Genomic DNA, 57,671 nt, shown 5'->3' with positions numbered 1-57,671 from the left:
ACTCACCACCGGCAAGCCCAAAGCCAATACCTGGAATGGAAATTTCCCTTATCGCAATACTAAAACAGACGGCTTTTACGGCACCGCTCCTGTAAAATCGTATAGCCCTAATGGTTATCAGCTCTATGATATGTCCGGTAACGTATGGGAATGGTGCAGCGATTGGTATGATGCCAATTATTATACGCAGTGTGAAAAGGGGGTAAACAATCCCGGCGGCCCTGCCAAAGGCTTTGACCCTGCCGATCCCGGTCAGGAGAAGCATGTGATACGTGGCGGTTCTTTTATGTGCAGTGATGAGTATTGCCGTGGCTACCGGGTATCCGCCAGGATGAAGACCACGCCGGAGTCGGGCCTTGCTAACCTGGGTTTCCGCTGTGCGAAATCCCTGGATGCTAAAAAATAGCCGTATATACGTTTACGTTATTGATATAAAGGCCCCGCGTTGCGGGGCCTTTATTGTTACGAGTGTTGCATCTTCTTCATGGCGGAAGGGTCTGCGTCGTAATTTTATTGTTCCTTCGTTTCTGTCGCTTTCTTGCCGTTTTTGGTGGTGATCAGTATCACACCATTTTTGCCGGCATCGCCGTAAAGTGCGGCGGCAGATTTATCTTTCAGTACGCTCATGGATTCAATATCCGCTACGTTGAGGTGGCTCAGGATACCGCGCCCAGCAGGTTTGCCATCGACAACGAACAAAGGATCTTTTCCGGTGGCGTTTCTGAGTTTGATGCTGGCATTGCCATTATTGTTGGGCTGATGGTCGTCGATAATGGTCACCTGGTCTCCCTCTTGCCTGGTGACGTAGGTATACGTAGAAACGCTGCCCTGGCCCCTTTCCGCCCGTGAAAATGTGTTTTGCGTATTGCCGGTAATAGTACCTGAGCCATTGGCGACAATTACATTGGAAACGCTGTCGCCGCGTCCGCCCGCACTGTAATAACTGTAAGTGTGGGTAGCAACACCGCTTTCTTTCTGATCTTTTGTTGTCACCATTATCAACCCATTCTCAACGTCCTTACCATATTTGCGGATCAGCTCCTCGCTCACAGGCGCCAACTTGCCTTTACCGGCTTTGTACACGCTCATGCTTTCGATGGAAACGGGCGCCAGTGCCTCGATGGCGGCACGGTCTACTCTTTTGCCATCGAGCACGCACACGATGTTATTAGGAAGGGAATCTGCTTTCAAGCTCAACACTGCCGGTGATGGTGATGACGGCGGCGGTGGCGGCGTAGGGACAGGTGGCGTGTTGATGTGTCCTGCTTTCACTTTGGGCGGGCGAGCGGGAGCCGGCGGTGGCGGCGGAGGCACAGGTGGTGCTGCCACTTCCGGTATACTGTCGCGATGGAAAATACCATTCACCAAAGTAGCGGAAGCTGCCTTGCTGTAGTTAAGCGAAAGTACCGCTGCGCCTACAACAGCGCCGAGTACCAGGTAACGCATTATCTGATAGCCTGATGAATGCTTCTTGTTCATCATGATGATCCTGTTTTTAAGATGTGAGAAATTGAAATTGTTTGCGATGGCCGTCGCATATGGGATCCCACTTACTTTTAAAAGGTTGTACTGATAAGCTGTTTTATCCACTCCCTGTTTCAAGAGGTAGCGGTCAGTAATAAACTCAAGGTTCTCACGGATGGCTGTTTTCATCAGCCAGGCGCCCGGATTGAACCAGTAGAAAATATTGTTCAGCTCTCCCAGCACCACATCCAGGCTATGCCACTGGCGCACATGCACGCTTTCATGGCGCAGGATGGCCGGTAGTTCTTCCGGCGCATGCAGGGAAGGATTGATGTATATCGAACGAAAAAAAGAAAAAGGATTCACCGGCTGATCCAGCAGCTTCACACGCACCTCGCCGATCTCGCCGGGAACAGCGGACCGGTGTATCTTCCATAAGGATAGCAGCTGCACTAAAAACCGTATAGCCATTACCGTTACACCAGCCCAGAAAGTATATACCAGCAGGTCCCACCAGTTAAAGGCCGGCTGCGCCGTTCTTTTCCAGGCCTCGAAATCCGGTATGTACACGAGCACCTCTCCCGCTATCTGTTCGTGCCTGTTGATAAAATCATTGATATCGATCAACGGAAAAACAGCAGCGCAAATAATCCCGGCCAACAGAAACACCCTGTTGAGCGTATAGAATGTAAGACGGCGCAACCCAAACCTGTATGCCAGAAAACAAAGCGTGAGCGCGATATTTGCTTTCAACAGGTATATTAACACAGCTGGTACCATAGTAGATTTATGGATTTTTTGATTTACGGATTTACGGATTTTTTGATTTGGTTATTTATCTATTTTTTTATTTTCTTATTTTATTTTCCTTTCTCTATCATGTGAATGATCTCTTTCAGGTCATCCGGGCTGATCTTTTTCTCCTTGGCAAAAAAAGACACCAATTCTTTATAAGAGTTTTCAAAATAGTCTTTCACGAAGCTATTCATGAACTTCTTCTTATAAGCCGCCTCTTCCATCAGCGGCGTGTATTCGTATACGTTACCCACCTTGCGGCTCTCCACAAAACCTTTCTTTTCCAGGTTCTTGATGGTAGACGCTAATGTAGTATAGGGCGGCGCAGGAGCAATGTGCACTTCCAGAAAGTCTTTTACCAGGCCTTTTCCCACTTTCCAGATAGCCAGCATAGCTGCCTCTTCCTGTTGGGTAAGCTTTTCCATATGATGAAGTTTAAACTACGATTGTTTCGTAAATCTACGAAGTTTTCGTAGAACACCAAATTTTTTTTCATAAAAAAGGGCGGAGGTCATCACCTCCGCCCTCATGGCTTTGACTTATAACTTACTGCTTATTGCAGTACTTCTTCCAGTTTTTTCTCCAGGGCATCGCCACGCAGGTTTTTGGCTACGATCTTGCCTTTCGGATCGATCAGCACGTTTTGCGGGATAGCGCGGATGCCATACAACTCGGCAGCGGCGTTTTTCCAGCCTTTCAGGTCGGAAACATGCGTCCAGGTGAGGCTGTCGGCGGTTACGGCAGCCTGCCATTTCTCTCTCTTATCATCCAGCGATACGCTCAGGATATCGAAACCTTTATCTTTGAACTTGCTGTAAGCCTTTACTACATTGGGGTTTTCAGCCCGGCAGGGGCCGCACCAGCTGGCCCAGAAATCCACCAGCACATATTTGCCGCGGAACGAAGCCAGCGACACATTTTTACCACTGGCATCTTCCTGTGAAAATTCCAGCGCCGGCTGACCTACAGCCGTTTTCTTCGCGGATTCCAGCCTTTTGGCGAACTCCTTGCCAGAGGGAGAGCTCTTCGCTTCCTTGCTCAGCTTCTTATATAAATGTGTTACTTCTTTAGGATCGATTTCGTAACCCGCTACCTGGTTCAGCACATACATCGCGATGGGCGATGTGTGATTGGCTAAGAGGAAATCGCGCTCAATCTTTTTCTCTTCTGCATCCAGCTCATCGAAGCGAGGCTCAAGTTTCTTGATGCCCTCTTCATCTTTCCTGGCGGCCAATTCACGGTATTCTTTCTGCAAAGCGGCAGCCTTGGTATTTACATCTTTCAGCTGGTCGTTCAGTTTTTTGAAATCATCGCTGGCTTTGGAACCTGATACAGTAGCCTTGCTGATAGAATCGGTAGTGGTGATGGTGGTGATGCCTTTGTCGAGGAATACCGCCAACATATCGCGGCCCATGGAAACGGATTTGTTACCTCCTTGTTGCACCAGCATCAAACTGGCCATGGTAGGCTCTTCCAGGTTACCGTGCAAAACGAATTTGCCATCTTTTACTTCTGCGCTGTCCGTAACGCCTTCACCGGCTTTACGCATGCGGATGAATATTTTAGCCGGTTTCTGTTGTTGGGAAATAGTTCCCTGTATGGTGAACGGCTTGCTGGCATTGGTGGCTTTTTTATCCTGGGCAATGAGCATTGCCGGCAGCAATAAAGCGGCTCCTGCAATCAATTTTTTCATTGAACTCTCTTTTTATACAGATATCAGTCAGCAAATTTGAATATTCAGGCGATCAATATCAACCTGATTTTGATAAACGGCTATTTCAGCACTTCTTCCAGCTTGGCTACCAGCTCTTCGCCGCGCAGATTCCGGGCAATGATCTTGCCTTGCGGATCTACCAGGAAGTTAGACGGAATGGATTGAATACCATACTGTACGGCCACCTCGTTGCCCCAACCTCTCAGGTCGGATACCTGTGTCCATGTCAGTCCGTCCTGGCTGATAGCCCGCAGCCAGCGCGCACGGTCATTATCCAGGGAGATACCGAGGATAGTGAAATTTTTATCTTTATACTTGTTGTAAGCCTGTACCACATTAGGATTTTCCTGACGGCAAGGACCGCACCAGCTGGCCCAGAAGTCCACCAGCACATACTTACCGCGGAACGACGACAGTTTCACCAGCTGCCCTTTGGCATCTTCCTGTGAGAAGTCATCGGCAGCGATGCCCACTGCATTCATCTTCATGCTTTTTATATAGGCGGTTACTGTCTGGCCATATTTGCTGTCTTGTACAGATTTATCCAGCCCGGCAAACAGCTGTTTGAACTGCTCCGGCTCTACCCTGCCTCTCAGCTCATTGAGCATCAGCCACAGGCTGGCAAGGCTTTTCGGGTGCTGCTTTACAAAGTCGACACCGGTTTTGGTCACTTCATTATTGAAATCCTCTGCTTTCTTTCTGAAAGCGGTTTTGGCGGCCTCGTCTTCACCGCTGATGCCTTTTGCTTCAGTATTCAGCGCCTGCGCCTTTTTTATCAATGGCTCAAATGCTTTCTGGTATACCTGCATCGCTTTGGTGTTGTCATTGCCTTTCAGCTCGGAAGCAATGGGAAAAGTAGCGGCACTGGTCACAATATGAATTGGTTCCTTACCGGATACGAACAGCATCGGGTAGTTCACATCTTTGAGGATCAATGCATATACAGACGGCACTTTGCCGGCCTTCACAGAAAAGCTGAACTCATCATTCCTGATCACAGTAGAGTCGTCAGGGTTATTGTCCTCATCATCAAACAGGTACAGGGTTTTACCGCTCCCCCCTTTTACCACGCCCGACACCACTTGCTGGGCATGCACACTTACCGACAATACCAAACTGGCGGCTACCAGGAAAATCTGCTTCATTTTGAAAAATTTTTAAGACGTAATATAAGGAATTATGGGCATAGGAGGTTGTCTTGCTCAGGATTATACTGATTGAAAGGATTATCAGGATTTTTTTTAATCAGATTAAATAAGGATTCGCGAAGATCATATCGAATTGATCTTTGCGAATCCTTTTTAATTTTAATTAATCCTGGTAAGAAAATCCTGATAATCCTTTCAATCAGTATAATCCTGAGCAAGACAACCTCCTATTTATGCCGCTTCTCCAATACCTCAATTACATTGGCCAGGATGAAGCCTTTGGCTTGTAACAGGATCAGGTAGTGGAAAAGGAGGTCGGCGGATTCGTTGAGGAAGAGTTCATCGTTGTTGTCTTTGGCCTCTATGACGAGTTCTACAGCCTCTTCGCCTACTTTCTGCGCTACCTTGTTGATGCCGCGTGCAAACAGTTTGGAGGTGTAGGAACTTTCACTTGGATTGTTCAAACGATCGGTGATGATGCCTTCGAGCTTGAAGAGGAAATCGTTGCTCACATTTTTTTCATCCCAGCAGGTGTCGGCGCCGGTATGGCATACAGGGCCGGCAGGACTGGCTTTGATGAGCAGGGTATCGCAATCGCAATCCACTTTTACATCTTGTACATAGAGGAAGTTACCGCTTTCCTCGCCTTTGGTCCAGAGGCGTTGTTTCGAGCGGCTGAAGAAAGTCACTTTTTTTTCAAGGAGGGTTTTATCCAGCGCCTCACGGTTCATATAACCCAGCATCAGCACTTTTTGAGTAGCTGCGTCCTGGATCACCGCGGGCACAAGGCCATCAACGGATTTTTGAAAATCAATCTGCATATATGCTGGTTTCAGGTGTCATTAAAAGCGCACGTTCACTCCTTTCTGGTACAGGTAGTTTTTGAGCGCAGGTATTTCTATTTCTTTATAGTGAAAGATGCTGGCAGCAAGGGCTGCGTCGGCCTGGGCCTGTTCAAATACTTCGGTGAAATGCGCCATGGTGCCTGCCCCGCCGGACGCGATCACCGGAACGTTCAGGTGCTGCGACAACTTGCCGGTGATGTCCAGTGCAAAGCCCTGTTTGGTGCCGTCATTGTTCATGGAGGTGAGCAATATCTCGCCGGCGCCGCGGTTCACCGCATCTTTTGCCCAGTCGTAGGCCTTCGTGTCTGTTTTCACGCGGCCGCCATTGAGGTATACGTACCAGTCGTCGCCTTCGAAACGCGTGTCGATGGCCAGCACGATGCACTGGCTGCCAAACTCCTTTGCCAGACTGTCGATCAGCGCGGGATTGTTGAAGGCAGCGGTATTTACAGATATCTTGTCAGCGCCGGATTGCAGCAATACGCTCACATCTTCTACAGAAGAGATGCCGCCACCTACGGTAAACGGGATATTGACATGCCTGGCAATGCGTGTAACCAGTTCCGACAATGTTTTTCTTCGTTCATTCGTTGCCGTTATATCGAGGAACACCAGTTCATCGGCGCCCTGTTCGGCGTATAAAGCGCCCAGCTCAATAGGATCGCCGGCATCACGGATATTTTCGAAATTGATGCCTTTCACCGTGCGACCGTCTTTGATATCCAGGCAGGGTATGATACGTTTGGTGAGCATACGTCGTGTTTTATAAGAATGATTTTAATTCGGCCATGCTGATCCGCCCTTCGTAGATAGCTTTGCCGATGATTACGCCATTACAGCCGATCTCCTGCAAGGCCGCTACATCACCAATATTGCTGACGCCGCCGCTGGCCACAAAGTTAATGCCTGCAAATCTTTCGATGATCTTTTTATACAGATCAACAGATGGCCCTTGCAGCAGGCCGTCTTTCGCGATATCGGTGCAGAAGATATTATGCACGCCTTTGGCAATATTGCCTTCCAGGAAGTCGAATACCGACAGCTCCGTGGTTTCCAGCCAGCCGCCTACCGCGATCTTTTCTTCCTTTACATCAGCGCCGAGGAATATCTTTTCTGCGCCATATGTTTTGAGCCAGCTGAAAAACAGTTCGGGCGATTTCACCGCTACGCTGCCGATGGTGGCCAGCGCCGCGCCACTTTCAAAAACGATTTCAAGGTCTTTGTCCGTTTTGATACCGCCGCCAAAGTCCGTTACCAGTGTGGTTTTTCCGGCAATCTGCTCCAGCACTTTCCAGTTCGCTACTGCGCCTTTTTTGGCGCCGTCCAGGTCTACCAGGTGCAGGCGGCGAACGCCCAGCGCTTCAAACTCTTTGGCCACTTCCAGCGGATGCTCGTTGTATACTTTCTGCTGGCTGTAATCGCCCTGTGTGAGGCGAACACATTTACCATCGATGATGTCGATGGCAGGTATGATATCGAAAGATTGCTTCATATTATTATTTGTCAGCGGCAGCTCCATGCGGATGAAGGAGATCCCGCATTTTTGAAAATAGTCGCCCTTGCGGATATAGCCCAGGCGCTCGTAAAAAGAAACGGCCGTATCGCGGGCATTACACCAGAGCAATTTGATATGCTCTTTTTGACAGATGCCTGCGATATGCGCCAGGACGGCCTTTCCATAACCCTTGCCCTGGCAGGCGGGCAGCGTAGCCAGCTTACGGAACTGCGCTTCTTCTCTCCCGATAAAAAGCGATACCACCGTCACCAACTGCCCCGCTTCAAACACGCCGAAATGTAAGCCATCCTCATCATGGTCTACCTTCACCACTTCCAGCGTTTCGTTCGGGTATAATACATCTCTTCTCAGCTGTAGCGTATCATCTGCACTGATCCTGCGTATATTCATCTCACAAGTTCAAAAAATTCTCAATAATCTTCGATCCTGCTTCAGCGGATTTCTCCGGGTGGAACTGCACGGCGTAGAAATTATCTTTCTGCAAAGCGGAACTGTAGTTGATCACATAATTGGAGATGGCCACCGTATCCGCGCCCAGCGCGGCGTAATAGCTGTGCACAAAATACATGTAGGCATTTTCCGGTACATGCTCAAATATCACGCTATGCAGGCCGGTGATGTTATTCCAGCCGATCTGTGGTATCTTCAACAGGTTCTCTACCGGTGAAAGGAATTTCTTCACGTCTGTATCAAAGATGCCCATGCAGGCAGTATCATTTTCTTCAGAGTAGCGGCACATGAGCTGCATGCCCAGGCAGATGCCCAGCACCGGCTGTTGCAGGTTTTTGATCACCTGGTCCAGCTTTCTTTCTTCGAGGTAACGCATGGCCGTACTGGCCTCACCCACGCCGGGGAAGATCACCTTGTCGGCAGACAGTATCTCCTCCTTATCGTCGGTTACGATACCGGTAACGCCTAAACGCTCCAATGCAAATTGCACGGAGCGGATATTGCCGGCGTTGTATTTAATAATCACCGTTTTCATGCTATTGATTTTATCTTACGGACGATACAAACTTTTTCACAGTATCTTCAATGCCCTGGCCGTTTTCCAGCGCTTTCACAAAAGCGGTTCCGATGATGGCGCCGTTTGCATAGGCAGCGGCGGCATCAAAGGTAGCTTTATCCTTGATACCGAAGCCGATCAGCACCGGATTTTTCAGCTGCAAGCCACGCAGGCGCTCAAAGTAAGCCCGCTGGTCTTTCATATCCTTGTCTTTACCAGTGGTAGAGGAAGATGATACCGCATAGAGAAAGCCTTTGCTGAGGCTATCCAGCTGGCGGATGCGGGCATCGCCGGTTTCCGGCGTAACGAGGAAGATGAAGTGCAGGTTATACTTTTCAAAGATACTTTTATATTCCGTTTCAAATTCGGCCATGGGCAGATCTGGCAGGATGATGCCGTCGATACCGGTTTCCGCGCATTTTTTACAGAAGGCCTCCACCCCGTAGCACAGCACCGGGTTAAGATACCCCATGAGTATAACGGGAACGGATATACGATATCTGAACCCCTGTAATTGTTCAAACAGCTTGTGTATGCTCATACCGTTCTTCAGCGCGCGGGTGCTGCTGTCCTGTATCACGGGGCCGTCGGCCAGGGGATCGGAGAAAGGCATGCCCAGCTCGATGATATCCACCCCGCTGTTTTGCAGGGCGGTCATTACCGGCAAAGTATCGTTGAGTTCAGGAAAACCTGCGGTGCAATAGATATTCAAAACGCCATGTTGTTTCCTGGCAAACAGTTCATCTATACGGTTCTGCATAATCCATTTTATTTTTTCATGTGACGGATATAAGTATCCAGGTCTTTATCTCCGCGGCCGGAAAGGCATACCACCACTACATCATCTGCGTTGAGGGTAAGGTCTTTCAGCTTGGCCAGCGCATGTGCTGATTCCATGGCGGGGATGATGCCTTCGAGCAGGCTCAGTTCATAAGCGGCGGCGAGGGCTTCATCATCGGTGGCATCGAGGAAGGTGGCACGTCCTGTTTCATAGAGATGGGCATGCATGGGACCTATACCGGGATAATCGAGGCCCGCTGAAATAGAGTGCGGCTCTACGATCTGGCCATCGTCTGTTTGCATGAGCAAGGTTTTGCTGGCATGGATGATACCGATCTTGCCCAGCTGCGTAGTAGCGGCGGAGAAGCCGCTGTGTACGCCTTTACCACCAGCTTCTACGGCGATGAGCTTTACATCTTCGGCGTCGAGATAATGAAAGAAGGCGCCCGCAGCATTGCTGCCGCCGCCGATACAGGCTACAATATAGTCTGGGTGGGCATTGCCGGTTTTCTCCAGCAACTGCTTTTTCATTTCTTCGCTGATCACCGACTGGAAACGCGCTACCATATCAGGATAGGGATGCGGCCCTGCGGCGGTGCCGAGGATGTAGTGGGTATTTACCGGATTGTTGATCCAGTCGCGGATCGCTTCGTTGGTGGCGTCTTTCAGGGTGCGGCTGCCGCTGGTGGCGGCTACCACGGTGGCGCCGAGCATCTTCATGCGGGCCACATTGGGCGCTTGTCTTTCAATATCGATACTGCCCATGTACACCATGCACTCCATGCCCATAAGGGCGCAAACGGTGGCGGTGGCCACCCCGTGCTGCCCCGCGCCGGTTTCAGCAATGATACGTTTCTTGCCGAGGCGCTTTGCCAGCAGTATCTGGCCGATCGTGTTGTTGACTTTATGCGCGCCGGTATGGTTCAGGTCTTCCCGCTTTAAATAGATCTGCGCGCCATATTTTTCAGACAAACGTTTCGCAAAATAAAGCGGCGACGGACGCCCCACATAATCGCGCAGCAAGGCTTCAAACTCTTGCTGGAAACCGGGCTCGCTGAGTATTTCGAGGTACCTGCGCTGTAATTCTTCTACATTGGGATACAGCATCTCAGGGGTATAAGCACCGCCAAACCTGCCGTAGTAGCCATTTTCATCTACATGATACCTGGATTTGCTGTTGTCGATCGCAATGTCCATGATCTTTATTTTAATATTGATGAATGAATCTTTTTTACAAATTGTTGCACGGCCTGGATGTTCTTCACACCCGGACTGTCCTCAAACCGGCTGTTGATATCCACGCCAAAAAGCGCGGGTAACTGCAAGCGGCTGATCTCTTCTTCCTGGCCCGGGGCGATGCCGCCGCTCAGCAGGAAGGGATGCTCGTAAGGATATTGCGCCAGCAGCTCCCAGTTGAAACGGTCGCCGGTGCCGCCGTAACCCTTTATGGAGGCGGTATCGAACAGGAAGTAATCGGTAACGGGTATATAAGGCGCCACCTCTTTTTCCCAATTAACGGTATCGCCTATACGAAACGCTTTGATCACCGGTATCGTCTCGCGGATGCTGGCGCAGAATGCGGGCGTTTCATCGCCATGCAGCTGCACCAGGTCGAGCGCATAATCGCTGACGGTGCGCAGCACCAGTTCTGCCGGCGCATTCACGAACACGCCCGCTTTTTTGATGCCGCTGGTTTCGCGTACGGTGCGGGCATCGATGCGGTTACCGGCAAAGCGCGGCGATCGCTCATAGAAGATAAAACCGGCGAAGTCCACGCCATTGTCTGCCAGCGCTTGCAGGTCGCTTGCTTTTGTTATGCCGCATACTTTGATGTGCATCATCGTTGGGATAAGGTATTTAATTCCTGTACAAAATTTTCAAATGCGCGGGCGGGATCTTCCTGCCGCATAAAGTGTTCGCCTATCAGGAAACCCTGGAAGCCGGCGGCTTTCAGCGTTACGATGGCAGCGGGATCATTGATACCGCTTTCGGCCACTTTCAGTTTACCGGCAGGTATCTTGGGCGCCAGTTCGCAGGAGCGGTTGAAATCCACCTGGAAGGTCATCAGGTCGCGGTTGTTGACGCCAACGAGATGCACATGATCGCTTACTTTTTCGAGTTGTGGCTCGCTATGTACTTCGAGCAGCACTTCCAGGCCGAGGTTGTGGGCGAAGGTAGCGAGATGCTTTACCGTAGCGGCATCCAGGCATTCGGCGATGAGCAGTATCACATCGGCGCCGATGGCTTTGGCTTCCAGTATCTGGTATTCATCTACTACAAAATCTTTCCGCAGGATCGGTATCTGGTTGAAGCTGCGCGCCTGTTGCAGGTCGTCGGAAGAGCCGCCAAAATATTTCTCATCGGTGAGCACGGAGAGACCGGAGGCGCCATAGCGTGTATACGCCGTCGTTACCTGCTGTACGGTCGCTTCCCCGTTGATCAATCCTTTGGAAGGCGAGCGGCGCTTGAATTCCGCGATGATACCGGTTTTGTCCGGCTGCTGCAAAAAGTGGCGCAGCGATAGCGTTTCGCGGCCGAAGAGCGGCGCCTGCCGCAAGTCGGCGGCGCTGCGCTGTTCCTTGCGGGCAGCCACTTCCAGGTGTTTATGTGCTACTATTTCTGCCAGGATATTCTTCATGATTGTAATTCGATCAGTTTCTTGAATGATTGATATGCCTTACCGGATTCGAGCGATTCCACTGCGGCGGCAAAACATTCGTCGTAGCTCTTATGCTTGCCCAGGCTGTAAAGGCCCATGGCGGCATTGGCAAATACGACGGAGTTCTGTGCCCAGGTGCCCTCGCCTTTCAATATCTTCATAAATATCTTCGCTGCTTCTTCCGGCGTATTACCGCCGTAGATATCTTCCGGATGCACTTTGCGTTTACCCAGCTGTTCCGGCGTCCAGTCCTGTTCTCCGGCATTGGTGATCACTTTGGTATCAGCGGTGAGGGAGATCTCGTCATAACCATCCAGACTGTGAACGATCACAAATTTTTTGTCTGTTTGTTGGAAGAGATAATTATACACCCTGGCCATTTCCAGGCTGTACACCCCGATGAGCTGATGCTGTGCAAAAGCGGGATTCACCAAAGGACCGAGCATGTTAAAGAACGTGCGGATGCCCAGCTGGCGGCGGATACCGGCTACATTCTTCAATGCCGGATGAAAGAGCGGCGCATGCAGGAAACAGATGCCGGCTTCGTCCAGTTCTGTTCTCAGCTTGGCATCATCGTTCTTGAATTTATAGCCTACCAGCTCCATCAGGTTGGAGGCGCCGCTCACAGATGATACGCCGTAGTTGCCGTGTTTGGCCACTTTAGCGCCAGCGCCGGCCACCAGAAAGCACGACAAGGTAGAAATATTAAAGGTATTTTTTGCATCGCCGCCGGTGCCTACGATATCGAGTACGTCGTACCCATTGAGGCGTACGGGCACACACAGCTCCAGCAGGGCATCGCGGAAGCCCAGCAGCTCATCGATGGTGATGCTGCGCATGAGGAATACGGTCATAAAGGCTGCCAGCTCGCTTTCGTTGTACATGCCTTTGGAGATGCTGATCAGGATTTCTTTGGCAGCATCGCGACTGAAAGTTTTATGTTCGAAGAGATAATTGAGTATCTTTTTCATGATGATAATTAGAATGATCTGAAGAATGAGATAAGGATGAAATACAGCAGCATACTACATTTCCAGCCAGTTCCTCAATATCTGCTCTCCATCGGGTGTGAGCACGCTCTCCGGATGGAACTGCACGCCGCTCACATCATATCTGGTATGTTGTAATGCCATGATAAAGCCTTCATCGTCTTTGGCGGTGATCACCAGTTCGGCAGGTAATGTTTTTTCATCTACTACCCAGGAGTGGTAGCGGCCTGCCTGCATATGCCGGGGCATATTTTTAAACAGGCGTCCTTGCTCTGCAATCACATTCACATTGGTGGCTACGCCGTGGTATACTTCTTTCAGGTTGATGAGCGAAGCGCCAAAAGCCTGTCCGATGGCCTGCTGACCGAGGCATACGCCAAAAATGGATTTGGTAGCGGCGTATTCCTTTATCAGCGGCAGCAGCAGTCCTGCTTCTTCCGGGATGCCGGGGCCAGGCGAAAGAATGATCTTGTCGTAGTCATTCACTTTCTCCAAAGGGATCTCGTCATTGCGTACCACGGTCACTTTCCCGTTGATGATCTTTTCTACGAGATGTACCAGGTTGTATGTAAAGGAGTCGTAATTATCGAATACCAGGATGTTCATGTCAGATTTTTTGTGCCAGCAGAATGGCCTGTTTTAAAGCATTGAGTTTATTATTCACTTCTTCCAGTTCTGATGAAGCCACGGATTTGGCCACCACGCCGGCTCCTGCCTGATAGTACAAGGTGTTCATCTTGCTGAGGATGGAACGGATCATGATGGCGTGGTTGAAACGCCCATTGAAGCCTACCGCACCGATACAACCGCCATAGAAGCCGCGGGCCGTGGGTTCCAGCTCATCGATGATCTGCATGGCGCGGTATTTTGGTGCGCCGGAAAGCGTGCCTGCCGGGAAAGTGGCTGCCAGTAATGAAAACGGGTTCAGCGAAGGATCTACTTTTCCACTCACTTCACTCACCAGGTGGATCACATGTGAATAGAACTGTACCTGCCGGTATGATTCCACCTGTACTTCCTGCGCATTGCGGCTGAGGTCATTGCGGGCGAGGTCTACCAGCATCACATGTTCTGCGTTTTCTTTGGGGTCCTGCAGGAGTTTGTCGGCCAGCAGTTTATCCTGCGCATCGTCGCCGGTACGGCGGAAAGTGCCTGCTATCGGGTGGATGGTGGCTTTGCCATCGCGGATAATGATCTGTGATTCCGGTGAGGAACCCATTAATTTATAATCGCCGTAATCGAAGAAGAAGAGGTAGGGAGAAGGGTTGATGGAGCGGAGGGCACGGTATACGTTAAATTCATCACCGGTGAAAGATTGCTGGAAGGCTCTGGAGAGAACGACCTGGAAAACATCTCCGCGGAAACAGTGTTGCTTGCCTTGTTCCACCATCTGCATATATTCCGCATCGCTCATATTGCTCTGTTCTTCTCCCACAGCGGTGAACGGGTATCCTGGCGAGTCTTTGTGGCGAATAATGGATTCTATCAGTTCAAATTCACTGTCGATGCCTTCTACCTGGTTCTCGCAGAGATAAAGTTCATCTTTAAAGTGGTTGATGGCGATCACATATTGATAGAACCGGTATCGCATCAGGGGTATGGTATTACCGTTCTGTTTATCTTTATTAAATTCTATCGTTTCAAAAAACTGTACCGCGTCGAAAGTGGTGTAGCCGAAAAGGCTTTGTGCCAGCGGAACGGCGGCATTGCCGCTGAAGCTGAACTGGCCGAGGAACTTCTCTATTTCGCCCAGTACGCTTTCCCTGCTTTTGAGCTGTTTCTTTTCCACAGGCAGGTTGGGATACTTGAATTCGAAGTTGCTGGTAGAAGTAACTTCGATGCCTGCAATAGGTTTGATACCGATGTAGGAGAAGCTGTTTTCACTGGCCCGGTAATCGGTACTTTCCAGGAGGATGGTGCCCGGAAATTTGTCGCGCAGCCGCAGATAGATACCTACCGGCGTAAATACATCCGCCAGCATCTGTTTGGATCTCGTTTTTACTTGAATGGTACGCATGATGTGTTATAATCTTCCTTTGGGTGAAGTGGTATATTGTTAAAAGGGCCCTGATAAAAAGCCGAAAGGCCCGCTGTGTAACAGCGAGCCTTTCAATTATATTTCAAGACGAAACATGGCACTGTAACACAGATCAGGAATTGATTCCGTGCCACCACCAATGTTTGTTATTTGTCATGATATTTTGCATAGCGAGAACAAAAGTGGGAATTTTTTCTAAAAAACACAAATTAAATTTTGGGATTTTTGAATTTCTTGATTTACGGATTTAAAATCCTCAAATCCTCACATCCTTACATTCTCACATTCTCAAATCCTCACATCCTCACATTCTTAAATTCCTAAATGACTCCCTTGGTGGATGGCAGCTGCATCCTGTAGGGGTTGCGCTTTACGGCCATTTTGATGGCTTTGGCAAATACCTTGAAGATGGCTTCTATCTTGTGATGTTCATTTTCGCCTTCCGCTTTGATGTTGAGATTGGCCTTGGCCCCGTCTGAAAAGGATTTGAAGAAGTGGAAGAACATCTCTGTAGGCATCTCCCCTATCTTCTCCCGGCGGAAAGTGGCATCCCATACCAGCCAGTTACGGCCGCCGAAGTCGATGGCTGCCTGTGCCAGGCAATCGTCCATGGGCAGGCAGAAGCCATAGCGCTCGATGCCGCGCTTGTCGCCCAGGCCCAGCGCGATGGCTTCGCCCAGGGCAATACCGGTATCTTCAATGGTATGGTGCTCATCGATGTGCAGGTCGCCTTTTGCAGTGATGTCCAGGTCAATGCCGCCATGCCTTGCGATCTGGTCCAGCATGTGGTCAAAGAAGCCCAAACCCGTGTGGATATTGGCTTTGCCGGTACCGTCCAGGTTCAGCCGGATGGTAATATCGGTTTCATTTGTTTTTCGTGTATGCGTTACCGTTCTAAGCCCCAGTTTCAGAAATTCGTAGATACGGTTCCAGTCGGTGGTTTCCAGCGCGATCACTTCTGCCAGTGCGGCGGCGGTGTCTTTCACTTCAGCGTTGCCCAGCCCGGTGCCTTCATTGAGCCAGATGGCTTTGGCGCCCAGGTTTTTGGCCAGCTGCACATCGGTGATACGGTCGCCGATCACAAAGGAATTGGCCAGGTCGTACTCATCAGAGAAATATTTCGTGAGCATACCGGTGCCCGGCTTGCGGGTGGGGGCATTATCTGCCGGGAAGCTGCGGTCAATGAACACTTCAGAGAAATATACGCCTTCATTTTCGAAGGCTTTGATGATCATATTTTGCGCCGGCCAGAAGGTGTCTTCCGGGAAAGAAGCGGTGCCGAGGCCGTCCTGGTTGGTGACCATCACCAGCTCATAATCCAGCTCCGCGGCGATCCTCGCCATGTTCACAAATACTTTCGGGTAATATTCTATTTTATCAAGACTATCAATCTGGTAAGTAGGCGGTACTTCCCTGATCAAGGTACCATCGCGGTCTATAAAGAGGACACGTTTCATGCGGATACGGAAGTTTCAGTTTTTGGTTGATAGGTTTTTAATGCGTCCAGCAGTTGCAGGTTTTCTTCCGGCGTGCCTACGGTGATACGCAAGCAGCCCGCGCACAGCTCCACTTTGGAGCGGTCGCGCACCACGATACCTTTTTCTACGAGATATTGATAGATGCCTTTGGCGTCGGTTGTTTTGGCGAGTACGAAGTTGGCATCGCTGGGATATACCTGCGTTACCTGCGGAAGCGCTTCCAGTGCGGCAGAGAGCAGGTCGCGCTCTATCACGATCTCACGGATCCATTCATTCACACGGCTTACATTTTCCAATGCCTGCAAGGCCAGTTCCTGCGTAGCCTGGCCAATATTATACGGCGGCTTCACTTTATTGAACACGTTAATGATCTCTTCGCCCGCAAAAGCCATCCCCACGCGGAGCGCCGCCAGTCCCCATGCTTTCGACAGGGTTTGCAACACCACCAGGTTAGGATATTCTGTCAGCTCTTGTATAAATGTTTTCTGGCGGGAGAAATTGATATAGGCCTCATCCACCACTACAATCCCGTCGAAATTATTCAGCAGCAATTCAATATCTGCGCGGTGGATAGAGTTACCGGTGGGATTGTTAGGAGAGCAGATGAATACCAGTTTGGTATTTTCGTCGATGGCCTGTTGCAGGCCGGCAATATCGAGCTGAAAATCTTCGGTGAGACTCACCTTGCGAATGATCGCATCGTTAATGTGCGCGCTCACTTCGTACATGCCGTAGGTGGGCGGGCAGAGCACTACGTTATCCTTACCAGGGTTGCAGAAGGCGCGGAAAAGCACGTCTATGGCCTCGTCAGAGCCATTGCCGATGAAGATGTTTTGCGGCGGCACGCCTTTGATGTCTGCCAGTTTGTATTTCAGTTTCCATTGCATCGGATCGGGATAGCGGTTGTAATTCACCGGCAGTGGCGATCCGAAACTGTTTTCATTGGCGTCCAGGAAAATGGAGGCCTCTCCTTTGAATTCATCCCTGGCCGACGAATACGGCACCAGTCTTTTTATATTCTCCCTAAGCAGGGCATCAAGATTGAACATTGATTGTCGGATTTTTTGATTTACGATTTTTTGATTTGTGCAGATCAGCTTCAATTTTCAAATTCTCAAATTCTCACATCCGAAAATTCCTCAATCTCACTGTTACTGCGTTCTTGTGAGCGTCCAGGCCTTCTGCGGCGGCCATCGCCTCGATGGTAGCGCCTATCTGTTGCAGGCCTTCGCGGGATATCTGCTGGAAGGTAATCTTTTTCACGAAGCTATCCAGCGATACGCCGCTGTAGGCGCGCGCATAGCCATTGGTAGGCAAGGTATGATTTGTGCCGGAAGCGTAATCGCCGGCGCTTTCAGGCGTATAATTACCCAGGAATACCGAGCCTGCGTTGGTGATATTATCCGCGATGTTCAGCTCGTCCTTACAAGCCAGGATCAAGTGTTCCGGCGCATAGGCATTGAGCAGGTCCACGGCTGTTTTCATATCTTCCACCAATATCATACGGCTGTTGGCCAGCGCGCCGGTGGCAATGTTTTTACGCGGCAACTGATCCAGTTGTGTTTGCAAAGCTTTTTCCACATCGCTGATCACTTTTTCAGATGTCGTCACCAGCACCACCTGGCTGTCGGGCCCGTGCTCTGCCTGTGAGAGCAGGTCGGCCGCCACAAAATCTGGCACGCAGCTATCATCCGCCAGCACGGCCACTTCCGAAGGACCGGCAGGCATATCTATCGCAACGCCGCTTTTGTTGACCAGTTGCTTGGCGCAGGTCACATACTGGTTGCCCGGGCCGAAGATCTTGTACACCTGTGGCACCGATGTAGTGCCAAAGGCCATGGCGCCGATGGCCTGCACCCCGCCGATGGTGAACACCTTTGAAATGCCCACCAACGCTGCGGTGTAGAGGATGGCCGGATGCACTTCCCCTTGCGCATTGGAAGGCGTGCATAATACAATTTCTTTACAACCCGCTATCATGGCCGGTATACCGAGCATGAGGATGGTGGAGAACAATGGTGCAGAGCCACCGGGGATATACAAGCCTACCCTTTCGATGGCCACAGATTTGCGCCAGCATTGTACGCCGGGCATGGTTTCTACGATGCGCGGCACTTCCTGCTGTGCGCGGTGGAAGGTCTCGATATTTTTTGCCGCCTGCTGGATGGCCGCTTTCAGTGCGGGTTCCAGCGAATCTTCTGCCTTTGCAAAAGCGGAAGCCGGTACTGTAAAATCAGTGAGCGTTACCTTGTCAAATTCCGCGGCATAGCGGCGCACTGCCTCATCACCATTGATGCGCACGTCTTGCAGGATGGCGCCCACCTTTTGTTCCAGGGTGGAGGTATCCATGGCAGGGCGCTGTAGCAGCGTGTTCCAGGTGTTGATGGCAGGATATTTTATGATTTGCATTGTCTCTTTTCGTTTTTATCAGATCACCATTTTTTCGATGGGCACTACGAGGATGCCCTGTGCACCGGCGGCTTTGAGGCTTTCGATGATATCCCAGAATTCATTTTCGTTGAGCACAGAGTGAACAGAGCTCCATCCGGCTTCCGCGAGTGGCAATACGGTCGGGCTTTTCATGCCGGGCAGCAGGCCAATGATCTCGTTGAGTTTTTCGTTCGGTGCGTTGAGCAGGATGTATTTATTGTTCTTGGCTTTCTTCACCGCCTGGATGCGGAAGAGCAGCTTTTGCAGCAGCAGTTCCTGTTCTGGTTGCAGGCGGTGATTGGCCGCCAGTACGGCTTCTGATTTCAGTACGGTTTCTACTTCTTTGAGGCCGTTCATGAACAGCGTGGAACCGCTGCTCACCAGGTCGCAGATAGCATCTGCAAGGCCAATGCCCGGCGCAATTTCCACGGAGCCGCTGATCTCGTGGATCTCTGCGGTGATGTGGTTGCGCTGTAAAAATTCAGATACGATCACCGGGTAGCTGGTGGCAATGCGGGTACCTTGCAAATCCTTTATAGTACTGTATTCCATTGATTTCGGCACTGCCATGGAAAGGCGGCATTTGCCAAAGCCGAGTTTCTCCACCATATTCACCTGCTTCTTTTTTTCCAGCACCACATTCTCTCCTACGATGCCGATATCTGCTACACCATCTTCGATGTATTGAGGAATATCGTCATCGCGCAGGAAAAATACTTCCAGCGGGAAGTTACTGGCTTCTGTCTTCAGCTTGTTGACACCATTGTTGATGTCGATGCCGCATTCTTTCAGCAGTTTGATAGAATCATCGTGCAGGCGGCCTGATTTCTGGATGGCGAGTTTCAGTTTCATCTTAAGGTACAAATAAAAAAAGGGCTTACCTCTGCGGTAAGCCCTTGATGGTGATCTAATATGGTGATTTTACACACGATCATCCCAGCCTACCGGTGCGGTAAGTATGATGGTGATGATGGATATGTATGTTTGTAATCATAATTGTCGGGTACAAAATTAGCAACTATCCCGAGAAATCAAATTTAATTTTCTGTAAACGAAATTTTTTTTCTGCCGGCTTGATAAATTGAATATAAAAAAACTTCCATGCGATAGTTTTTACAGTGTCCGGGCCGATCTATTTGATATCCTGTCAATTAGCCTGCTGTCGGCTATTTCGGCTGAATAGCCTTTTGCAAATGATCTGTTAATCTATTTTAAAAACTAATAAATTTAGCTTTACTTTGCTAATAATATTAGCAATCATAAAATGATAGTATATGGAAGCTTTGAAGTTGAGTGACGCCTCCCCTGTCCTGGATTATCAGGAAGAAACCATTGATCTGAACAGGATACTCCACGCCAACCCCAACACCTCTTTTGTTACCCGCGTAAAAGGCGATGGTATGATCGACGCCAACATGCCTGATGGCTGTATGGTAGTAGTGGACCGCTCTATCCGGCCGGCCACCGGCGATATTATTGTAGCCGCCCTGGACGGCGAATACACGGTAAAGCGCCTGGTAAAAGCCGGCCGCAACTGGGTGCTGCACCCGGAAAATTCTTTTTATAAGCCCATCCTGATCACTGATGATATGGACTTCCAGGTATGGGGCGTAGTAACAGCCGTTATTGTAGACCTGCGTAAATAAGGCGATATGCACAATCCGCTGGTTCTACTGTCACCGCAAACGATCCATGTATTGCTGGATCAGGGTTACACATTATTTGTGCGACAGACGTATCCGCCGGGGGCCGCCCCTGCTGTGAAAGAGTCGCTGCTGATCACACCCTACAAAGATATCGGGGAAGCCAACCTCCATTTCCAGCATATCCGCTTTGATAAAAGAAAATATATCTATGAATCACACCGTCCGGAAGAGATGGAAAAACTTTTCGTAGCGGCCTCACAGCCGCCAGGGTACCGCGTTTACACCGGATGGCTGAAAGATAAACGCTGGAACCCGCCCAAAACAATGCGTTCGCAGGTACGCCGCTATCTCGCTGCACGTACTAACTGGCAAAACGGCGATCTCGTGAATGCGGAACTATACCTGCATTACGGCGAACTCTTTCTCTCCCTTCAATATAACCAGGAAGACATCAAAGTCCCCCTGACAGCACTCTCGCGGATGTAGCCTTAATAAGGGGCAGCACCCTTGAAGCGCTTAAAGCGCTTCAAGGGCTACTCCGCCTGAATATCTTTCTCATTCACGATATGCTCACCTGTGGTATCTTCCAGCGCGCCATACTATTGATACGGCTGATCACTTTATTCAACATCCCCAACCAGGCTTTATCGTTGAAGAAAAACCCGTAAGTAAAAATGAAGATGACTTCAAAGCCGTATATCATCATAAAAATATAGATCCCCAAATGCAAGGCGATGCCACAAACAATAATAGGCACGCGTGTTTTCCTGAACCATACCAATGCCGGGAAATACATTTCTACCAGCAGTGTGAAGTAGGTGGACAAGGTTACAAAGTAACCGTTTTTCACCAGCAGGTCGTTCCAGGGTGTGCCTTTAAAGCGCGCCAGGCTGAGTATGTAGTAGGTAGCAACGCCATTGAACCACACATCTGCATGTATCTTGTGGAAGGCTGACCAGAAATACACAATACAAAAATGGATGGTCACCGCGCGCACTGCCAGGTTGGAAAACAGGTTGGACAAGCGTTGCAGGGTTTCGCTCCGGATACTGATTGCCCGGATACTGAAATATTCATAACTGTTGGCAAACACCATATACAGCACTACAAAGCGGAGGAAGTTATCGCCGCCGTTAAGTACCACATTGCACAAGCGCTGTATGGTTTCATAGAACAGAAACAGCACCAATGCTGTAAAATGCTTGCCAATGCCGAAGAGGTACAACATAATAATGAGCAGGTACATCACGATGAATGCCTGGTAGTGCTCGCGGATAAACATGCTTTTGATGCCCAGCAATTCTGTGAGCACGGTAGGCGTAGGCGATATAAAGGATTGCGGCCCGTAAAGAATATCGAGATAAGGCCATTGAAAAAAGATGGTTTTGGCAAGGTGCAGGCAGATGAACACCCTGAACACCGCCAGATAGAACGAGTAATTATTCTTTTTCTCCATGCGGATCATTTCCTGGTAGAGCGTCATAGCAGTGATTTTTATTTGTTAAATGAAAGGTAGTCGCTCATAAAAACCGCATCCTCCTTGCGTGGCGCGGATTCCGGCTCATTGCGCTCAGAGAATTTCGGCAGGTTGATACGGGTGATCAGCAGGCGCATTTCGCTGGCGGCGGTATCGATATTATTTTCCCGCGCTACCAATGCGCCATAATTGCTCAGGGTGAGAAAGGAGTTACTGTGCTGTATGTAGCTCCTGATCCGGATTTCTGCGGCAGTATCTGTGCCCGTTTTCTTGTTCATCTTTTGTTGATAGACCAGGTTGTTATGCAGCTCTGAAGACATATCGCTTACGCCGCCTACGTTTCCGGAGATGACGTAATCGAGTATTTCCTCATGCCAGTTGAAAGGCGCTTTCCGTTGCTTTTCCGCAGTGATATGTTCCAGTACTTCTACCACCTGTTGTTGCTTCGTTACTTTATTCCTGAATTCATAATACAGGCGCTCATCGAAGGTAGGCGGCGGTGCAAAGAAGCCCCAGCGCTGAAATAGCCAGAACTGGAAGGTCTGGCTTTGCGGATATAATTTCAGGTAAACGAAATTATCCGGCATCGTGAAAATGAAAGTCATCACAAAATATCCGATGAAGGATAGAAAGATGACAGGTCGTAGGTATCGCATAAAAAGATAGTTTAGAGGGAAGCCCTTGAAGCGCTTGAAGCGCTTCAAGGGCTGGATACCTTAGCCGCTTTTTCTTTAGCAATTAAGGTGTTTGCCCTTGAAGCGCTTCGAGCGCTTCAAGGGCTAATTTGCTAGTCGAGACGACTCATTTTACTTTTCACCATTTCTGCTTCGTTCAGCAGGCCAGGACCGGCTACTGGTCCGGATTTTACGATATCTGCCGTAGGGTAGTCCAGGATGGCAGTACGAAGCGCTGTGATGCGGACAATGTAAAGTGTGGGAGTAATCACATAAGTAGTAGGAATGGGCGTCAGATAGCTGGCGCTTTCCTGGCCAGGCACGATGGCGCTGGCTACCTGGTTGCTAATGAGCTTGCCTTTACCAAGCGCGCCGGTAGAAGAAGCATGTGTAAAGCTGGAGAGGGTAACAACTGTTACCGCTAAACAGGCCAATGCGGCTGTTTTAGCATTGAAGATGCATTTCATGAGCTGAAATTTTTGAGGTTATATAAATGTAGATATCAACAATGGAGTCAGCATAAGTTGGGGCTAGTGCTTTTGCTCAAAACTATTAACTGGGCTGACAATCAGCATATTGGTTATTTTATTTTCAGGGTTAATAATTTTTTTTCGATGAGGACAAAATTGCTGATTAATTTTTTGTCTGCCTATAGCTACAATGTTTAATTTATTCCTAATTTTAGCATGAAATTGTTTGTTCCCGTAGTGTTGACCTCAAAAAAGTAAATCCATGATAGCTGCAACCATCAAACGACTGCGGATGGAACGGAACCTTACGCAGGAATATATCGCACAGGAACTGGACATTTCGCAGAACGCCTATTGCAAACTGGAGAACGGACAGGTGAATATCACCATCGACAGGCTCGAAAAAATCGCCGGTATTCTTGGCACCCCGCTCGCCACACTGCTCTGTTGCACGGAAGCAACCGTCAATGACAACGCCATATGGCAGGAAATGAGAAGCGTGATCGGCATCCTCCATGAAGAATTACAGGCCAAACAAAAAACGGTAGATTCCCTGCTGGAAGTGATACAAACCCTGCGCGCCAACCGGCTATAACACCAGCGCCGGCAAGCCCTCGTAAGCCACCCGCGCCAGTACCGACTCATCGTCCGGTTTCACCTTCCGCACAGAATTTACCGGCCAGTAATCCAATGCGGCCGAAGGCAATTCGTATTGCAGCAATTCGCGTATATCCGTATCCGTTAGGTCCGGTTGCAGCCAGGACTGTGCCAGCTCATTGCTCAGCATCAACGGCATCCTGCCCGCATTATCGCCGCCATTGTGTATCTGCGCCATCAGCGCATTGGCGCTGCGCGTCAGTATCGTAAACGTTGGTATCCGCTCCGGCTTATCCACATCCCAGGAATTAGACAAAGCCCACAGGCCCGCCATAAAAAATACCTCCTGCTCTTTTTGGCTAATATAATAAGCTACCTTGTTCTTCCATCCCGGTATCTGCCGGTATTCAAAGAAACCCGTAACCGGCACCAGGCAACGCTGATGACGGATCGCATGCCACATCGTACCTGGCTCCAATACCTTCTCGCTACGCGCATTCAGAAATAACTGCCGTTGCTTCTTCACCTTCTCCATCGTATTCAACATCTTCGGAACAGGCCCCCAGGTAAAGGTTTGCAGCTCCAGGCCATCCCGGTTCACCACCACCGGCCATTGCGGAAACGACATCCCGATCTTGTGATAAGTAATGTTGAAATCTATATCCAGCTTCTTTTTCTTCAGGTCAGGGATCAACTTGAAAATACTTTCTATCCGGGAAGAAAAAGCAATATCGTAGCACATATGGAGATATTTGAATTACGACAAATATAATGATACCTACTGCTGAAGATAAGTAGGGGCAATAAAAAAGGCCATATTAAAAATATGACCTTTCATTTTCGTTGCCTGACCTGGATTCGAACCAAGACAAACAGAGTCAGAGTCTGTCGTACTACCGTTATACTATCAGGCATTATCGATTCAGGACCGCGAAATTATGACATTTCATCTAACTACCAAACTTTCATTCTTCTTTTTTGGAAAAAAATTTCACATTACCTTTATTTAGATATTCAAACGTATTATATTTTAATTAATTATGGAAGATGTTACCTTGCTTCTCCAACAGCGGCCCCTCTCCGCAGCAGAGATGCAACTCTTGCTCACAGCCGATCCATCCGAAACGCAGATCCTCGGATACCTGCCACAGTCCATCGTTTTCAGGCTCTGCAAACAGAACGATACCATCGGTATTTTAGTGATGGGCCAGCAGCCGGATCAAGCCGAAATCTTCAACATCGCCGTGGACGGGCGTTTGCAGCGGCGCGGCTATGGGCGGCAACTACTTGCCGCCGCCATCGAATGGGGCCGGGAACATCATCTTGACCAGATCACCATCGGCACCGGCAATTCCAGTATTGGTCAACTAGCCCTCTACCAGCAATGCGGCTTCGATATCTATGATATCATCTACCATTATTTCTCTGATCATTACCCCGAACCGATTATCGAAAATAATATCCCCTGCAAACACATGATACGTTTGCGGTACTTGATCAATAATCTGTAAATTGCCGGCACATAAACCCAACACCTCATGCGCATACATTCCCTGATCATCGCAGCCACCTTATTTTCCAGCCTGTCCCTGACAGCGCAAGTGAAAGAGCAACAGGCCGTAAAGCCACAGCTGCTGGGCAATGTATCGTCCGACAAGATCACAGAAGCCTCCGGCATCGCTTCCAGCGTTACCCTCCCCGGCTGCTACTGGACGCACAACGATAGCGGCAATAAACCAGAAGTATTCCTGCTCAACAGTAACGCACAACTCATCAGCATTTTCAAATTGCAAGATGTTAAAAACCGTGATTGGGAAGATATTGCAGAAGGCATCGGCCCGGTAAAAGGCAAACACTATATATATGTAGGCGATATCGGCGATAATGCAGCTATACGCAAACATATCCGCATCTATCGTTTTTTAGAACCTGAAAAAACGCCACCAGCAAAGGTTTCAATAACACCTGATATACTCACGCTTCAATTTCCCGACGGGCCCCGCGATGCAGAATCACTGCTCATCGATCCGCTCACCCGGAGCATCTATATCGTCAGCAAAAGAGAAAAAAAAGTTCATCTCTATAAAACATCCCGCCTTGATTTCAAAAACGGCGATAAAGTAACGCTCGAAAAAACCATTACCCTCCCCTACACCTGGGTCACCTCCGGCGACATCTCCAAAGATGGCCACCACATTGTGATCAAAACATTACTGGCCGTTTACTACTGGCATCGCAACAGCAATGAAACCGTGGAACAGGCCATGGCCAAACCCGCCACAGAACTGCCTTACATCCCCGAGAAACAAGGCGAAGGCATCACCATCACCCCCAACAACGATGGCTATGTAACCATCAGCGAAGGCGATCACTCACCCGTGTACTTCTACCGCTGGAAATTTTAACGGCTGAAGTTTCATTTCAGTAGCTTGAATTATACTTGTATATACAGGGAAATGACCTTCTCTGTGAGATCGTTTTTTGTGTCAACCCTGTTTTTGCCAACACCCTCAAACCATTAAAGCATCATGCTTTTTACTTATGCAAAAGAAAGCTATCATTATTGGCGCAGGCCCGGCCGGCCTCACTGCCGCCTATGAGTTGCTGCAACGCACCACGATCATGCCGGTGATCCTGGAAAAAAGCAACGATATCGGCGGCATCTCCAAAACAGTCAACTACAAAGGCAATCGCATCGACATCGGCGGGCACCGTTTCTTTTCCAAGTCCGACCGTGTGATGGAATGGTGGATGAACATGATGCCCCTGGAAAAAGAAGCCGCAGCCAGCTTCAGCATCACCTACCAGCAAAAGACAAAGGAAATAAAGCGCCAGCGCAATGACAGCGATACGCTCGTAGCACCCAACCCCGACCTCATTATGCTTGTAAGAAGGCGGCTGTCGCGCATCTATTTCCTGCACAAGTTCTTCAACTACCCGATACAGCTGTCTGTAGATACCCTGCGCAAACTCGGTATAGGCACCACCGTTAGTATCATGCTGTCGTACATGAAGGCGCAGCTTTTCCCGCGCAAAGAGGAGAAGAGCCTGGAAGACTTTATGGTCAACCGTTTTGGCAACACGCTCTATCATCTTTTCTTTAAAGATTATACAGAAAAGGTATGGGGTGTTTCCTGTAAAAAGATATCGGCAGAATGGGGCGCCCAACGCATCAAAGGTATCTCCATCGCCAAAGCGATCTCTCATGCCCTGAAATCCGCCTGGGATGCGGGAAAGCCCAAAGATATCAATCAGAAAAATGTAGAAACCAGCCTGATCGAACAGTTCCTTTACCCGAAGTTCGGTCCCGGACAATTATGGGAAGAAGTAGCCAACCAGGTAACCCAACGGGGTGGCACCATCCTCATGCAGCACGATGTTACCCGCATCCACAGTGATGGCAACCGCATCACCGCCATTACCGCAACAGACCGCGGTACTGGCGAAACCATCCTGCTGGAAGGCGACTACTTCTTCTCTACCATGCCGGTACAGGAGCTCATCGGCGGCCTCGAAGCCGATATTCCGCCCGCAGTGCGGGAAGTGGCCGCAGGACTGCAATACCGCGATTTCATCACCATCGGTATCCTGCTTAAAAATCTCAGCTTCCTCGATGCCAAAACCGGTACGCACCAGCCACTCACCCTGAAAGACACCTGGATATACATACAGGAAAAAGATGTGAAAGTAGGCCGCTTGCAGCTCTTCAATAACTGGAGCCCCTATATGGTGAAAGACCCCGGCACCACCTGGGTGGGCATGGAATATTTCTGTAATAAAGGAGATGATTTCTGGGAGATGAAAGACGAAGAGATACGCGAGCTGGCCATCAGCGAGCTTTGCAAGATAGGGCTTGCATTGCCGGAAGATGTGCTCGATGCCACCGTACTGCGCATGGAGAAAACTTATCCGGCATATTTCGGCACCTACGATCGCTTCGATGAAATTCGCCATTACATCGATTCATTCGAAAACATTTTTCTCGTAGGCCGCAATGGCATGCATAAATACAATAACTCCGACCACTCCATGCTTACTGCTATGGTGGCTGTAGATAACATCTGCAACGGCGTAAGCACCAAGGAAAATATCTGGTCTATCAATACCGAGCAGGAATATCATGAAGAGAAGAAATAACAGCGCTATTCTTCTCTCAAACGTTCATCTGTATACGTGATAGCCGTTTTGCCGTGAGGCACGGGCTTTCCGCTCTCATCAACGCTCACAAATACCATCTTGTCGATGGTGAGAATACTTTTTTGCGTGATCTTGTTGCGCACCTCACAGGTGAGTGTGAGCGAAGTGCGGCCGAAATGAGTGGCTTTGATACCCAGTTCCACAATATCGCCCTGTCGCGCGGAGTTGATGAAATTGATCTCCGACATAAACTTGGTTACACAACGGTTAGTGCCCAGCTGTATGATGGAGTAGATCGCTGCTTCTTCATCTATCCAGCGCAGCAAACTGCCGCCGAACAAGGTGCCGTGGGCGTTGAGGTCTTCCGGCTTCACCCATTTGCGTGTATAAAAATTCATTGCTCCCGGTTTTAAATGCACATTCAGCAGGCAAAATTACCGTATTTTTATTGATGACGCTGTTGCATCGCGATCACCTCTTCCAGCGCATAGGCCGGACAGCCGCCATGATAGCCAGCTACCACCGCTCCCAGCGCATTGGCGAAATGGAGGCATTGCTGTGGTGCATCGCCTTTAATGATACTGTGCAGGTACCCCGCCAGGAACGCATCGCCGCTGCCGATGGTGTCGGCTACAGTTACTACATGCCCCGATTCATAGTAGAATTGTCCGCCAGTGTACAACATACAGCCCTTGCTGCCTAAAGTAAGTATAATGGTATGCAGGCCAAAATTAGCTGCCATAGCGGATATTACGGTTTCGTCAGGCCCCGTATAGTCGTACCAGTTAGCCAGCAATGCCAGCTCATGTTCATTTAGCTTGAGGATATCTGCCTGCTCCAGCAGCCAGGATACCTGGTCGGGATGGTAATGCGGCGCGCGCAGATTGATGTCCAGCACTTTGGTAGCTTTCATCCCCAGCAAATGTTCCAGCGTTTGCCGCGATATCTCGTTGCGCGTGCTTAAACTACCAAATACCAGGTAAGAGGGCGGGTGCTGTAACAAGGCTTCCAGCAAAGGTTCCATCCTGATGAAATCCCACGCCGACGGATATACGATGTCGTATTGCATCTCCTGTTCAGGTGTGACGGTGGCGTGTACCTTTCCTGTTTCGTGTACGGTATCCTGCTGTACATAGCGGGTATCGAGCTGGTATTGCTCCATCAGGGCCAGCAGGCGGCGCCCGTAGTCATCAGCGCCTATCCGTGTGATCATGGCCACCGGATTCCCCAGCCTTTGCAGGTGATAGGCTACATTCATCGGCGCACCTCCCGGCAATTCCTTGCCAGGCAATAGATCCCAGAGTATTTCTCCAAAACAGGCAATAATATGATCTGACATACTTCATTAGATTGATGCCAGAAATTAGTGCTTTTTAGTTTATTTCCTTGCAAGCGCCTTGTCAATTTTTTCTTTGATGTGTGGATCGTACCTGACAGACAAAGCTTTCTTCCAATAGTTGACAGCCTGTATGGTGTCGTGTGTGGCATTATAATAATCCCCCATACTGTCGTATGTGTTATAGCTCTCCGGGTAGTAGTCGATATTCAGCTGGAAGAACATTTTCGCAGTAGCCGGATGTTTATCGAAGAGGTGCCTGTACCCCATCTCGTTAAATGTCTGCTCATCCGGGCGGACAGCATATCCCAGCTCTTTCGACAGTACCTTGTAATGATCAACAATCAGCTCCCGCAAAGAATCTGGCGGACAGTGATCGTCCATAAAAAGATAGGTGGGAAACCGGTTATCACGGAAGATAAACCGCAAAGCATCATACTCCGCAATCAGAGGAACAGAGATATGGTCATCATCTTCATAATATTTACAGGTCCATCTCAAATGATTGTCCGGGTGCGCAATTAATTGATCTTTCAATTGTAAAATAGCACTGGTATGGATGGAGCCCATAGCTTTATCTTTTCTTACCTGTACCGTATCCAGACTGGCATTCATGGTATGGGCGATGGCAAGAAAAAAATTCTTGTTATTCATATCTTTTTGCAATAACTGCCCGATTTCCGACAGCAATTCACTGTTATGCCAGAATATACTCGGGTCGATGGCCACGTAGGCATTAAAGATATGCGGATGATGCAGCAGCGTGTTCGTTACCAGCAAGCCGCCCAATGAATGTCCGATGAATACACGGTAAGGGGCTGTGGAATAATTTTTATCGATATATGGTATCAGTTCTTTTTCCAGGAATGAAATAAATTTTTCTCCCCCGCCGGAACCCTTCACCATCGTATCCACAGAGGGCGTGAGATCTCTGGGACGGTTGCCATTCGTATTCGGAATACCTACGATGATCATCCGTGGCAAAGCAGTATTGCCATTGATCCAGCTTAACTGATGTATCATGGTTTGCAGCGATGCAAAATACCCGTCGCCATCCAGCACATACAGTACAGGATACGCCACTTTCACAAAATAGTTGGTGTCAACAGTTGGCGTGTAGACCCATAAAGGCCTTTTCTCTTTTAATATCGTTGAATAAATACTGTCCGCCTGCCCGAAAGACACCAGGGGCCGGGTCATCTGCGCATATGCATCCAGCAACAGAACAGACAGGAACATGATCAGGAAAAACTTTTTCATAGCGGGTGTTTTTCCGATAAGTTCAGTTTATTTGATAGTAATATTTTATTGATGTGATATAATACCGGATAAATGTGACGGAAGATATTTCGGAGGGCTTAAAATAAAAAAGGACAAGCCGCGACGGATCGCGCTTGTCCTGCCAGTTGCCCAACCAGGATTCGAACCTAGACAAACAGAACCAAAATCTGTCGTACTACCATTATACTATTGGGCACCGTAAAACGGGACGCAAATGTAGTAATTTTCTGAAAAAAAACAAGTTGGGGAAAAAATTCCCGATACTCACCAGAGATGATATAATACTCATTCAAATCTGCGTGATAATAACTGTATATTGCTGAAAACCCTGCTGTAGCGCAACTTTAGGGGGATATCAAAAACGTACCTTATGAAAAGAATCATCCTGTTGAAATTTTTCTCCTTATACCTGGCACTGTGTGCGGTTGCGCAATATCACCCCAAGGCGCCCTACGATCTGGTGGTGATCACCGCCATGGATTCGGCATTACTCTTACCTAACTGCCATTACCCGCGCAAGGCTAATGGTGAAATACCAGCGGTGTTGCGTTCTATCTCCCAAAACCTTGCTGGTAGCAATCCCTGGCCGTATCTATGCATCAAGGGTAAAAATCTGATGAACAAAAATGTTGGCGCACCCTATGTGCATGATTATTACGCCTATGACCATTACCTGTTATCGCCCGGAGAAAATATTACTTTCTATGCGGCTAATATCACACCCGAAAATGCCGGGCAATTCAGATACCAGGTGATCAGGAATTTCCGGGAAATTGTTGCTCCCTCAAAGGCGCCGGAGGCATTTTACAAACGCATAGATACGCTGGAATATAATGGGCGTCTGCCTTTCGCCTGTCTGGGTAACTATCAGCAGGATTCCGGTAATGTGATGGTGGAGGTATATAACGTAAAAGATTATACGAAAAGAAATGGTATCCTGGTGAGCTGGAATAAAGACTATCTCCCCCGGCTCACAGGTGTTGAAATAATGGAGGCTTCATCGCTTAAACCCCTGGCGCTACCATCCTTTGCCAGCAGCATATCCACTGTTACCGGCTTGCCCGTCAGTCTCCGTTTCCACATCAATACCGCCAGCCATCTGATCCTTGCCTGCAACCTGCATGTACCGCAGGGCACGCAGTACGGCTACATCCTGCTGAAAGAAGACGGCAAAAGTTTTCTGAAATGGGAAGATAATCTCATCGGCTCCTCTCTCATCGTACCGACCGATTTCAATGTTCCCGGCAAATACAAGCTCGTAGTGTATCCCAACGGTATTACACGGCCCCTGCCTGATAATAATGGCGTGATCCGCTATGAACAAAACAAAGTGATTGAACTACCTATAGAGATACTTCCACCTGAGATAACCTACCATGGGTGGGCGCCATCATCTCTTCAAATCTTAGCGGCAACCCTGGTTGCCGCTTTCCTGTTTTGCGTTTATTATTTCTACAATCAACGCAAAATGAAGCTGCTGGCCCGTGACAAGCAAATGGCCCAGTGGAGGTTACAATCTGTCCGCAATCAGCTCAATCCTCATTTTATCTTCAACGCACTCACTTCCATTCAAAATCTGGTAAACCGTCAGGATCCACGGGCCAATCACTATCTCCAAATCTTCTCTTCCCTTACCAGAAAGGTATTGGATCAACATAATGAAGAGATGATCAGCCTGGGAGATGAACGGCAGTTGTTGGATGAATACCTGCAGATGGAACAGCTACGCTTTAATTTCCATTATGAGATACAATTGCCGGAAAACCTGTCCAGTACTGAGATTCCCGCATTGCTCCTGCAACCTTATGTAGAAAATGCCGTTATTCACGGAGCATCCGCTCTGGGAGAAAAGGGATTTATCCACATCCAGGTGAAAATGACCGATAAAGACCTGTACCTTAGTATAAAAGATAACGGGTACGGTTATACGGACAAAACATCCACAACTGGCAGAACATCCTGGGGCTTGAAATTAGGCGAAGAAAGAATAAATTTATTAAACCGGATGTACCGTGAAAACGTTATCAGCTGCCACGTTGCAACAGGCAGCAGCGGTACCACCGTTGAGTTATTATTAAAAGAATGGTGCTGATATGACGATACGTAGTATAATTATAGATGACGAGGCTAACAACCGCGAAAACCTCCGCGGGCTGCTTCATTCCTGCTGCAACGGTATTGAAGTAGTGTCGGAAGCGGCCACTGTAGCCAAGGGTGTAGCAGCAGTGCAGCAATACCAACCGGACCTGCTTTTCCTGGATATCCAGTTACCTGATGGCACCGGCTTCGACCTGCTCAAACAATTAGACCGTACCGACCTTGAAGTGATCTTCGTATCAGCACATGATCAATATGGCATCCAGGCGGTAAAATTCTCTGCGCTCGACTATCTCCTCAAACCCTTGTCTACGGCAGAATTACAAGCGGCAGTTCAGAAGGCTTCAGAAAAGATTTCCCGGAAAAGAAAAAACACCAATCTCGAAAACCTGCTGGAATACCTTCAACCACGAAAAAAAGAAAACCCGCGCATTGCCCTGCCATTACAACAGGAAACGCGTTATGTGCCTGTACATGAAATTGTGCGCTGCGAGGCTACCAGCAACTACACACACGTATTCCTTTCCAATAAAGAAAAAGTATTGGTAAGCCGCACCCTGAAAGAGTTTGCGGAGTTGCTGGCACCATACGATTTTATCCGCACGCACCAATCACACCTGGTAAACAGGCTGGCAGTAAAAAGCTGGCTGAGGGAAGATGGCGGTACACTGCTATTAGAAGATCTTACCAAGATCCCCGTATCCAGGCCGCACCGCGAAAACGTAAAAAAATTATTGGACTATTGTTGAGCTACATTATAAAGAATCACAAACTCCACACGACGGTTCTTTGCTTTACCTTCTTCTGTATTGTTGGTCGCAATCGGATGACGGTCGCCCTGGCCCCAGGTATCAATACGGCCTCCATCTACTTTATCATCTACCAGCAGCTGCTTGGCGCCAGCAGCGCGCTTTTCAGACAGTTCACGATTAAAATCACCATTGCCGGTGTTGTCAGTATGACCAGTAATCATGATCTTGGTCTTGTCATATTTGTTCAATACGTTGGCAAAACGTTCAAAGGCTGGTTTGATCTCTGGTTTCAGATCAGCAGATGAAGATGCATACATTACATTGTTCGGGAAGATCACTTTCAGACTGTCTTTGATCAAAGTAACATCAGCTTCATTCAATACATTTTTTAGCTCTTGATACTGTTTGTTCATGTAGGCATGTTGACTGCCCGATTTCCTGGAAGAAGCGCAGGAAGTAAATATTGCAATAGCGGTAATAACGGAAACCCACACACGAGAGGAGCTTAACAACTTTTTCATATGTTGATGAGATTTGCCGCAAAGATATCTAAAATAAACATTATCAACATTTTATGAAAATTATATTGAATATAATCCTCTCGCTATATATAAACAACTGCTGCTATTCTGATCTTAAACTCTTCACCGGATTGCTGAGCGCTACGCGTATTGCCTGGTAACTGATCGTGAAAACAGTAATGAGCAATGCACCACCAATAGCAATAATAAATACGCCAGGCCCGATCTCGATCCGGTAGTTGTAATGATTTAACCAGTTATGCAGAAAATAAAACGCTAACGGCGATGCAATAGCGCCTCCTACTATCACGAGCAACATAAACTCACGGCTCAGGAGCAGCCACAGTTGCGCCACAGAGGCGCCCATCACCTTTCTCACCGCAATCTCCTTCGTTTTTTGTGCAGCGGTATAAGCAGCCAGTCCTAACAAACCAAGGCAGGAGATAAAAATGGCCAGCGCCGCGAAAATGGCCGCCAGCTTGCCCACCAGCGTTTCGAGGTCGAATTTCTGTGCATATGAAACATCCGCGAAATAATATTGATAGGGATAGGCTGGATTATATTTATTAAAGATGGCTGTCAGTTTTTTAATGGCCGACTTAATATCCGCCTGCGACACGAGGCGATACATCATCACGCCGCCCTCGCGGCCATGGACAAAGATCGCCGGCTCCACCGGAGAGAAGGGAGAAGCCACCACCGCATCTTTTACTACACCTACAACCGTGGCGCGCAGGCCGCGGTCCCAGGTGATCTTTTGCCCAATAGGATCTTTCAATCCCATCTTTTTAACAGCCGTCTCATTTAATATAGCCGTTCCCGTGTCTGACGACCACTCCGGGTAGAAGTCGCGGCCCGCGGTCATCGTCATGCCCATAGATTTAAAATAATCGTCTGATACACTTACGTCCGTCACGGAAATAAAACTATTGTCCGTTTTCCCCGGCCATGTTGATATCACATTATGCGACCATACTCCTGTTACCGGGCTGGTTGCCCTTGAAACGCTCGCTACCAGGCCTGTTTGGAGTAATTCTCCACGGATGGCATCATAATTACGGGACAGGTCATCGGAAAGTGAGGTCACCATCAAACGGGACGGATTATAACCTGTAGGCCTTTTTTTGGCATAATTAATTTGTTGATAGATGATAATGGTGCTGATGATCAAAGCCACCGATGCCGCGAACTGCGTTACCACCATCACTTTGCGGGGCAGCGATGCCCGCCTGCCCGGCAACACGGCGCCTTTCAGCACCTTCACCGGCCTGAAAGCCGACAAATGGAAAGCTGGCCGGCTTCCTGCCAGCAAGCCTGTCAATAAGATAAAGGAGATCACCAGCGCCCAGGCTGCCGGTTTCGTATAGGGGATCACGATAGTAGTACCGATCAGCGTGTTGAAATATGGCAATACTAATTGCAATATCAAAATGCTGATAACCGCCGCAATCACTGTCAGCAACAGCGACTCCATAAGGAACTGTATGATAAGATCTGAACGGCTGGAACCGATCGCTTTTCTCACGCCTACTTCCCGCGCCCTCTTCTCAGACCGGGCTGTAGCCAGATTGATAAAATTAATGCAGGCAATCAACAGCACCAGCGCCCCGATAATACAGAACATACGCACATAGGTAATATATCCGCCGGATGATTGACCGTTCTCAAACTGGCTGTAGAGGCGCCATTGGCTCATCGGGTGCAGGAATGCCTTCATTGGAATATCATGAACGCGGTTCGCCAATATATCGCAAAGCTTTTTGGATACCACCGCACTGTTCACACCTGGCTGAAGCGCCACAAATATCTGGAAAGAGTTATTACCCCATTCACTACGGGCTTTTTTCATCCAGTCATTGTTCTGTTCAAAATATTTAAATGGTACAAGATATTTGAAATCAAAGGTGGAATTAGTGGGTAGATCGGCTAATACACCGGTTACTTTCAGGTCGTGGCGGTTTTCGAAACGTACGATTTTATTCATAGGGTCCTCATTGCCAAACAACGATCTGGCAGTAGAAGCTGTGAGCACAATACTATAAGGCTCTTTCAGTACCTGCCCGGGATTGCCCTGCAGTAAAGGGAAACGGAACATATTGAGAAAGTCTTCCTGTACGCCGCCACCGGGGAGCACCATTTTTTTGTCGCCCACCATCAGGCCATGACTCCCCATCCAGTCTGTTTCGATTGCATATTGTATGCCCGGCACATTTTTGCGGATAGCGTCGGCAAGGGCCAGGGAGCTGGCATTCATCGTGGTGATACCGCCTTCATTGCTTCGGTAATTCATCATCACCTGGTAATTATTCTCATATCCGGGAAGAAAGCGGTCATAAGTAAACTCATTGTACGCCCATAGTGAGATCAGCAGAGCTACCGCCATACCAATGGCCAGCCCGAAGATATTCAATGCGCTGTAAGCCTTGTTGTTCAGCAGGTTTCTCCATGCCGTTTTCAAATAGTTCCTGAACATAAAAACAATTTGTAGCTGCTGCTACGAATAAAATGCCAGTGAGAAGATACATTGATTTTCAATAGAAAGATCGGAACGGAATGTTCGTTAATGGACAGATGTTGCATGAAAATGGACGAAGAGCATCTGGCATCATGCCTCTTCTGTTAAGAAACAATTTACAAATCAAAAATTTATGAGCAGTAATTTTGGCCGTTGTTAACCAGTTTCTTCACCTAACAAGATAGTCCATGAGGAAGATATTCCGGCTGAAGAGCCGACAGGAAATTCAGTATTTTTGTTATAAAGACAAAAACATAAAGCACATGGATCAGCTTAATCTTATTGAAATCAACCCTAAAATAATGATGGGCAAGCCTGTTATTAAAGGGACCCGGATAACAGTAGAGCAAATCCTGGAAAAGCTTGCTGTAAGCGAATCTATCGACGATGTTTTACAGGCACATCCTCATTTAACCAAAGAACAAGTTCAAGCTGCTTTAATCTTTGCAGCCCAGTTGTTGAGAGGTGACGAGATTTATTCTACGGCTATATGAAGTTTCTGGCAGACGAAGGCGTTGACCGACCTATTGTAACATTACTCCGCCAATCGGGTTTCGAGGTGCAATATATATTGGAATTGTGTCCCGGCGCAGATGATGATACCGTTCTTGATATGGCCAATCAAACCTCGAGCATTTTGATAACCCAGGATAAAGATTTTGGAGAACTCGTTTTCCGATTGAAGAAATTACATTCAGGCATCGTGCTTATCAGATTAGGCAATGCCCCATCACTGATACAAGCCGAGATAGTTAACCACGTGATACAACAACACCAAAGCAAAATCTCTCAGGCTTTCACAGTCATCCAACCCAAAACCGTTCGCATAAGAAGAGAACTAAGCAATTAAAAATCAATTGATTAACCCTACTTGTAGAGGTTTTGTAGTACCTCTTTTTTTCTCCTGTAGATAGCGTGTAGTAGCCCCAAATTATGCACGGAATACTTCCGGGGATACCTTTGCCTCGTTATCATTTTTTATCAATTGTTAAACGATTAACTACCATGAAACCGAAACAGTGGGCGATCATCTCTTACATTACACTGATAGGCTGGATCATTGCTTTTGTAAAAACCAAAGATGAACGCGAAAAGAACGGATTGATCAGCTACCACCTGGAACAAGCGCTGGGCCTCATGATTGCAGGCATTGTCTGGAGTATCGCAATAAGTATCGTATTAGTTATTGTACCGGCATTAAAAACCCCGCTGTCCATTTTATCCCTGTTACCATTCATTTTTATGGTGTTTGGTATCATCAATGCAAACAGCGGCACCAACAAGCCATTACCATTGATCGGAAAATTATTTGAAAACAAGTTTGTTTTTCTCCAGACAAATTAAGCGCTAACACACACAGTTGTTAACCCATGTTAATCCCGAAAGAGGCCCGCATAGCATTTGCTGTGCGGGTTTTTTCATTTCCCGAGCCCCATCAGATAAGCATCCAGGCCCTCATCTTTCCCGAGGCCCAACTTCTGCTTGATACGATACCTCGACATCAGGATGCTCTTGGGCGCCACACCCATACGCACAGAAATTTCCTTTGTAGTAAGTCCCATAGAAATATAGGAACAATGCTTCAGATCCAGGCGGGTAAGCGTATTGGCAGATTTCTCCAGCAAACGGTTAAAAAATTCCGGATGAATATTTTCCAGTTCTGTTTTGGCAGTTTCCAGGTCTTCATCCAGACGGCGGTGCTGGTCTATCATACGCGTGATCTGCCCCGCCAGGCCACGGTCTACGGCCTTGTCGGAGAGTTTATTTTGAAGCGTCTGCAGCAGCTCGTTCTTTTCTTCTACCTGTAGAGTACCTGCCAGCAGGTCTTTCTGTAATTGTTCTTTCTGGGCCTGCATCAGCTCTTGCTCGGCTTGCAGGCGGGCTGCTTCTTCTGCTGCAAGACGCACCTGTAGCTCGGCTTCCTGCTTTTCCAGCTGGAGGCGGCGGCTCTCTTCTGCCTTCAAACGGGCCTGCAAAGCGGCATCTTCTTTCTCCTGCTCCAGTAACTTTTGTTGTTGTATCGTAGATTTCAGCCGGAAGTGGTACGAGCGGAAGAGGAACAACAGCGCGAGGATACAGATAATGATCAGGATAACATAGATAGTATTGAGATGTTTGTTGAAAGCCGCTTTCTCCTGCAAGACAAGCAGCTGTTGCTCGCGCTCGCGGGCCTGGTACTGGGCTTCCAGCCGCTTGGCAATGCTCATTTTCTCGGCATCGAAGGCAGCAGCGTAATATTTATTATGATCTCTTGCATATTTGAGGGCCAGAGGATAATCATGTTTTCTTTCGGCCACGTCAGACAAGGCCTCCGTAAGATGGGCCATGATACTGTTGTTGGGCGCGGGGTAGCGCAACATCGTTTCCATGGCAACCAGCAACAGGTCGGAGGCACGGTCATAGTTGCCATCGGCCAGTGCAAAGCTGCTCATCATGCCGTAGCAACTGGCGATGAGCTCCTGCTGATCTGTGGCCTTGCCATTTTCCAGTGCGATATCCAGGTAGTGTTGGGCGGAATCGCGGTAGCTGCGCGGAAAGAACTCTGCATACAGGTTGGCGTTGTTCAGGGCCAAAACGCCCATGGTGCTGGGAAAGCTGATCGCAGATTTCTTTTCCTTATATAATTCAATGGCAACACGGTTGTAGTACAGGGCGGAATCCAGCTTCACACGATTGGTAGTATCGCTGGTAAACTGGTGCTCGAAGCTGGTGGCCAGCGCCTGGTAAGCATTTACGAGATCGTCGGGGTCATTGTTGCGGCGGGCTGTTACCAGGGCCATGGAAGCGTAACGATACTGGTTTTCGAGATCGTTCCAGTCGGCGTAAATAGCAGCCAGGTTATAATATATACTGGTGGTGAAAGTACTTTCTTTCAGCCCCTCGCCTGTTTTGAGGGCGGTCTGAAAACTTTTTACGGCATCATGCGGCTTGCCTTCGCGGCTTTCCAGCCATCCTTTACGGTACCAGACATTGATCAGCGTAGTTTTATCACCGGATTTTTCGGCCAGCATGAAGGCAGAATCCAGTTCCCGGTGCGAGCGGCTGATATCTTCCTGAGCATATAATAAGGACACCAAAGAGGAATGCACCTGGGCCTCATATTTCACATCTTTCAGGGAACGGCTCATATTCAGCGCAACTTCAGCAACAGCCAGGGCTTCTTTGCGGTCGGTACTCACCAGGGCGCGGCTCAAGCGGATACGGGTCACCACCTGCTCTTCAGGGGTGAGGTTAGGCTGGGCTAACACGCGTTTCAGTGAGTCGGCTGGCGTTTGTGCAGTAGCATGATATACAAACAACAGGAGAGCTACTACTATAGTCAGGAGTCTAGATACGGTTTTTATGATACGGTCCATGTCACAAAAATACAGTTTCTACATCAACCTGTAGATGTTTTGTAGATATCTATTTCGCCAGGCTGTAGTTGCGTTGTAGATATACAAAATAGCTGAAATCCGCCATGGCACTGTACTTTTGCATCATACAAGGTGGTCAGCTAGGACATTTTGATTGAAAAACCGGAATCCTGCCATTTTTGAACACCTCCACGCATTTTACGGCCTGATTCTATTGTACGTTACCCAATTCCACTCTGATATCACAGAAAAAAACAGCAACCAGGGTATTCCCTGGTTGCTGTTCTCATTTTAAGATTATAAGCCCGCTGCCCGGGAAAAACACTACCTTCGCGTTTTTTCAAGCACTATGACAAATCAATGTGAACTTTGCCAATCCGGCGATGCCTTGAAACTGTACGAAGTACTCCCGGAACCAGCCACCAGCCTGGATAACAAGATCCTGATCTGCGACAAATGCCGCGCCCAGATCGAGAAGAAAGCGGAGCTGGACAGCCAGCATTGGAAATGCCTTTCCGATGCGATGTGGAGCGAGAAACCAGCCGTACAGGTAACTGCCTGGCGTATGCTCCAACGCCTCAAAAATGAGAGCTGGGCCGCCGACAACCTTGACATGATGTACCTCGACGACGACATGCTCGCCTGGGCCAAAGCCTCCGGCGATCACGAAAATGACGCCACCGTTGACCTGCACCGTGATTGCAACGGCGCCATCCTCCAACACGGCGACACCGTAGTGCTCACGAAATCACTGGATGTAAAAGGATCCACCCTCAACGCTAAATTAGGCACCGTCGTGAAGAATATCCGGCTGGTAGAAAATAATACAGAACAGATCGAAGGAAAGATAGAAGGACAGACAATTGTGATCCTCACAAAATATTTACGCAAACAAGGAAGCTGAAATATTTGAGAATTTCTTGATTTACGGATTTCTTGATTTACGGATTTATAAATTTGTAGCGAATCTGAAACCTGCCACAAATTTATAAATCCGTAAATCAAGAAATTCGTAAATCAACAAAAAGAAACCCGCTCTTAAAGAGCGGGTTTCTTTTTGTTGCCCAACCAGGATTCGAACCTAGACAAACAGAACCAAAATCTGTCGTACTACCATTATACTATTGGGCAATCTCCCTTGTTATTTGGGATGGCAAATGTATAACTTTTTTTCTTTCTTCAAAAAAAAGTTTTCTTATCGTACCAAATCAGCTATCTGTGCGGGTTTGATCCACTCCATGCAAGCGTAGTCGCCACGGAAGCAGGGCTTGTTTCCAAATACCGAACAAGGACGGCAATAGAGATCCAGTTGAACGGCATTCTCCGCTGACTGTCCATACCCCATAAAACCGGCGTAAGGATGCGTAGCTCCCCATACAGAAATAACCGGTACCCCGAAGAGTGAAGCCAGGTGCATGTTTGCGGAGTCCATGCTGATCATCATATCCAACTGGCTGATGACGCTCATCTCTTCTTTCAAAGCAAAACGCCCGGCCACAGTGATCGTTTGCGGATGTTGGGCAGCCAATGCAGCCAATTGCGCTACCTCCTGCTTGCCGCCGCCAAAGAGCAATATCCGCTGCCCTGGCTGCTTTGCCAGCAAGCCTATCACTTCCGACATTTTCTCCAACGGATACATTTTTTCACGATAGGTGGCAAAAGGCGCCACCCCAATCCATTTGTCCGTTCCTTTAACACCGGTGACGGCCGTGATGCCCTCATGCAAAGGCTGCGGCGCAAATACAGGCTGGCGGCCCATTTCGCAGGTCAGTCCCAAGGTGCGGAACACTTGCGCATATCTTTCGATAGTACTGGTAAGAGGTTGTAATATTTTATTTTCCCTGCGCGTGAGCGCTTTCTTTTCAGCACGGCCTTTGTCGATCGCCGCTACCGGCACGCCTTTCAGGCGAAAGAAAGTACGCACGATTTTCGAACGTAACACATTATGCAAATCTGCAACAGCGTCAATCCGGTGCTGCTGGCTGATTTCACGGAACAAGCGGTACAGCCCTTTCACACCTTTATGCGGTCCTTTCACATCGGCAGGAAAGAAAGTAAGCCCTGGAATGCCCGCACAGAGGGCGCTCCAGTTCTTGTTGGAAACAAAAACGATGCGAAGCCCAGGATTGCTTTCCAGCACCTGTTTCATGACGGGAATGGTCATGGCTACGTCGCCCAGTGCCGACAGGCGCGTTACGAGGATAGTACGTGTGTATTGATCAGCAGCTGCCAATGATTGCGGATTTTATTGTTCGCCTTTATACAACACCGGGTTCAGGGAAGGATCGTTGTACATCTTCATCTGTTTATACACTTTCATGTATTTTTTGCCGGCGGCAATATCCTGTAACAGCGCTTCTATGGCTGTTCCCAGGTCTTTACGTTGTTCCAGCAGGATATCCAGCTTGCGCTGGCAGGCCGCGCGGTGCTCGGGACTGGCATCTTCGCGGGTAGCCTCTTCATGCATGTGATAGATCTTCAACGCAAGAATAGAGAGGCGGTCGATGGCCCATGCCGGGCTCTCCGTATTGATAGCCGCATCGGCAGCAGGCGTTACGGATTTATATTGTTCCAGAAAATAACTGTCGATATATTCCACTACGTCTGTGCGTTCCTGGTTGGAGCGATCGATCCAGCGCTTGATGCCCAGGGCTTCTACCGGATCAATTTTCGGATCGCGGATAATATCCTCCAGGTGCCACTGCACCGTATCGATCCAGTTCTTCAGGTAAAGCAGGTGCTCAATGCTGCTCTTTTCATAGGGATTGCTGATGGTCTGATGCACATCATTATACTGGTGATAGTCCAGTATAGATTGGTCAAATATTTTATTGCACAATTGTGTAAACATGCAGCAAATGTAAATCTCTCTACATAAAAAAAGAAGCGCATGGTAGAAACCATACGCTTATTGTAAAAGATTGTCATGTGAATGTTCGAGAATGCAAATCGTGTAGGCTTTTTAATGGTTATCTTGGGGTTGAGATTCCTTCAAGGTATACCACCTTATAACTTCGATTACTCTAAAGGACACGACGTGTGATATACACATCATATCAGCAGTTGGCAATAATAAATTTGAAATGATATTTTGTTTTTAACAGCAGTTAAAATTCACTCTAAAGAATTAAATATTTTGAGGGTTCGTAAATCAAGTTCAGTTCATTCGTTCATCACTCATGTCCTGACCAGTAATCAACAATCTTTTTGTCCATTCCGTGAAAAGCTGCGCCCAACACCATTCTTCCACTTCATTATACGATCGCGCCGAGTTCTGATTTCATTTACTAAAGGGTTTTCGGCAAGGCAAACTAAAAACAGGGTCATCAAAATTTCTCACTCACTTCTTCCGGATGTCTTAGTGCAAATTAAACGGGGCCACTGCATATAATATTGCAGTGGCCCCGTTTTTATGCCCTTTTTCGTACAACTTTCGTGTGAAAATTGCTATTTTTTTGTCCAAATTAGTTTTGTGCTTTTTTCTGCCTTCCCAATGCGATGTAATAAAGCGGGATACCCAGCAGAATGATACCCAGGCCAGGCAAGGTATAGTTAGCCTCAAACTTCAGCAGCAGCACTGCCAGCGACAAGGCCACCAGCACATAGATCAGCGGGATCACCGGATAACCGAATGCTTTGTAAGGTCTTTCAATATCAGGACGTTTTCTTCTCAACACAAATATCCCCATGATGGTGAGCACATAAAAAATGAGCACACCGAAGATCACCAGTGCCAGCAAATCATTGTAACGGCCTGTTAAACAAAGGAAAGAAGCCCATGCACACTGTATCCAGAGACCGTAGGCAGGTACGCTGTTCTTGTTCAGCTCACCGGCTTTTTTGAAGAACAACTTATCTTCTGCCATGGTATAGTAAATGCGCGCACCGGAGAGAATCAGACCATTGTTACAACCAAAAGTGGAGATCATGATCATCACTGCGATAATAATGGAACCGCTATGACCGAAGATCTTTTCCGCCGCAGCCACGCCCACACGGTCGTTGGCGGCAAAGGCGATATCGTGTAAGGGTAATACGGAGAGATACATCAGGTTGGCGCTTACATAGATAATCGTAACGATGAGCGTACCAAGGAAAAGGGAACGGCCGATATTTTTCTTCGGATTTTTGATCTCCGCAGCAATGAAAGTCACGTTATTCCAGGCATCGCTGGAGAACAGGGTGCCTTTCATAGATACGGCGATAGCGCCCAGCAGCGCCAGTCCGGACAATGCGCTGGTGGTAGTACTACCGTCGATCATTTTCACAGCCGCCGCGTCCCAGGCATGTTGCCAGTTGGCGTTCCACACTTCTTTGCTGGCGCCCAGCAGCAGGCCGAAGATGATCAGACCGAAGAGCGACAACAATTTAGCCAGGGTGAATACTGTTTGAATCACCTTACCATGTTTTACACCACGTGTATTGATATACGTTAGTAAGATGATAGAAACAATCGCCACGATCTGCGCAGCAGAAATATCCGCAATGGGCGTATGCAGCAGGATGTTCTTTTCACTGAAACCCGGAATGAGATAAGCGGTAAACTTGGCGAAAGCCACTGCCACAGCGGCGATGGTGCCTGTTTGTATCACACCGAACTGTGTCCAGCCAAAGAGGAATGCAATGAACGGATTGTAGGCTTCACGCAGGTAAACGTATTGTCCGCCGGCTTTGGGGAACATACCCGATAATTCGCCATAGCTGAGTGCAGCGATCAGCGTTACCACGCCGGCGAGCACCCACATAGCGGTAACCCATCCGGCGCCGCCCACACTGCGCGCTATTTCGGCGGTTACAATAAAAATACCGGAACCGATCATGGAACCGGCAACTACCATCGTGGCATCGAGCAAACCCAGCGTGGGTTTAAAGCTATTAGTTTGGTTGACTTCCATATGTTATCTTATAAAAAATCCCGGCTCTACAGAACCGGGACCATAAGGTAGAAAAAAAATTCCAAGTAATGCATATCTGTAATTGTCATAATGCATTACCATTATTGTTATTTTGACGGAGCAGCAGCGCCCTGTTCATTCATTCCTTTGATAACATCATTGGTGACATCGTAAGCCGGATCCCTGTAAAGGATATTGCTTACGCCGGTACGGTAAGAGAAGATATACGCGTAACGTTTGTCGGCATTATAGACTTTCAGGAAATCATCCAGTTTCTTCTGCAGTTCTTCGTTGAATTTAGCCTGTTGTTCGGAGAAAGTAGCGCGCGCTTGTTGGGCTTCCTGTTCCAGCTGCTGTTGTTTGGCCAGCAGACTGCGTTGCGCGGATTCGCCCTGTTCTTGTGTGAGGCTGGCAGCGCGGCGTTGCAGGTCGGCATATTCGTTCTGAAGGCCACGGGCTTTACCATTCAGCTGGTTTTCCATGGCTTGCTGTTTCTTTTCCAGCTCTCCCCTTTTCTGTTTAAAATATTCGAAATGCGCTTCCAGCGTATCCAGGTCTACGTAAGCGATCTTAAAGCTGCTTGCCGCTGCCGGTGCAGTACTGTTGCCTGCTGCAGGCGTAGTAGCCGGAGCGTTGCTACCAGCTTTGTTACCTTGACAAGCCATAAATAAACCGGCGGCTAATGCTGCCATCATTCCTTTGGACACTAATTGACTACGAGTGCGCATGTTTAATAGGTAGATTTACTATTAATCGTTTTTTAAATGGAAGGGCTAAAATAAGGCTTTTAACGGATTTTCAAATCCGTAGCAGTTTTTTTAGCTATGATTTAACTAATTGTGCTGAATGACGAAACTCTTGAGCTTCGTGGTGTCCAACCTGTCGGCCCGGGAGGTCAGCACCAGTGAATACACTTTATCTTTATTAAAGTGGATGGTGGGTGTTCCGAAAATGGAGTCTTTCGCCCGAAAATCTATCCAGCGCACACACATCAGGTAGGTGCTATCGGCAAACACAGGCGTGAACGAGGAGATAGAAGGATAGCTCATCCCTCTGAAAAATCTGGACGAGTTAGCACTGGTATTAGAAGTATCAGACCAGATATCCATCGACACGGCCTGTTGGGAAGAAAACCTGGTGGGATTGTAGGAATCGCTGAGGTCCACCACCCTGAAACGCGCCATGCCAGTAGTGTTTGGAGAGAGGTCATCTTCCGCGAACATTAAACTTAACCTGGTATTGCTGGTATCCACTCCGAGGAAAGCCGTAAAATAACGGGCATTCCGCAGGTTATACTGCCCCATATAGATCGGCGACTGTGGCGTTCTGACATCGTAGATCCACATTCTGTACGCCTGTGCTTTGAATGCCTTGTATCCTGAGCTGCCGCCGTAAGCCACACTGGTAGCCACATTGGCGGTATCCATCTTCACGCCGAATGTTGCACCCGGCACACCATTGACAAACATAAAATGCGACTCCGTTTCGGGAACCGCTGTGTCGCTGCTCTTTTTACACGCCGCCAGCAAAGCCATTGCTATAATAACAGGAAGGATCAGTTGTTTCATTGATATCCGGAACGTTTATACAAACCCAAAAATAGCTTTTAATTGGCTTCTAACTAAAACCGATTAAACAAATGTTGCAGGAAACCGTCTACTATCCGTTAGAAGATATTTTGGCAAGCAAATAAGCAATATCACAACAGGGCTGCCCGCGAGGCAGCCCTTCTCCTGTACGTTCGTCAATTATAAAGGCTCCTTCGTACATTCCGCACCCCGCGCGGTTTTCCAATCTCTTAATTTTATATCCAGAGAAATAATTATTCAAGCAATTAACCCCAAAACATCATGAGATATCTTTTCAAAGGTAACCTCCGCGGTTACTTGTGCTCCGATTGCTGGGAGTACCTCGCAGGTATCGAGATACGCCTGCATCGTACTGCTATAAATGCCGACACCATCGCCAGAGCAGCAGCCCCAGAGAAAGACACTTTCACCCGCCTGGACGAAGCCGCTATACGCGCCCGCGAAAGCTCGCTCATCGCGGCCGCCACCGTTGATGAAAAAGGAAACTTCTCGTTCTCTCTCGATGAAAACAGCCAATACAATGGCGAGGCCTTCGATATCGATTTTGTATGCGGTAACGTACCTCGCCCTAAATTGCCACGCAAAAAATTTGAGCCCCTTCATTTTCATGTCACTACCTTACAGCCACAGTGGCGCAATAGCCAGGACGGTATTGCGGTTGCAGCATGGGATTATAGCATCGCAAAAAAGTGGTGGTGCTTTATCAGAGGCCTTTTCGGCGCCTACGTGATCTGCGGCCGCATCATCGATTGCGAAACCAAACAGCCACTTGCTCATATCAAAGTATCAGCATTTGATGTAGACTGGCTCCAGGACGATCCCCTGGGATCCGCCATCACCAATAGTAATGGCGAATTTCGCATCGACTATAACCAGGAAGATTTTGAAAAAACATTGATCCCCTGGCTCAATATAGAATGGCCCGCAGGCCCCGATCTTTACTTCCATTTTGATACGCCCGATGGCGCAGAAATATACTGGGAAAACCGCGCTGTAGGCCATCATCCGGGGCGCGCCAATCAAGGGCCTTGCTTCTGCCTCGGCGACTACTGCCTGAAAATCCATCCGGAAACGCCTCCCGGACAAAATCCAGCCTGGACCAAGATCGGCAACAGCATTTATTTGCCAGGCGTCACCTTTATGAACAGCTTCGATGCCGATGGCTACGCCAGCCCTTATAATTCCGGCACACTGTCCTATGATACGCAGCAATACGCACTCTTCGGCCAGCTCCAAATGCGCGGCAGCATTCCCAACAAAACAGCAGCTGGCCGCGATGTGGAATACCGTTTCAAAGTGAGCAATACCACTGCGCCCAACGGCACTGCGCCTTTAGCGGAAAGCCACTTCACCAGGATCGTGGGCATCGGTGTTGAAAGCGGCCTGTTCTCCAACACCACACTGGGTACCATGGTGAAACTGTCAGACCCTACCACCATCATCCCCATCACCGCCACCATCGCGGATCTTGACGCAGAAGGCTGGCTGAATGTGAATAAGGTGATCGCCAATACATTCACCGCCCATCCCACGGAACATATCGCTGATTACTATTGGAGTGGAGATGGCTCCCTGATGACGATCAACTCGACGAAGTTAACCACTACACCCGATATACCAGTAATGGCAGCTGTGGCCGGGCAACCCGTGCCAGTGGCCGATCTTTTCCCATTGGAAAAATTCGCTTTCAGATTTGAAGTGAGAGAAGTAGTGGACCCTGTAGCACATATATACAACCCGCTGGTGGCCAACGGCACTACGTTGAACTGCGCCATCATCAATAATAACGCGCCTTTCGGCAAGGTGAATATGAAGGAACATCTCGATCACAGTAATTTCTGCGATATCCTTACAGGTGATGTACATGTTGCCTACACCGCTTACCACCTGCATTTGCAGGCATTGAACATTCATGTGCAAAGTAACAGTGGCGGATACAATGTGGACCTCGCCGGCAGCCTGGCATCCGAGCATCTTCCGTTGAGCGGCAATAATAATCCGGCTATTACAATGTCCAATAACCCTGGCGGCATTGTATTGAGCGGTCTTTCACGGTGCACCTACACTGTTACCATGCTTGTTACCCCGCGATTACACAATGGCACAACAACGGCAGGTACGTTCACATACCAGACCACTTTCTTCCATGATTGAAATTGACCCCTCCCAGATCAAAAAAGAAAAAGGCTGCCTGTACAGGCAGCCTTTCCTTTTATTTTGAAAAGTGATCACTCACTATTCTTCTTCATCGAACTGGAACACTTCTTTGGAAGATGCCAGGATATCGTATTCTTCTTTCGAACCTACGATCATGTTTTCGAATTCGCGTAAACCGGTACCGGCAGGGATCAGGTGACCAGTGATCACATTCTCCTTCAGACCCATCATATCATCGATCTTACCGTTGATAGCAGCCTGTGACAGTACTTTCGTGGTTTCCTGGAACGATGCAGCCGAGATCCAGCTGCGTGTACCGAGAGACGCTTTGGTGATACCCTGGAGCAGCGGGCTGGAAGTAGCCGGTTGTGCATCACGGAATTCCACCAGTTTCTTGTCGGCGCGGCGCAGCAGGGAGTTTTCTTCACGTACCTGGCGCAAAGTCACGATCTGACCAGCTTTCAGGGTAGTGGAGTCACCAGCTTCAGTTACCACTTTCTTGTCAAAGATGTTATCGTTCTCTTCAAAGAAGTCGAACCTGTCTTCAGTATCGCCTTCGAGGAAGCGGGTATCGCCCGGATCTTCGATGTTTACTTTACGCATCATCTGGCGAACAATTACCTCGATGTGTTTATCGTTGATCTTCACACCCTGTAAGCGGTATACTTCCTGGATTTCATTTACCAGGTACTCTTGTACGGCAAACGGACCTTTGATGGCCAGGATGTCGGCAGGAGTAGTAGAACCGTCAGACAGAGAAGTACCTGCTTTTACGAAGTCGCCGTCCTGTACCAGGATGTGGCGGGTCAGCGGCACCAGGTATTTCTTGATCTGGCTTTCGCGGCTTTCGATGATGATCTCGCGGTTACCACGTTTGATGTTACCAAATGCTACCACACCATCAATTTCAGAAACGATAGCAGGGTTGCTCGGGTTACGTGCTTCGAACAGTTCGGTTACACGTGGCAGACCACCCGTGATGTCTCGGAGTTTACCGATCACACGCGGGATCTTCACGATTACCTGACCAGCTCTTACTTTATCTCCTTCATCGATCACGATGTGAGAGCCTACCGGCAAGTTGTATGATTTCACTTCCTTGTTGCCTTCTACAACAATGGAAGGGATCTTGTTCTTGTCTTTGGTTTCAATTACCACTTTTTCGCGGTGACCTGTTTGCTCATCCGCTTCTTCACGGTAGGTAATACCTTCGATGATGTTATCGAAACGGATGCTACCAGCGATTTCAGACACGATAACGGCGTTGAATGGATCCCATGTACAGATCTGGTCGCCTTTCGCGATCTTCTGTCCATCTTTCACCAACAGGGTAGAACCGTAAGGAATGTTGTTGGTGACCAGCAGACGATCGTTTTTCACGTCCATGATACGCAGCTCGCCGGTACGTCCGATAACCACCTGTACTTTATCACCTTCGTTGTTTTCGTAGGTGGTAGTACGCAGACCATCGAATTGTACAGTACCTTCAAACTTGGCAGAGAGGCCGGATTCAACAGATGTAGAACCAGCCACACCACCCACGTGGAAGGTACGCAGTGTCAGCTGTGTACCAGGCTCGCCGATGGACTGTGCAGCGATGATACCCACGGCATCACCCTTCTGCGCGGTATAACCGGTAGCCAGGTTTTTACCATAACATTTCACACACACACCACGACGGCTTTCGCAAGTCAGTACGGAACGGATCTCAACAGTTTCGATCGCGCTTTCTTCTATTCTGTGTGCAATTTCTTCAGTGATCTCTTCACCACCTGAAACGATCAGCTCATCTGTGTGCGGATCATATACATCGTGGAGAGAAGTACGGCCCAGGATACGGTCGTACAGCGGTTCTACCACTTCCTCATTATCTTTCAGTGCGGAAGTAGCAATACCACGCAGCGTACCGCAATCCTCTTCATTGATTACCACATCCTGTGCAACGTCCACCAGACGACGGGTCAGGTAACCCGCATCCGCTGTTTTCAACGCCGTATCCGCAAGACCCTTACGGGCACCGTGCGTAGAGATGAAGTATTCCAATACGTTCAGACCGTCTTTAAAGTTGGACAATACCGGGTTTTCGATAATTTCTGAACCGGTAGAGCCACTCTTACGCGGCTTGGCCATCAGACCTCTGATACCTGCCAGCTGTTTGATCTGCTGCTTGGAACCACGCGCACCGGAATCCAGCATCATGTATACAGAGTTGAATCCTTGCTTGTCGGCTGCCAGCTCGCGGATCAGGGTTTCTGTCACTTTCGTATCCACACGTGACCAGATATCGATGATCTGGTTGTAACGTTCGTTGTTGGTGATCAGACCCATGTTATAGTTGTCCCAAACTTCATCTACTTCAGAAGAAGCGCCATCGATCATATCCTGTTTAACATCAGGGATGATGAGGTCATTGATGTTGAAGGACAGACCACCACGGAATGCCATACGGAAACCTAATTGTTTGATATCATCCAGGAACTTCGCAGTTTTCGGAATGTCGGTAGCCTTGATGATATCACCGATGATTTCACGCAGTGATTTTTTAGTCAGCAGCGCATTCACGTAACCAGCAGCTTTTGGTACAAACTGGTTGAACAATACGCGGCCTACAGTAGTTTCGATCAGTTTTCTTTCCAGTTCACCGTTCGCATTTCTTACATCAGCTTTTACGCGGATGTGTGCGTGCAGGTCTACCTGGCCTTCGTTGTAGGCGATGATCACTTCCTCAGCAGAGTAGAAAGCTTTTCCTTCACCTTTCACGATATCGTTACCCATTGTCTTCTTACCCTTGGTGATGTAGTACAAACCAAGCACCATGTCCTGAGAAGGCAGGGTGATAGGCGTACCATTCTGCGGGTTGAGGATGTTATGGGAAGAGAGCATCAGCAGCTGTGCTTCAAGGATAGCGGCATTGCTCAACGGTACGTGTACCGCCATCTGGTCACCGTCAAAGTCGGCGTTGAACGCAGAACATACGAGCGGGTGCAGCTGGATCGCTTTACCTTCCACGAGTTTAGGCTGGAATGCCTGGATAGACAAACGGTGCAGCGTTGGCGCACGGTTTAACAATACCGGGTGGCCTTTCAGCACGTTTTCCAGGATATCCCAAACCACCGCTTCTTTACGATCCACCAGCTTCTTCGCTGATTTCACGGTTTTCACGATGCCTCTTTCGATCAGTTTACGGATAATGAACGGTTTGAACAGTTCAGCCGCCATGTCTTTAGGTAAGCCGCACTCATGGAGTTTCAGCTCAGGGCCTACCACGATAACAGAACGACCGGAGTAGTCCACACGTTTACCCAAGAGGTTCTGACGGAAACGACCCTGTTTACCTTTTAGTACATCAGACAGTGATTTCAGTGCACGACCGCCTTCTGCCTTCACCGCATTGGATTTGCGGGAGTTGTCGAACAGTGAGTCCACCGCTTCCTGCAGCATACGTTTTTCATTACGCAGGATCACTTCCGGTGCTTTAATTTCGATCAAACGTTTCAGACGGTTGTTACGAATGATCACCCTGCGATACAGGTCGTTCAGGTCGGAAGACGCAAAACGGCCACCATCCAGCGGAACCAGCGGACGCAGTTCCGGCGGTACTACAGGGATATATTGCATTACCATCCATTCAGGACGGTTCTCTACACGGCCATTGGCTTCACGGAAAGCTTCCACCACGCTCAAACGCTTCAGCGCTTCCGCTTTACGTTGCTGGGAAGTTTCAGTAGCAGCCTGGTTACGCAGCTGGTAGGAAAGGCTGTCCAGATCAATACGGGCCAGCATCATCTCTACCGCTTCAGCACCCATCTTGGCAATGAACTTGTTCGGATCTTCATCCGGTAACAGCTGATTGTCTTTGGGTAAGGTATCCAGGATATCCAGGTATTCTTCTTCTGTGAGCAGGTCACCGTAGTTCAGACCTTTTTCCTGTTTAGCGCCTGCCTGGATCACTACGTATCTTTCGTAGTAAACGATTGTTTCCAATTTCTTGGAAGACATACCGAGCAGGTAACCGATTTTGTTAGGGAGTGATTTGAAGTACCAGATATGTACAACGGGAACGACTAAACGAATATGTCCCATCCTTTCACGGCGTACTTTCTTCTCCGTTACTTCCACACCGCATCTGTCGCACACAATACCCTTATAACGGATACGTTTGTACTTTCCGCAATAGCATTCGTAATCCTTTACAGGACCAAAAATCCTCTCGCAGAACAAACCATCACGTTCCGGCTTGTAAGTACGGTAGTTGATGGTTTCAGGTTTCAGCACTTCACCGTATGAACGCTCCAGAATAACATCGGGAGAAGCCAGACTGATGGTAATGCTGTTAAAGTTTGATTTAGGACGATTTTCTTTTTTGATAGCCATCTGTAATTAGCTTTTAGCTGTTAGCCGTTGGTGCTTAGCCAGCGACAAAAATTTTATTCCTGCGAAATATCAAAGCTATCAGCCATCAGCGCTTGCGCCGATGGCTGGTAGCTAAAAGCTCTTAGTCAAATTTCAGATCCAGACCCAGACCACGCAGCTCATGGATCAATACGTTGAAGGACTCTGGTACACCCGCTTTCGGGATGTTGTCGCCTTTCACGATAGATTCATATGCTTTTGCACGACCTACGATATCATCTGATTTAATGGTAAGCAGTTCCTGCAGGATATTGGATGCGCCGTACGCTTCCAGTGCCCATACCTCCATCTCACCAAAACGCTGACCACCAAACTGCGCCTTACCACCCAGCGGTTGCTGTGTAATGAGGCTGTAGGGTCCGATAGAACGCGCGTGCATCTTATCATCCACCATGTGGCTCAGTTTCAGCATATAGATTACACCTACTGTTGCTTTCTGGTGGAAACGTTCACCGGTTTCACCATCATGCAGGTATGTGTGGCCGAAGCTCGGTAAACCGGCATCGTTGATATATTTCGCGATCTCTTCAGTGGTAGCACCGTCGAAGATCGGCGTAGCAAAGCGTACACCCAGCTTCAGACCTGCCCAACCCAATACGGTTTCGTAGATCTGGCCAAGGTTCATACGGGAAGGTACCCCCAGCGGGTTCAGTACGATATCCAGTGGCGTACCATCTTCCAGGAACGGCATGTCTTCATCACGCACGATCTTGGCAACGATACCCTTGTTACCGTGGCGGCCCGCCATCTTATCACCCACTTTCAGCTTACGTTTGCTGGCCAGGTAAACCTTCGCCAGTTTCAGCACGCCCGCAGGCAGCTCATCACCAATAGAGATGTTGAACTTCTCACGTTTATAACGGCCCAGCTCCTCGTTGTACTTGATGTTGTAGTTGTGGAGCAGGGTATTGATCTGATCATTGGTCACCTCGTCGGTTGTCCAGTTCAGCGGATTCACGTTCTGGAAGTCAATGTTCGCCAGGTTTTTCTGGGAGAACTTGGAACCTTTGGAGATCAGTACTTCACCGTAAGTGTTGGTAATGCCCTGGGATGTTTTATCCTTCAGCAGTGTCAACAGCTTGCCCATCAGCACTTCCAGCAGGTCTTCCTCATTCTTCTGGTGCACTTTTTCCAGTTTCTCCAACGCCGCTTTTTCACGGGTTTTGGAGTTCTTATCTTTCTTCGCGCGGGAGAACAGTTTCTTGTCGATCACCACACCTTCAGTAGACGGGGGCGCTTTCAGGGAAGCGTCTTTCGCATCAGAAGCCTTGTCACCGAAGATCGCACGGAGCAGTTTTTCTTCGGGAGAAGGATCAGATTCGCCACGCGGCGTGATCTTACCGATCAGGATATCGCCTTCTTTAATGTGCGCGCCCACACGGATGATACCGTTCTGGTCGAGGTCTTTGGTGGCCTCTTCGCTCACGTTCGGAATATCTGGCGTCAGTTCTTCTTCACCCAGTTTAGTATCGCGTACTTCCAGTTCGTATTCATCGATGTGGATAGAAGTGAACAGGTCTTCACGTGCAACACGCTCAGAGATCACGATCGCATCCTCAAAGTTGTAACCTTTCCAGGGCATGAACGCTACTTTCATGTTGCGTCCCAGCGCCAGCTCACCACCGCGGGTAGCGTAACCTTCTGTGAGGAAGTCGCCTTCTACCACACGCTGACCTTTCTTCACGCAAGGTCTGAGGTTGATACAGGTGCTCTGGTTGGTTTTAACGAATTTGGTCAGGTTGTAGATCACCAGGTCATCTTCAAAGCTCACCAGTTTCTGGAGCTCATCACGCTCGTAACGAACATGAATTTCTTTTGCATCCACAAACTCGATCACACCTTTACCTTCAGCAGTGATTTGCAGACGGGAGTCGCGCGCTGCTTTGGCTTCCAGGCCAGTACCTACGATAGGTACTTCCGGATTCAGCAGTGGCACGGCCTGACGTTGCATGTTTGATCCCATCAACGCACGGTTGGCATCATCATGCTCCAGGAACGGAATCAGCGATGCACTCAAACCTACGATCTGGTTAGGCGCTACGTCCATGTACTCCACTTCCTGTTTATCCAGGATCGGGAAGTCACCGGTTTCGCGGGATTTTACTTTTTCATTCAGGAAATTACCTTTATCATCCAGCGGAGCGTTGGCCTGCGCGATCTTCACAGAATCTTCCTCTTCAGCGCTCAGGAACTCTACGCGGTTCATGTCTACCTTACCTTCTTTTACTTTACGGTAAGGTGTTTCGATGAAGCCCATCTCATTCACTTTCGCGTGTACGCAAAGGGTAGAGATCAGACCGATGTTCGGGCCTTCCGGTGTTTCGATCGTACACAAACGGCCATAGTGGCTGTAGTGAACGTCACGCACTTCGAAGCCTGCTCTTTCACGGCTCAAACCGCCGGGCCCGAGGGCAGAGATACGGCGTTTGTGCGTGATCTCAGACAGCGGGTTGGTTTGATCCAGGAACTGTGACAGCTGGGAAGTACCGAAGAAGGAGTTGATCACGGAAGATAATGTTCTCGCATTGATCAGGTCTACCGGTGTAAATACCTCGTTGTCACGAACGTTCATCCTTTCACGGATGGTACGGGCCATACGGGCCAGACCAACACCAAACTGAGCATATAATTGCTCGCCTACGGTACGTACACGGCGGTTAGACAGGTGATCGATATCGTCGATCTCTGCTTTACTGTTGGTGAGCTGTACCAGGTATTTGATGATGGCGATGATGTCTTCTTTCGTCAGGACTTTCATATCCAGCGGCGTGGGAAGACCGAGTTTTCTGTTGATCTTGTAACGACCAACATCTCCGAGATCATAACGTTTATCGGAGAAGAATAATTTATCGATGATACCCCTTGCTGTTTCATCATCCGGCGCATCGGCGCCGCGCAGTTGGCGGTAGATGTGCTGAACGGCTTCCAGTTCGGAGTTAGATGTATCCTTATTTAATGTATTGTAGATGATGGAGAAATCACCGCTCACCTCTTCTTTCTGAACGAAAACGCTCTTCAGGCCCATGTCTACGATGGTCTCGATATTCGCTTCGTCCAGGATGCTGTCGCGTTCGAGCATGATTTCATTACGCTCGATGCTCACTACTTCACCGGTATCTTCATCCACAAAATCTTCCACCCAGCTTCTCAGCACGCGGGCAGCCAGTTTTTTGCCGGCATATTTGTCAAGGCTTTTCTTGTCTGCTTTTACTTCATCTGCCATGCCAAACAGCTGCAGGATATCCTTGTCTGTTTCATAGCCGATTGCACGCAACAGGGTGGTTACCGGGAATTTCTTCTTACGGTCGATGTACGCATACATCACATTGTTGATGTCGGTTGCGAACTCCATCCATGCGCCCTTGAACGGGATCACCCTTGCGGAGTAGATCTTGGTGCCGTTCGGATGTATGGATTGACCAAAGAATACACCAGGAGAACGGTGCAGTTGGGATACAACTACGCGTTCAGCGCCATTGATAACGAAAGTACCTCTTGGGGTCATGTAGGGAATGTTACCTAAGAGCACATCCTGCACAATAGTCTGAAAATCCACATGCTCCTCATCGTTACAGCTGAGGCGGAGTTTCGCCTTCAACGGAACGGAATAGGTAAGCCCACGTTCAATACATTCCTCGATGGTATAGCGCGGAGGATCAACGAAATAGTCAAGGAATTCCAGATTGAAGATATTGCGGGTATCCGTAATCGGGAAGTTCTCTTTAAATACTTTAAAAAGGCCTTCGTTATTTCGCTTGTCTGGTGTGGTTTCTAATTGGAAGAAATCCTTGAAAGATTGGATTTGGATAGCCAACAGATCCGGTGTCTCAGTAACTTGTTTGATCTTTCCAAAATTTACTCTTTCGCTTGTTTGGGCTTTTTTTAGAGACATATTCGAAGTTAGCAGTTATATGACTTGTAAGAATTAGGGAAATTAAGATTTCTTTGCCAATATCCCATCCTAAATTATTCTGTCTCTTGCACATTGTCAAATTCACCTCGTAGTGATTCCCCGTTTTGACTCTCTGAAAAAGACACTTTCCCAAAGGGAATAAGGCCAAAAGTGCAAACGCACTTTTGACCTTAAAAGATGTATATACTAAGCAAAGAATTACTGAATTTCAACTTCAGCACCAGCTTCGGTCAGCTTAGCTTTCAGATCTTCCGCTTCAGCTTTGCTAACGCCTTCTTTCACTGGTTTTGGAGCGCCGTCAACCAGTTCTTTTGCCTCTTTCAGGCCAAGACCGGTCAGGTCTTTAACGATTTTAACAACGTTCAGTTTGCTAGCACCTGCAGATTTCAGGATAACGTTGAAAGCAGTTTTCTCTTCAACAGCAGCACCACCACCGTCGCCACCTGCAGCAACTACTACCGCAGCAGCAGCTGGTTCGATGCCATACTCAGTTTTCAGTACATCTGCGAGTTCCTGTACTTCCTTAACAGTTAAACCTACTAATTGTTCGGCTAATGCTTTTACGTCTGCCATTTTATAATGTTTTAATGTAATGTTTGTAATGTTGTGATTAAATTATATTGTGACTTGGAAGCCAATGTTATGTGAGAATTTTTGAATTTATTTATTTAGATATTTTTAAATTTATAAATACCTAAATTCCAAAATCCCGAAATTTCCCTTACTCTGCTGCGGGTGCTTCGGCACCAGCTTCTTCTTTCTTGCCTTTTTCCAGCAAAGCAGCGATAACGCGTTTTGCAGGAGACTGCAACAGACCGATAACTTCGCCGATAAGCTCGTTCTTGGTCTTGATGTTGGTCAGGGCAGTCAGCTGGTTGTCGCCCAGGAATACTTCGTCAGCAACGAAAGCAGCCTTCAGCACAGGTTTTTCCAGCTTGTTGTTTTCTTTACGGAAAGAAGAGATGATCAGTGCAGGCTCTTTC

General features: G+C 48.4%; 52 protein-coding genes and 3 tRNA genes (2 of these 55 cut by a window edge). 14 read left to right on the top strand and 41 right to left on the bottom strand.

All coding sequences use genetic code 11. The features are described 5' to 3' along the window. On the top strand, positions 1-406 hold the 3' portion of the coding sequence (locus FPG75_RS15965; RefSeq protein WP_143307851.1) for a formylglycine-generating enzyme family protein. 653 nt of this gene lie to the left of the window's left edge; 406 of the gene's 1,059 nt are visible here — the last part of the coding sequence; its start codon lies off the left edge, out of view; its stop codon occupies positions 404-406. Positions 407-510: 104 nt separating this feature from the next. On the opposite strand, the gene FPG75_RS26250 is transcribed toward FPG75_RS15965, so the two are convergent. The 19 genes from FPG75_RS26250 to hisG all read right to left on the bottom strand — a co-directional run bounded on the left by FPG75_RS26250 (position 511) and on the right by hisG (position 19,714). Next, entirely contained in the window at positions 511-2,244 is a 1,734-nt protein-coding gene (locus tag FPG75_RS26250; protein ID WP_143307850.1) for a TonB-dependent receptor plug domain-containing protein, read from the bottom strand. Between the two features lie 80 nt (positions 2,245-2,324). Beyond that, on the bottom strand, positions 2,325-2,684 hold the full coding sequence (locus FPG75_RS15955; protein ID WP_143307849.1) for a BlaI/MecI/CopY family transcriptional regulator: 360 nt from the start codon (positions 2,682-2,684) through the stop codon (positions 2,325-2,327). 128 nt (positions 2,685-2,812) lie between these two features. Beyond that, positions 2,813-3,952 (bottom strand): AhpC/TSA family protein, encoded by a 1,140-nt coding sequence (locus FPG75_RS15950; RefSeq protein WP_143307848.1) that lies wholly within the window; start codon positions 3,950-3,952, stop codon positions 2,813-2,815. A gap of 80 nt (positions 3,953-4,032) precedes the next feature. Continuing rightward, on the bottom strand, positions 4,033-5,118 hold the full coding sequence (locus tag FPG75_RS15945) for a TlpA disulfide reductase family protein (RefSeq protein WP_143307847.1): 1,086 nt from the start codon (positions 5,116-5,118) through the stop codon (positions 4,033-4,035). Positions 5,119-5,348: 230 nt separating this feature from the next. Next, entirely contained in the window at positions 5,349-5,942 is a 594-nt protein-coding gene (hisIE, locus tag FPG75_RS15940) for a bifunctional phosphoribosyl-AMP cyclohydrolase/phosphoribosyl-ATP diphosphatase HisIE (protein WP_143307846.1), read from the bottom strand. 21 nt (positions 5,943-5,963) lie between these two features. After that, positions 5,964-6,719 (bottom strand): imidazole glycerol phosphate synthase subunit HisF, encoded by a 756-nt coding sequence (gene hisF / locus FPG75_RS15935; RefSeq protein ID WP_143307845.1) that lies wholly within the window; start codon positions 6,717-6,719, stop codon positions 5,964-5,966. Between the two features lie 10 nt (positions 6,720-6,729). After that, entirely contained in the window at positions 6,730-7,872 is a 1,143-nt protein-coding gene (hisA, locus tag FPG75_RS15930; protein ID WP_143307844.1) for a 1-(5-phosphoribosyl)-5-[(5-phosphoribosylamino)methylideneamino]imidazole-4-carboxamide isomerase, read from the bottom strand. A 1-nt stretch (position 7,873) separates the two neighbouring features. Continuing rightward, positions 7,874-8,467 (bottom strand): imidazole glycerol phosphate synthase subunit HisH, encoded by a 594-nt coding sequence (hisH, locus tag FPG75_RS15925; protein ID WP_143307843.1) that lies wholly within the window; start codon positions 8,465-8,467, stop codon positions 7,874-7,876. A 10-nt stretch (positions 8,468-8,477) separates the two neighbouring features. Next, the gene (gene trpA / locus FPG75_RS15920) at positions 8,478-9,248 is read right to left on the bottom strand and encodes a tryptophan synthase subunit alpha (RefSeq protein WP_143307842.1); all 771 of its coding nucleotides are present in this window, start codon (positions 9,246-9,248) and stop codon (positions 8,478-8,480) included. 8 nt (positions 9,249-9,256) lie between these two features. Next, entirely contained in the window at positions 9,257-10,465 is a 1,209-nt protein-coding gene (gene trpB, locus FPG75_RS15915; RefSeq protein WP_143307841.1) for a tryptophan synthase subunit beta, read from the bottom strand. A 5-nt stretch (positions 10,466-10,470) separates the two neighbouring features. Beyond that, entirely contained in the window at positions 10,471-11,109 is a 639-nt protein-coding gene (locus FPG75_RS15910) for a phosphoribosylanthranilate isomerase (RefSeq protein WP_143307840.1), read from the bottom strand. After that, positions 11,106-11,906, bottom strand: a complete 801-nt coding sequence (gene trpC / locus FPG75_RS15905; RefSeq protein ID WP_143307839.1) for an indole-3-glycerol phosphate synthase TrpC — start codon at positions 11,904-11,906, stop codon at positions 11,106-11,108. Before trpC ends, FPG75_RS15910 begins: the two co-directional genes overlap by 4 nt. Then, on the bottom strand, positions 11,903-12,898 hold the full coding sequence (gene trpD / locus FPG75_RS15900) for an anthranilate phosphoribosyltransferase (RefSeq protein ID WP_143307838.1): 996 nt from the start codon (positions 12,896-12,898) through the stop codon (positions 11,903-11,905). Before trpD ends, trpC begins: the two co-directional genes overlap by 4 nt. Before the next feature lie 54 nt (positions 12,899-12,952). Next, positions 12,953-13,522, bottom strand: a complete 570-nt coding sequence (locus tag FPG75_RS15895) for an anthranilate synthase component II (RefSeq protein ID WP_143307837.1) — start codon at positions 13,520-13,522, stop codon at positions 12,953-12,955. 1 nt (position 13,523) lies between these two features. Beyond that, a complete protein-coding gene (locus tag FPG75_RS15890) occupies positions 13,524-14,933 on the bottom strand; it encodes an anthranilate synthase component I family protein (RefSeq protein WP_143307836.1) in 1,410 nt (469 codons plus the stop codon). 341 nt (positions 14,934-15,274) lie between these two features. After that, entirely contained in the window at positions 15,275-16,411 is a 1,137-nt protein-coding gene (gene hisB, locus FPG75_RS15885) for a bifunctional histidinol-phosphatase/imidazoleglycerol-phosphate dehydratase HisB (RefSeq protein ID WP_143307835.1), read from the bottom strand. Beyond that, a complete protein-coding gene (hisC, locus tag FPG75_RS15880) occupies positions 16,408-17,481 on the bottom strand; it encodes a histidinol-phosphate transaminase (RefSeq protein ID WP_143307834.1) in 1,074 nt (357 codons plus the stop codon). The genes hisB and hisC overlap by 4 nt, the downstream gene beginning before the upstream one ends. 73 nt (positions 17,482-17,554) lie before the next feature. Further along, complete coding sequence (hisD, locus tag FPG75_RS15875) at positions 17,555-18,841, bottom strand: histidinol dehydrogenase (RefSeq protein ID WP_143307833.1); 1,287 nt, start codon at positions 18,839-18,841, stop codon at positions 17,555-17,557. 18 nt (positions 18,842-18,859) lie between these two features. Then, complete coding sequence (hisG, locus tag FPG75_RS15870) at positions 18,860-19,714, bottom strand: ATP phosphoribosyltransferase (RefSeq protein WP_143307832.1); 855 nt, start codon at positions 19,712-19,714, stop codon at positions 18,860-18,862. Positions 19,715-20,136: 422 nt separating this feature from the next. On the opposite strand from hisG, the gene FPG75_RS15865 reads away from it, so the two are divergent. Both FPG75_RS15865 and FPG75_RS15860 read left to right on the top strand, forming a co-directional pair. Continuing rightward, positions 20,137-20,508, top strand: a complete 372-nt coding sequence (locus tag FPG75_RS15865; RefSeq protein WP_236652808.1) for a LexA family protein — start codon at positions 20,137-20,139, stop codon at positions 20,506-20,508. A gap of 6 nt (positions 20,509-20,514) precedes the next feature. Next, positions 20,515-20,994, top strand: coding sequence for a hypothetical protein (locus tag FPG75_RS15860; RefSeq protein ID WP_143307831.1), 480 nt, complete (start codon positions 20,515-20,517; stop codon positions 20,992-20,994). 73 nt (positions 20,995-21,067) lie between these two features. On the opposite strand, the gene FPG75_RS15855 is transcribed toward FPG75_RS15860, so the two are convergent. The 3 genes from FPG75_RS15855 to FPG75_RS15845 all read right to left on the bottom strand — a co-directional run bounded on the left by FPG75_RS15855 (position 21,068) and on the right by FPG75_RS15845 (position 23,126). Next, positions 21,068-21,991 (bottom strand): hypothetical protein, encoded by a 924-nt coding sequence (locus FPG75_RS15855; RefSeq protein WP_143307830.1) that lies wholly within the window; start codon positions 21,989-21,991, stop codon positions 21,068-21,070. A gap of 11 nt (positions 21,992-22,002) precedes the next feature. Continuing rightward, a complete protein-coding gene (locus FPG75_RS15850) occupies positions 22,003-22,641 on the bottom strand; it encodes a hypothetical protein (RefSeq protein ID WP_143307829.1) in 639 nt (212 codons plus the stop codon). Positions 22,642-22,772: 131 nt separating this feature from the next. Next, the gene (locus FPG75_RS15845) at positions 22,773-23,126 is read right to left on the bottom strand and encodes a hypothetical protein (RefSeq protein WP_143307828.1); all 354 of its coding nucleotides are present in this window, start codon (positions 23,124-23,126) and stop codon (positions 22,773-22,775) included. Positions 23,127-23,391: 265 nt separating this feature from the next. Here FPG75_RS15845 and FPG75_RS15840 point away from each other — a divergent pair, with 265 nt between their 5' ends. Continuing rightward, positions 23,392-23,724, top strand: a complete 333-nt coding sequence (locus tag FPG75_RS15840; RefSeq protein ID WP_143307827.1) for a helix-turn-helix domain-containing protein — start codon at positions 23,392-23,394, stop codon at positions 23,722-23,724. Here the strand turns inward: FPG75_RS15840 and FPG75_RS15835 are convergent. Next, on the bottom strand, positions 23,719-24,468 hold the full coding sequence (locus tag FPG75_RS15835) for an SOS response-associated peptidase (protein ID WP_143307826.1): 750 nt from the start codon (positions 24,466-24,468) through the stop codon (positions 23,719-23,721). The genes FPG75_RS15840 and FPG75_RS15835 overlap by 6 nt on opposite strands. A gap of 101 nt (positions 24,469-24,569) precedes the next feature. Further along, positions 24,570-24,640 (bottom strand) — tRNA-Gln (locus tag FPG75_RS15830). A gap of 126 nt (positions 24,641-24,766) precedes the next feature. Here FPG75_RS15830 and FPG75_RS15825 point away from each other — a divergent pair. From FPG75_RS15825 to FPG75_RS15815, 3 genes are all read left to right on the top strand, one after another. Next, positions 24,767-25,237 (top strand): GNAT family N-acetyltransferase, encoded by a 471-nt coding sequence (locus FPG75_RS15825; RefSeq protein WP_143307825.1) that lies wholly within the window; start codon positions 24,767-24,769, stop codon positions 25,235-25,237. Positions 25,238-25,264: 27 nt separating this feature from the next. Further along, complete coding sequence (locus FPG75_RS15820) at positions 25,265-26,131, top strand: hypothetical protein (protein WP_143307824.1); 867 nt, start codon at positions 25,265-25,267, stop codon at positions 26,129-26,131. Between the two features lie 136 nt (positions 26,132-26,267). After that, positions 26,268-27,863: an NAD(P)/FAD-dependent oxidoreductase gene (locus FPG75_RS15815; RefSeq protein WP_143307823.1), complete on the top strand. Its 1,596-nt coding sequence runs from the start codon at positions 26,268-26,270 to the stop codon at positions 27,861-27,863. A gap of 5 nt (positions 27,864-27,868) precedes the next feature. Here the strand turns inward: FPG75_RS15815 and FPG75_RS15810 are convergent, their stop codons facing one another. The 4 genes from FPG75_RS15810 to FPG75_RS15795 form a co-directional block, all read right to left on the bottom strand. Beyond that, a complete protein-coding gene (locus FPG75_RS15810) occupies positions 27,869-28,261 on the bottom strand; it encodes an acyl-CoA thioesterase (RefSeq protein ID WP_143307822.1) in 393 nt (130 codons plus the stop codon). Between the two features lie 47 nt (positions 28,262-28,308). After that, positions 28,309-29,202, bottom strand: coding sequence for a carbohydrate kinase family protein (locus FPG75_RS15805; protein ID WP_143307821.1), 894 nt, complete (start codon positions 29,200-29,202; stop codon positions 28,309-28,311). Positions 29,203-29,241: 39 nt separating this feature from the next. Next, positions 29,242-30,459, bottom strand: a complete 1,218-nt coding sequence (locus tag FPG75_RS15800; protein ID WP_143307820.1) for an alpha/beta hydrolase — start codon at positions 30,457-30,459, stop codon at positions 29,242-29,244. 146 nt (positions 30,460-30,605) lie between these two features. Continuing rightward, positions 30,606-30,676, bottom strand: a tRNA-Gln gene (locus FPG75_RS15795). A 174-nt stretch (positions 30,677-30,850) separates the two neighbouring features. Here FPG75_RS15795 and FPG75_RS15790 point away from each other — a divergent pair. Together FPG75_RS15790 and FPG75_RS15785 are read left to right on the top strand one after the other, a co-directional pair. Continuing rightward, positions 30,851-32,572, top strand: coding sequence for a sensor histidine kinase (locus FPG75_RS15790; RefSeq protein ID WP_143307819.1), 1,722 nt, complete (start codon positions 30,851-30,853; stop codon positions 32,570-32,572). A 1-nt stretch (position 32,573) separates the two neighbouring features. Beyond that, positions 32,574-33,326 carry a LytR/AlgR family response regulator transcription factor gene (locus tag FPG75_RS15785; protein WP_143307818.1) on the top strand — a complete coding sequence of 251 codons (753 nt, stop codon included), beginning with the start codon at positions 32,574-32,576 and terminating at the stop codon, positions 33,324-33,326. On the opposite strand, the gene FPG75_RS15780 is transcribed toward FPG75_RS15785, so the two are convergent. Both FPG75_RS15780 and FPG75_RS15775 read right to left on the bottom strand, forming a co-directional pair. Further along, entirely contained in the window at positions 33,317-33,850 is a 534-nt protein-coding gene (locus tag FPG75_RS15780) for an OmpA family protein (RefSeq protein ID WP_143307817.1), read from the bottom strand. The two genes, FPG75_RS15785 and FPG75_RS15780, sit on opposite strands and share 10 nt — an antisense overlap. A gap of 103 nt (positions 33,851-33,953) precedes the next feature. Continuing rightward, a complete protein-coding gene (locus FPG75_RS15775; RefSeq protein ID WP_143307816.1) occupies positions 33,954-36,323 on the bottom strand; it encodes an ABC transporter permease in 2,370 nt (789 codons plus the stop codon). A 230-nt stretch (positions 36,324-36,553) separates the two neighbouring features. On the opposite strand from FPG75_RS15775, the gene FPG75_RS15770 reads away from it, so the two are divergent. The 3 genes from FPG75_RS15770 to FPG75_RS15760 all read left to right on the top strand — a co-directional run bounded on the left by FPG75_RS15770 (position 36,554) and on the right by FPG75_RS15760 (position 37,709). After that, a complete protein-coding gene (locus FPG75_RS15770; protein WP_201747973.1) occupies positions 36,554-36,859 on the top strand; it encodes a DUF433 domain-containing protein in 306 nt (101 codons plus the stop codon). Continuing rightward, positions 36,856-37,215, top strand: coding sequence for a DUF5615 family PIN-like protein (locus tag FPG75_RS15765; RefSeq protein ID WP_143307814.1), 360 nt, complete (start codon positions 36,856-36,858; stop codon positions 37,213-37,215). The genes FPG75_RS15770 and FPG75_RS15765 overlap by 4 nt, the downstream gene beginning before the upstream one ends. Before the next feature lie 155 nt (positions 37,216-37,370). Then, positions 37,371-37,709, top strand: coding sequence for a DUF4870 domain-containing protein (locus FPG75_RS15760; protein WP_143307813.1), 339 nt, complete (start codon positions 37,371-37,373; stop codon positions 37,707-37,709). Positions 37,710-37,783: 74 nt separating this feature from the next. Here FPG75_RS15760 and FPG75_RS15755 read toward each other — a convergent pair whose 3' ends face one another. Beyond that, positions 37,784-39,721 (bottom strand): hypothetical protein, encoded by a 1,938-nt coding sequence (locus tag FPG75_RS15755; protein ID WP_143307812.1) that lies wholly within the window; start codon positions 39,719-39,721, stop codon positions 37,784-37,786. A gap of 349 nt (positions 39,722-40,070) precedes the next feature. Between FPG75_RS15755 and FPG75_RS15750 the strand changes: the two genes are divergently transcribed. After that, a complete protein-coding gene (locus FPG75_RS15750; RefSeq protein WP_143307811.1) occupies positions 40,071-40,625 on the top strand; it encodes a PhnA domain-containing protein in 555 nt (184 codons plus the stop codon). 156 nt (positions 40,626-40,781) lie between these two features. On the opposite strand, the gene FPG75_RS15745 is transcribed toward FPG75_RS15750, so the two are convergent. From FPG75_RS15745 to FPG75_RS15720, 6 genes are all read right to left on the bottom strand, one after another. Continuing rightward, positions 40,782-40,852, bottom strand: a tRNA-Gln gene (locus FPG75_RS15745). Positions 40,853-40,916: 64 nt separating this feature from the next. Further along, the gene (locus tag FPG75_RS15740) at positions 40,917-41,954 is read right to left on the bottom strand and encodes a glycosyltransferase family 9 protein (protein WP_201747971.1); all 1,038 of its coding nucleotides are present in this window, start codon (positions 41,952-41,954) and stop codon (positions 40,917-40,919) included. A gap of 12 nt (positions 41,955-41,966) precedes the next feature. Continuing rightward, positions 41,967-42,572 (bottom strand): DUF4254 domain-containing protein, encoded by a 606-nt coding sequence (locus tag FPG75_RS15735; protein WP_143307810.1) that lies wholly within the window; start codon positions 42,570-42,572, stop codon positions 41,967-41,969. A gap of 613 nt (positions 42,573-43,185) precedes the next feature. Continuing rightward, positions 43,186-44,616, bottom strand: coding sequence for an APC family permease (locus tag FPG75_RS15730; RefSeq protein ID WP_143307809.1), 1,431 nt, complete (start codon positions 44,614-44,616; stop codon positions 43,186-43,188). A 107-nt stretch (positions 44,617-44,723) separates the two neighbouring features. Continuing rightward, on the bottom strand, positions 44,724-45,344 hold the full coding sequence (locus FPG75_RS15725; RefSeq protein ID WP_143307808.1) for an OmpH family outer membrane protein: 621 nt from the start codon (positions 45,342-45,344) through the stop codon (positions 44,724-44,726). Between the two features lie 105 nt (positions 45,345-45,449). Beyond that, on the bottom strand, positions 45,450-46,184 hold the full coding sequence (locus FPG75_RS15720) for a DUF4397 domain-containing protein (protein WP_143307807.1): 735 nt from the start codon (positions 46,182-46,184) through the stop codon (positions 45,450-45,452). A 282-nt stretch (positions 46,185-46,466) separates the two neighbouring features. Between FPG75_RS15720 and FPG75_RS15715 the strand changes: the two genes are divergently transcribed. Next, positions 46,467-48,359 (top strand): transthyretin-like family protein, encoded by a 1,893-nt coding sequence (locus FPG75_RS15715; protein ID WP_143307806.1) that lies wholly within the window; start codon positions 46,467-46,469, stop codon positions 48,357-48,359. 81 nt (positions 48,360-48,440) lie between these two features. Here the strand turns inward: FPG75_RS15715 and rpoC are convergent, their stop codons facing one another. The 4 genes from rpoC to rplJ form a co-directional block, all read right to left on the bottom strand. Beyond that, positions 48,441-52,736: a DNA-directed RNA polymerase subunit beta' gene (rpoC, locus tag FPG75_RS15710; RefSeq protein WP_143307805.1), complete on the bottom strand. Its 4,296-nt coding sequence runs from the start codon at positions 52,734-52,736 to the stop codon at positions 48,441-48,443. 121 nt (positions 52,737-52,857) lie between these two features. Continuing rightward, entirely contained in the window at positions 52,858-56,667 is a 3,810-nt protein-coding gene (rpoB, locus tag FPG75_RS15705) for a DNA-directed RNA polymerase subunit beta (protein WP_143307804.1), read from the bottom strand. Between the two features lie 219 nt (positions 56,668-56,886). After that, positions 56,887-57,261 (bottom strand): 50S ribosomal protein L7/L12, encoded by a 375-nt coding sequence (rplL, locus tag FPG75_RS15700; RefSeq protein ID WP_143307803.1) that lies wholly within the window; start codon positions 57,259-57,261, stop codon positions 56,887-56,889. Positions 57,262-57,409: 148 nt separating this feature from the next. Continuing rightward, positions 57,410-57,671: the 3' portion of a 50S ribosomal protein L10 gene (gene rplJ, locus FPG75_RS15695; protein WP_143307802.1), read on the bottom strand. Its footprint extends 266 nt past the window's final position; only the last 262 of its 528 coding nucleotides appear in the window; its start codon lies off the right edge, out of view; its stop codon occupies positions 57,410-57,412.

It is taken from the genome of Chitinophaga vietnamensis (genome assembly GCF_902167635.1).
Lineage (GTDB): Bacteria > Bacteroidota > Bacteroidia > Chitinophagales > Chitinophagaceae > Chitinophaga > Chitinophaga vietnamensis.
Note: the sequence above shows the minus strand (reverse complement) of the source record. Positions and strands in the feature narration are given on the sequence as shown.

Coding starts and splice junctions, on each gene's coding strand:
- FPG75_RS26250 (WP_143307850.1), bottom strand. CDS start 2,244: ATGGTACCAGCTGTGTTAATATACCTGTTGAAAGCAAATATCGCGCTC.
- FPG75_RS15955 (WP_143307849.1), bottom strand. CDS start 2,684: ATGGAAAAGCTTACCCAACAGGAAGAGGCAGCTATGCTGGCTATCTGG.
- FPG75_RS15950 (WP_143307848.1), bottom strand. CDS start 3,952: ATGAAAAAATTGATTGCAGGAGCCGCTTTATTGCTGCCGGCAATGCTC.
- FPG75_RS15945 (WP_143307847.1), bottom strand. CDS start 5,118: ATGAAGCAGATTTTCCTGGTAGCCGCCAGTTTGGTATTGTCGGTAAGT.
- hisIE (WP_143307846.1), bottom strand. CDS start 5,942: ATGCAGATTGATTTTCAAAAATCCGTTGATGGCCTTGTGCCCGCGGTG.
- hisF (WP_143307845.1), bottom strand. CDS start 6,719: ATGCTCACCAAACGTATCATACCCTGCCTGGATATCAAAGACGGTCGC.
- hisA (WP_143307844.1), bottom strand. CDS start 7,872: ATGAATATACGCAGGATCAGTGCAGATGATACGCTACAGCTGAGAAGA.
- hisH (WP_143307843.1), bottom strand. CDS start 8,467: ATGAAAACGGTGATTATTAAATACAACGCCGGCAATATCCGCTCCGTG.
- trpA (WP_143307842.1), bottom strand. CDS start 9,248: ATGCAGAACCGTATAGATGAACTGTTTGCCAGGAAACAACATGGCGTT.
- trpB (WP_143307841.1), bottom strand. CDS start 10,465: ATGGACATTGCGATCGACAACAGCAAATCCAGGTATCATGTAGATGAA.
- FPG75_RS15910 (WP_143307840.1), bottom strand. CDS start 11,109: ATGATGCACATCAAAGTATGCGGCATAACAAAAGCAAGCGACCTGCAA.
- trpC (WP_143307839.1), bottom strand. CDS start 11,906: ATGAAGAATATCCTGGCAGAAATAGTAGCACATAAACACCTGGAAGTG.
- trpD (WP_143307838.1), bottom strand. CDS start 12,898: ATGAAAAAGATACTCAATTATCTCTTCGAACATAAAACTTTCAGTCGC.
- FPG75_RS15895 (WP_143307837.1), bottom strand. CDS start 13,522: ATGAACATCCTGGTATTCGATAATTACGACTCCTTTACATACAACCTG.
- FPG75_RS15890 (WP_143307836.1), bottom strand. CDS start 14,933: ATGCGTACCATTCAAGTAAAAACGAGATCCAAACAGATGCTGGCGGAT.
- hisB (WP_143307835.1), bottom strand. CDS start 16,411: ATGAAACGTGTCCTCTTTATAGACCGCGATGGTACCTTGATCAGGGAA.
- hisC (WP_143307834.1), bottom strand. CDS start 17,481: ATGTTCAATCTTGATGCCCTGCTTAGGGAGAATATAAAAAGACTGGTG.
- hisD (WP_143307833.1), bottom strand. CDS start 18,841: ATGCAAATCATAAAATATCCTGCCATCAACACCTGGAACACGCTGCTA.
- hisG (WP_143307832.1), bottom strand. CDS start 19,714: ATGAAACTGAAACTCGCCATCCAGAAATCAGGCCGCCTGCACGATGAT.
- FPG75_RS15865 (WP_236652808.1), top strand. CDS start 20,137: ATGGAAGCTTTGAAGTTGAGTGACGCCTCCCCTGTCCTGGATTATCAG.
- FPG75_RS15860 (WP_143307831.1), top strand. CDS start 20,515: ATGCACAATCCGCTGGTTCTACTGTCACCGCAAACGATCCATGTATTG.
- FPG75_RS15855 (WP_143307830.1), bottom strand. CDS start 21,991: ATGACGCTCTACCAGGAAATGATCCGCATGGAGAAAAAGAATAATTAC.
- FPG75_RS15850 (WP_143307829.1), bottom strand. CDS start 22,641: ATGCGATACCTACGACCTGTCATCTTTCTATCCTTCATCGGATATTTT.
- FPG75_RS15845 (WP_143307828.1), bottom strand. CDS start 23,126: ATGAAATGCATCTTCAATGCTAAAACAGCCGCATTGGCCTGTTTAGCG.
- FPG75_RS15840 (WP_143307827.1), top strand. CDS start 23,392: ATGATAGCTGCAACCATCAAACGACTGCGGATGGAACGGAACCTTACG.
- FPG75_RS15835 (WP_143307826.1), bottom strand. CDS start 24,468: ATGTGCTACGATATTGCTTTTTCTTCCCGGATAGAAAGTATTTTCAAG.
- FPG75_RS15825 (WP_143307825.1), top strand. CDS start 24,767: ATGGAAGATGTTACCTTGCTTCTCCAACAGCGGCCCCTCTCCGCAGCA.
- FPG75_RS15820 (WP_143307824.1), top strand. CDS start 25,265: ATGCGCATACATTCCCTGATCATCGCAGCCACCTTATTTTCCAGCCTG.
- FPG75_RS15815 (WP_143307823.1), top strand. CDS start 26,268: ATGCAAAAGAAAGCTATCATTATTGGCGCAGGCCCGGCCGGCCTCACT.
- FPG75_RS15810 (WP_143307822.1), bottom strand. CDS start 28,261: ATGAATTTTTATACACGCAAATGGGTGAAGCCGGAAGACCTCAACGCC.
- FPG75_RS15805 (WP_143307821.1), bottom strand. CDS start 29,202: ATGTCAGATCATATTATTGCCTGTTTTGGAGAAATACTCTGGGATCTA.
- FPG75_RS15800 (WP_143307820.1), bottom strand. CDS start 30,459: ATGAAAAAGTTTTTCCTGATCATGTTCCTGTCTGTTCTGTTGCTGGAT.
- FPG75_RS15790 (WP_143307819.1), top strand. CDS start 30,851: ATGAAAAGAATCATCCTGTTGAAATTTTTCTCCTTATACCTGGCACTG.
- FPG75_RS15785 (WP_143307818.1), top strand. CDS start 32,574: ATGACGATACGTAGTATAATTATAGATGACGAGGCTAACAACCGCGAA.
- FPG75_RS15780 (WP_143307817.1), bottom strand. CDS start 33,850: ATGAAAAAGTTGTTAAGCTCCTCTCGTGTGTGGGTTTCCGTTATTACC.
- FPG75_RS15775 (WP_143307816.1), bottom strand. CDS start 36,323: ATGTTCAGGAACTATTTGAAAACGGCATGGAGAAACCTGCTGAACAAC.
- FPG75_RS15770 (WP_201747973.1), top strand. CDS start 36,554: ATGAGGAAGATATTCCGGCTGAAGAGCCGACAGGAAATTCAGTATTTT.
- FPG75_RS15765 (WP_143307814.1), top strand. CDS start 36,856: ATGAAGTTTCTGGCAGACGAAGGCGTTGACCGACCTATTGTAACATTA.
- FPG75_RS15760 (WP_143307813.1), top strand. CDS start 37,371: ATGAAACCGAAACAGTGGGCGATCATCTCTTACATTACACTGATAGGC.
- FPG75_RS15755 (WP_143307812.1), bottom strand. CDS start 39,721: ATGGACCGTATCATAAAAACCGTATCTAGACTCCTGACTATAGTAGTA.
- FPG75_RS15750 (WP_143307811.1), top strand. CDS start 40,071: ATGACAAATCAATGTGAACTTTGCCAATCCGGCGATGCCTTGAAACTG.
- FPG75_RS15735 (WP_143307810.1), bottom strand. CDS start 42,572: ATGTTTACACAATTGTGCAATAAAATATTTGACCAATCTATACTGGAC.
- FPG75_RS15730 (WP_143307809.1), bottom strand. CDS start 44,616: ATGGAAGTCAACCAAACTAATAGCTTTAAACCCACGCTGGGTTTGCTC.
- FPG75_RS15725 (WP_143307808.1), bottom strand. CDS start 45,344: ATGCGCACTCGTAGTCAATTAGTGTCCAAAGGAATGATGGCAGCATTA.
- FPG75_RS15720 (WP_143307807.1), bottom strand. CDS start 46,184: ATGAAACAACTGATCCTTCCTGTTATTATAGCAATGGCTTTGCTGGCG.
- FPG75_RS15715 (WP_143307806.1), top strand. CDS start 46,467: ATGAGATATCTTTTCAAAGGTAACCTCCGCGGTTACTTGTGCTCCGAT.
- rpoC (WP_143307805.1), bottom strand. CDS start 52,736: ATGGCTATCAAAAAAGAAAATCGTCCTAAATCAAACTTTAACAGCATT.
- rpoB (WP_143307804.1), bottom strand. CDS start 56,667: ATGTCTCTAAAAAAAGCCCAAACAAGCGAAAGAGTAAATTTTGGAAAG.
- rplL (WP_143307803.1), bottom strand. CDS start 57,261: ATGGCAGACGTAAAAGCATTAGCCGAACAATTAGTAGGTTTAACTGTT.